The 53317-nt window shown below is 67.7% G+C and carries 45 protein-coding genes; 13 read left to right on the top strand and 32 right to left on the bottom strand.

The window, feature by feature from the left end:
* Positions 1-104 precede the first annotated feature (104 nt).
* From C5E07_RS02400 to C5E07_RS19375, 9 genes are all read right to left on the bottom strand, one after another.
* The gene (locus C5E07_RS02400) at positions 105-1022 is read right to left on the bottom strand and encodes an endonuclease domain-containing protein (RefSeq protein WP_146080477.1); all 918 of its coding nucleotides are present in this window, start codon (positions 1020-1022) and stop codon (positions 105-107) included.
* 270 nt (positions 1023-1292) lie between these two features.
* Entirely contained in the window at positions 1293-2792 is a 1500-nt protein-coding gene (gene lysS / locus C5E07_RS02395; protein ID WP_104298307.1) for a lysine--tRNA ligase, read from the bottom strand.
* Between the two features lie 130 nt (positions 2793-2922).
* On the bottom strand, positions 2923-3618 hold the full coding sequence (locus C5E07_RS02390; protein ID WP_104240382.1) for a low molecular weight phosphatase family protein: 696 nt from the start codon (positions 3616-3618) through the stop codon (positions 2923-2925).
* A gap of 114 nt (positions 3619-3732) precedes the next feature.
* Positions 3733-4587, bottom strand: a complete 855-nt coding sequence (gene panC, locus C5E07_RS02385; protein WP_104240381.1) for a pantoate--beta-alanine ligase — start codon at positions 4585-4587, stop codon at positions 3733-3735.
* Between the two features lie 28 nt (positions 4588-4615).
* Positions 4616-5353 carry a DUF2520 domain-containing protein gene (locus tag C5E07_RS02380; RefSeq protein ID WP_104240380.1) on the bottom strand — a complete coding sequence of 246 codons (738 nt, stop codon included), beginning with the start codon at positions 5351-5353 and terminating at the stop codon, positions 4616-4618.
* The gene (locus tag C5E07_RS02375; protein ID WP_104298306.1) at positions 5350-7842 is read right to left on the bottom strand and encodes a PH domain-containing protein; all 2493 of its coding nucleotides are present in this window, start codon (positions 7840-7842) and stop codon (positions 5350-5352) included. Before C5E07_RS02375 ends, C5E07_RS02380 begins: the two co-directional genes overlap by 4 nt.
* On the bottom strand, positions 7842-8327 hold the full coding sequence (locus C5E07_RS02370) for a PH domain-containing protein (protein WP_104240378.1): 486 nt from the start codon (positions 8325-8327) through the stop codon (positions 7842-7844). Before C5E07_RS02370 ends, C5E07_RS02375 begins: the two co-directional genes overlap by 1 nt.
* 102 nt (positions 8328-8429) lie before the next feature.
* Complete coding sequence (locus C5E07_RS02365; protein WP_146080476.1) at positions 8430-9008, bottom strand: YdcF family protein; 579 nt, start codon at positions 9006-9008, stop codon at positions 8430-8432.
* 79 nt (positions 9009-9087) lie between these two features.
* Positions 9088-9234: a hypothetical protein gene (locus C5E07_RS19375; protein ID WP_181057739.1), complete on the bottom strand. Its 147-nt coding sequence runs from the start codon at positions 9232-9234 to the stop codon at positions 9088-9090.
* Between the two features lie 256 nt (positions 9235-9490).
* Between C5E07_RS19375 and C5E07_RS02360 the strand changes: the two genes are divergently transcribed.
* A complete protein-coding gene (locus C5E07_RS02360; RefSeq protein WP_104298304.1) occupies positions 9491-10180 on the top strand; it encodes a hypothetical protein in 690 nt (229 codons plus the stop codon).
* A gap of 172 nt (positions 10181-10352) precedes the next feature.
* Here C5E07_RS02360 and C5E07_RS02355 read toward each other — a convergent pair whose 3' ends face one another.
* Positions 10353-11477 carry a glycosyltransferase family 4 protein gene (locus tag C5E07_RS02355; protein ID WP_104298303.1) on the bottom strand — a complete coding sequence of 375 codons (1125 nt, stop codon included), beginning with the start codon at positions 11475-11477 and terminating at the stop codon, positions 10353-10355.
* 138 nt (positions 11478-11615) lie between these two features.
* Between C5E07_RS02355 and C5E07_RS02350 the strand changes: the two genes are divergently transcribed.
* The 5 genes from C5E07_RS02350 to C5E07_RS02330 all read left to right on the top strand — a co-directional run bounded on the left by C5E07_RS02350 (position 11616) and on the right by C5E07_RS02330 (position 19208).
* Positions 11616-12677: an acyltransferase gene (locus tag C5E07_RS02350; RefSeq protein ID WP_104298302.1), complete on the top strand. Its 1062-nt coding sequence runs from the start codon at positions 11616-11618 to the stop codon at positions 12675-12677.
* A gap of 258 nt (positions 12678-12935) precedes the next feature.
* On the top strand, positions 12936-14765 hold the full coding sequence (locus C5E07_RS02345; protein ID WP_146080475.1) for an ABC transporter ATP-binding protein: 1830 nt from the start codon (positions 12936-12938) through the stop codon (positions 14763-14765).
* Positions 14762-16942 (top strand): glycosyltransferase, encoded by a 2181-nt coding sequence (locus C5E07_RS02340; protein WP_146080474.1) that lies wholly within the window; start codon positions 14762-14764, stop codon positions 16940-16942. The genes C5E07_RS02345 and C5E07_RS02340 overlap by 4 nt, the downstream gene beginning before the upstream one ends.
* A complete protein-coding gene (locus C5E07_RS02335) occupies positions 16939-18255 on the top strand; it encodes a glycosyltransferase family 1 protein (protein ID WP_104328144.1) in 1317 nt (438 codons plus the stop codon). The genes C5E07_RS02340 and C5E07_RS02335 overlap by 4 nt, the downstream gene beginning before the upstream one ends.
* Complete coding sequence (locus C5E07_RS02330) at positions 18252-19208, top strand: glycosyltransferase (protein ID WP_104240370.1); 957 nt, start codon at positions 18252-18254, stop codon at positions 19206-19208. Before C5E07_RS02335 ends, C5E07_RS02330 begins: the two co-directional genes overlap by 4 nt.
* Positions 19209-19239: 31 nt before the next feature.
* Here the strand turns inward: C5E07_RS02330 and C5E07_RS02325 are convergent, their stop codons facing one another.
* Both C5E07_RS02325 and C5E07_RS19115 read right to left on the bottom strand, forming a co-directional pair.
* On the bottom strand, positions 19240-20376 hold the full coding sequence (locus C5E07_RS02325; RefSeq protein ID WP_181057737.1) for a glycosyltransferase: 1137 nt from the start codon (positions 20374-20376) through the stop codon (positions 19240-19242).
* A gap of 79 nt (positions 20377-20455) precedes the next feature.
* Positions 20456-20851, bottom strand: a complete 396-nt coding sequence (locus C5E07_RS19115) for a glycosyltransferase (RefSeq protein WP_146080473.1) — start codon at positions 20849-20851, stop codon at positions 20456-20458.
* Between the two features lie 87 nt (positions 20852-20938).
* On the opposite strand from C5E07_RS19115, the gene C5E07_RS19110 reads away from it, so the two are divergent.
* Positions 20939-21499 carry a hypothetical protein gene (locus C5E07_RS19110; RefSeq protein ID WP_146080472.1) on the top strand — a complete coding sequence of 187 codons (561 nt, stop codon included), beginning with the start codon at positions 20939-20941 and terminating at the stop codon, positions 21497-21499.
* On the opposite strand, the gene C5E07_RS19370 is transcribed toward C5E07_RS19110, so the two are convergent.
* From C5E07_RS19370 to C5E07_RS02280, 8 genes are all read right to left on the bottom strand, one after another.
* Complete coding sequence (locus C5E07_RS19370; RefSeq protein ID WP_258063752.1) at positions 21469-23559, bottom strand: glycosyltransferase; 2091 nt, start codon at positions 23557-23559, stop codon at positions 21469-21471. The genes C5E07_RS19110 and C5E07_RS19370 overlap by 31 nt on opposite strands.
* A gap of 53 nt (positions 23560-23612) precedes the next feature.
* Positions 23613-25859, bottom strand: coding sequence for an N-acetylneuraminate synthase family protein (locus tag C5E07_RS02310; RefSeq protein WP_104298296.1), 2247 nt, complete (start codon positions 25857-25859; stop codon positions 23613-23615).
* A complete protein-coding gene (locus C5E07_RS02305) occupies positions 25856-26611 on the bottom strand; it encodes a cytidylyltransferase domain-containing protein (protein ID WP_104298295.1) in 756 nt (251 codons plus the stop codon). Before C5E07_RS02305 ends, C5E07_RS02310 begins: the two co-directional genes overlap by 4 nt.
* On the bottom strand, positions 26608-27648 hold the full coding sequence (locus tag C5E07_RS02300; protein ID WP_104298294.1) for an RNA-binding protein: 1041 nt from the start codon (positions 27646-27648) through the stop codon (positions 26608-26610). Before C5E07_RS02300 ends, C5E07_RS02305 begins: the two co-directional genes overlap by 4 nt.
* A complete protein-coding gene (locus tag C5E07_RS02295) occupies positions 27639-28634 on the bottom strand; it encodes a glycosyltransferase (protein WP_104298293.1) in 996 nt (331 codons plus the stop codon). The genes C5E07_RS02300 and C5E07_RS02295 overlap by 10 nt, the downstream gene beginning before the upstream one ends.
* 69 nt (positions 28635-28703) lie before the next feature.
* Positions 28704-29246 (bottom strand): hypothetical protein, encoded by a 543-nt coding sequence (locus C5E07_RS02290; RefSeq protein ID WP_181057735.1) that lies wholly within the window; start codon positions 29244-29246, stop codon positions 28704-28706.
* Entirely contained in the window at positions 29246-30844 is a 1599-nt protein-coding gene (locus C5E07_RS02285; protein ID WP_104298291.1) for a polysaccharide biosynthesis tyrosine autokinase, read from the bottom strand. Before C5E07_RS02285 ends, C5E07_RS02290 begins: the two co-directional genes overlap by 1 nt.
* Before the next feature lie 150 nt (positions 30845-30994).
* On the bottom strand, positions 30995-32137 hold the full coding sequence (locus tag C5E07_RS02280; RefSeq protein WP_104240360.1) for a glycosyltransferase: 1143 nt from the start codon (positions 32135-32137) through the stop codon (positions 30995-30997).
* A 221-nt stretch (positions 32138-32358) separates the two neighbouring features.
* Here C5E07_RS02280 and C5E07_RS02275 point away from each other — a divergent pair, with 221 nt between their 5' ends.
* Positions 32359-33579 (top strand): O-antigen ligase family protein, encoded by a 1221-nt coding sequence (locus tag C5E07_RS02275; RefSeq protein ID WP_146080471.1) that lies wholly within the window; start codon positions 32359-32361, stop codon positions 33577-33579.
* A 310-nt stretch (positions 33580-33889) separates the two neighbouring features.
* Here C5E07_RS02275 and lepB read toward each other — a convergent pair whose 3' ends face one another.
* Together lepB and C5E07_RS02265 are read right to left on the bottom strand one after the other, a co-directional pair.
* The gene (gene lepB / locus C5E07_RS02270; protein ID WP_181057733.1) at positions 33890-34561 is read right to left on the bottom strand and encodes a signal peptidase I; all 672 of its coding nucleotides are present in this window, start codon (positions 34559-34561) and stop codon (positions 33890-33892) included.
* 59 nt (positions 34562-34620) lie between these two features.
* Positions 34621-35769, bottom strand: coding sequence for a hypothetical protein (locus C5E07_RS02265; protein ID WP_181057731.1), 1149 nt, complete (start codon positions 35767-35769; stop codon positions 34621-34623).
* Positions 35770-35992: 223 nt separating this feature from the next.
* Here C5E07_RS02265 and C5E07_RS19365 point away from each other — a divergent pair, with 223 nt between their 5' ends.
* Entirely contained in the window at positions 35993-36982 is a 990-nt protein-coding gene (locus tag C5E07_RS19365; RefSeq protein ID WP_181057729.1) for a nucleotidyltransferase family protein, read from the top strand.
* A 42-nt stretch (positions 36983-37024) separates the two neighbouring features.
* Here the strand turns inward: C5E07_RS19365 and C5E07_RS02255 are convergent, their stop codons facing one another.
* Together C5E07_RS02255 and C5E07_RS02250 are read right to left on the bottom strand one after the other, a co-directional pair.
* Positions 37025-37366, bottom strand: a complete 342-nt coding sequence (locus tag C5E07_RS02255; RefSeq protein ID WP_104240355.1) for a PqqD family protein — start codon at positions 37364-37366, stop codon at positions 37025-37027.
* A 113-nt stretch (positions 37367-37479) separates the two neighbouring features.
* Positions 37480-39096, bottom strand: a complete 1617-nt coding sequence (locus C5E07_RS02250; RefSeq protein ID WP_258063751.1) for a sugar transferase — start codon at positions 39094-39096, stop codon at positions 37480-37482.
* 314 nt (positions 39097-39410) lie between these two features.
* Here C5E07_RS02250 and C5E07_RS02245 point away from each other — a divergent pair, with 314 nt between their 5' ends.
* Both C5E07_RS02245 and C5E07_RS02240 read left to right on the top strand, forming a co-directional pair.
* Positions 39411-40523 (top strand): LCP family protein, encoded by a 1113-nt coding sequence (locus C5E07_RS02245; RefSeq protein WP_104240353.1) that lies wholly within the window; start codon positions 39411-39413, stop codon positions 40521-40523.
* Between the two features lie 348 nt (positions 40524-40871).
* Entirely contained in the window at positions 40872-41870 is a 999-nt protein-coding gene (locus C5E07_RS02240; RefSeq protein ID WP_104298286.1) for an AraC family transcriptional regulator, read from the top strand.
* A 44-nt stretch (positions 41871-41914) separates the two neighbouring features.
* Here C5E07_RS02240 and C5E07_RS02235 read toward each other — a convergent pair whose 3' ends face one another.
* Complete coding sequence (locus tag C5E07_RS02235; protein ID WP_104298309.1) at positions 41915-42763, bottom strand: endo alpha-1,4 polygalactosaminidase; 849 nt, start codon at positions 42761-42763, stop codon at positions 41915-41917.
* A gap of 229 nt (positions 42764-42992) precedes the next feature.
* On the opposite strand from C5E07_RS02235, the gene C5E07_RS02230 reads away from it, so the two are divergent.
* Positions 42993-43214, top strand: a complete 222-nt coding sequence (locus C5E07_RS02230; protein WP_104240351.1) for a hypothetical protein — start codon at positions 42993-42995, stop codon at positions 43212-43214.
* Between the two features lie 22 nt (positions 43215-43236).
* Here C5E07_RS02230 and C5E07_RS02225 read toward each other — a convergent pair whose 3' ends face one another.
* From C5E07_RS02225 to C5E07_RS02195, 7 genes are all read right to left on the bottom strand, one after another.
* Complete coding sequence (locus C5E07_RS02225; RefSeq protein WP_104240350.1) at positions 43237-44094, bottom strand: fumarylacetoacetate hydrolase family protein; 858 nt, start codon at positions 44092-44094, stop codon at positions 43237-43239.
* 16 nt (positions 44095-44110) lie between these two features.
* Positions 44111-45280, bottom strand: a complete 1170-nt coding sequence (locus C5E07_RS02220; RefSeq protein ID WP_104298285.1) for a glycoside hydrolase family 88 protein — start codon at positions 45278-45280, stop codon at positions 44111-44113.
* A 32-nt stretch (positions 45281-45312) separates the two neighbouring features.
* Positions 45313-45975: a ferredoxin-NADPH reductase gene (locus tag C5E07_RS02215; protein ID WP_104240348.1), complete on the bottom strand. Its 663-nt coding sequence runs from the start codon at positions 45973-45975 to the stop codon at positions 45313-45315.
* A 2-nt stretch (positions 45976-45977) separates the two neighbouring features.
* Entirely contained in the window at positions 45978-46895 is a 918-nt protein-coding gene (locus C5E07_RS02210; protein ID WP_228496633.1) for a carbohydrate ABC transporter permease, read from the bottom strand.
* Complete coding sequence (locus C5E07_RS02205) at positions 46895-47842, bottom strand: carbohydrate ABC transporter permease (RefSeq protein ID WP_104240347.1); 948 nt, start codon at positions 47840-47842, stop codon at positions 46895-46897. Before C5E07_RS02205 ends, C5E07_RS02210 begins: the two co-directional genes overlap by 1 nt.
* Before the next feature lie 66 nt (positions 47843-47908).
* The gene (locus C5E07_RS02200; protein ID WP_104240346.1) at positions 47909-49201 is read right to left on the bottom strand and encodes an extracellular solute-binding protein; all 1293 of its coding nucleotides are present in this window, start codon (positions 49199-49201) and stop codon (positions 47909-47911) included.
* Between the two features lie 63 nt (positions 49202-49264).
* Positions 49265-51193 carry a DUF2264 domain-containing protein gene (locus tag C5E07_RS02195; protein WP_258063750.1) on the bottom strand — a complete coding sequence of 643 codons (1929 nt, stop codon included), beginning with the start codon at positions 51191-51193 and terminating at the stop codon, positions 49265-49267.
* 149 nt (positions 51194-51342) lie between these two features.
* Between C5E07_RS02195 and C5E07_RS02190 the strand changes: the two genes are divergently transcribed.
* Positions 51343-53307: a heparinase II/III family protein gene (locus C5E07_RS02190; RefSeq protein WP_104298283.1), complete on the top strand. Its 1965-nt coding sequence runs from the start codon at positions 51343-51345 to the stop codon at positions 53305-53307.
* The last annotated feature ends 10 nt before the right edge of the window (positions 53308-53317 follow it).

Below are 53317 nucleotides of genomic sequence, written 5' to 3'. Positions count from 1 at the left end.
CCCCTCGCCCCTCGCCCCTAGCCGCTCGCCCCCATCGCGCAGAGCTGACTTGTGGTCGTCAACCTCGCGCGAGAACGACCTCAAGTCAGCTCTGGGCGAAGGCCTCAGCGTGGACGCATCGCCGCGCGGAGTCGGGCGAAGAGGCGCGTCGGGTCCTGGATGTCGCGTCGGGTGATCTGGATGACCCTCCAGCCGAGGCTCTCGAGCTCACGTCGTCGCTCGATGTCCTCCACCGCCTTCGCCACGGTGAAATGGTTTTCTCCGTCGTATTCGAGCGCGATCTTCAGCGAGGGGTAAGCGAGGTCGATCCGCGCCACGAACCGCCGCCCGTCGAAGACGCGGTGCTGCAGCACGGGTTCCGGGAAGCGGGCCGAGATGAGGGCGTGGCGAAGTCGGGATTCTCCGGGCGACTCGACCTGCGGTCTGGCGAGTTCGACGGCAGCACGGAGCTGGGCGACTCCAGCACGCTTCGCCCAGGCGTCTGCGACTGCACGGAGCTCGTCCAGCGTGGCCAGCGAGCCGCCGTGGCGCCGTCCGGGGTAGTTGTCCGCGCTCGTGAGGAGCGCATCCGCCTGCACCAGGGTTTCGCGCGGGGTGATCTGAGCGGAAAGCTGCGCCCAGGCGACGCAGGGCGATAGCAATCGGACACCCTCGAACTCGCGGTCGCTGAACAGGTGCGGAGCCAGCCTGATGCCCGTGATCGCGACTCCCGTTGGGACGTGCCGTGGACTCCGCACAGCGACGAATGTGTGTCTGCGCGATTCGATCGCAAGCGGGAGCGGGATTCCCCAGACCCGGCAGGCGGAGACGCTGGCCAACGCGACGTCCCGCGGTGAGGCTCTCGCGTAGGCGAGGTCGGCGTCTCGCGGTGACGTGATCTCGCGGGTGGTTCTGATGCCGCGGTGCGGGCCGGTCGTCGTCGACGCTCTGACCTGGCCTCGCGTGATTCCGCTCTCGAGAGCGTCGGAGTAGCGGAACGTCGTGTTGGCGAACTCGGGTGGGAGCGGCGTCTTGGGTCGCATGCAGGAACGGTAGATGGATGCGCGCGGCTGCGCCCCGCCCATCTCCCCGCCTGTGGAGACGGCACTCTCGACGCCCGACGTGCCTGCAGACTGCCCTGCCCGCGCGCCATCCCCAGCCCGCCCTCGCGCCGCCCCTCGCGCCGCCCCGCGCGATCCCACGCTCCAAAGATGACTTGTGGTCGTCAAACTCGAGGTTTGACGACCACAAGTCATCTTTGGGAAGACTGGGGGCGGGGAGCTACCTCACACGGGACCTACCTCACGCGGGCCCTACTTGACGAGGGGGAACAGCACCGTCTCGCGGATGCCCAGGCCGGTGATGGCCATGAGCAGGCGGTCGATGCCCATGCCCATGCCGCCGGAAGGAGGCATGGCGTGCTCCAGCGCAGCGAGGAAGTCCTCGTCGACGCGCATCGCCTCGGCGTCTCCCCGCGCCCCGAGCGCCGCCTGCTCGACGAAGCGGGCGCGCTGCTCGACGGGATCGATGAGCTCCGAGTACCCGGTCGCGAGCTCGAAGCCGCGAACGTACAGGTCCCACTTCTCGACGACCCCGGGGATCGAGCGGTGGGATGCGGTGAGCGGCGACGTCTCGACGGGGAAGTCCATGACGAACGTCGGGCGCGTGAGACCCTCCTTCACGAAGTGCTCCCACAGCTCTTCGACGAGCTTGCCGTGCGTGGGGTGGTCGACCTCGACCTCGACCTTCGCCGCGAGCGCCTCGAGCTCGGCGAGCGACGTCGACGGCGTGATCTCGACGCCTGCCGCCTCCGACAGCGACGGGTACATGGACACTCGATCCCAGTCACCGCCGAGATCGAACTCGGTGCCATCCACCCAGGTCACGACGTGCGAGCCCGCGACGGCCTGGGCGGCGTTCTGCACCAGCTCCTGGGTGAGGTCGGCGATCGAGGTGTAGTCGCCGTAGGCCTGGTAGGCCTCGAGCATCGCGAACTCAGGGCTGTGGGTCGAGTCAGCACCTTCGTTGCGGAAGTTGCGGTTGATCTCGAAGACCCGGTCGAGGCCGCCGACGACGGCGCGCTTCAGGTACAGCTCGGGCGCGATGCGCAGGAACAGCTCGGTGTCGAACGCGTTGGAGTGCGTCACGAACGGGCGGGCCGCGGCGCCGCCGTGCATGGTCTGCAGCATGGGCGTCTCGACTTCGAGGAACTCGTGGTTCGCGAAGGTCTGGCGCAGCGAGGCGTTGGTCTTGGCACGAGCGACCACCACCTCCCGGGCGACGGGTCGCTGGATGAGATCCAGGTAGCGCTGGCGGACGCGCGTCTCGTCGCTCAGTTCGGCGTGGAGGTTCGGGAGCGGCCGGACGGCCTTGGACGCCATCCGCCATTCGTCGGCCATGATGCTGAGCTCGCCGCGGCGAGACGAGATGATCTCACCGGCAGCGAAGACGTGGTCGCCGAGGTCGACGTATTCCTTCCACAGGTCGAGCTGCTCCTGGCCGACGACGGCGAGCGACAGCATGATCTGGATGCGCGACCCATCACCCGCCTGGAGGCTCGCGAAGCAGAGCTTGCCGGTGTTGCGGAGGTGCACGATGCGCCCCGCGACGCCAGCGCGCTCGCCGGTCGACGCGCCGTCTTCCAGCTCGGTGTGGGCTGCCCGCACTTCCGCGATGGTGTGCGTGATGGGGAGCGTCAGGGGGTAGGGCGCGATGCCCGACTCCAGCATCCGCGCGCGCTTTTCGAGACGCACCTGCTTCTGCTCGGAGGCTTCGGCCTCGGAGAGTGCGTCTTGGATGGGCGCGTCGGCCATTCGGGCTCCTTGCGTTTCGTGCGGCTGAGTGTGGATGCGTTTCCCGGGCGCGACGAATGGCGCTCGGAACCGCACTCCCCCAGTTTGGTGCACTTCGCGCCGTCGCGCGAACCGGCGAGCCTCGAGGAGGCTACGCCGTGCGGGCCTTCGCCCAGTCGACGACGCCCTCGAGGTAAGCGATGATCGTCTCGGCCGCTGGCACGAGCTCGCGGCCCGAGCGCTGGTAGGTCTCGTCCGAGCGGCGGAACGGGTCGACCACGTCGTAGTCGGCGGCGTTCTCGAGCGGAGCGACGAGGCCGCGCAGCGGGGCGGCGGCGGCAACGGCCGCGGCGAGCGCGGCGGTGACGATGTCCTGCTCTGAGGCACCAGCGCCGGCACCGTCTGTGGCGCCTTCGAGCGCTTCGCGGCGCGAGCGACGCGAGCCGTGGCTCGCGCCCGGCGCCTCGTAGGACTCCTCGAGGTCTTCCGCGGTGACCTGGCTCGCGATGTGCGCGAACTCGCGCAGCGTGAACGTGCGCCGCACGACGGAGGGGGCGAGCTCGACGATGCGCTGGCGGTGGTCGCGGGAGAGCGCCAGCACGAGGCCTGCTCCGCGGGCGATGTCTTCCGTGAGCTGCCTCGAGATGTGCGCTTCCGCATCCGTCACCCCGTACTGGGCTGCGAGCGCGAGGGCCTGCTGCGGCATCCCGCTGCCGACGAGGGCACCTGTCCCCGCGCTCTCGACGGTGACGCCGGGCAGATCCCGGAGTCCGTCTCGAAGCAGCTGCTCGGCGAGTGGCGAACGGCAGATGTTGCCCGTGCAGACCGTCAGGATGCGAAAGCTCATGCGTGTGTTCCCCCAGGGGTCGTGGAACGTTCAGCGTAGCAACGAGACGAGCGGGACGCGGCACTCGTGCTGTTCGCGCGCGTCCGGCTGGAGCCGGAGCCGCCCGCGAGCGCCTTAGCGGTACTCGCCGACGTAGGCCGGCATGTTGTCGATGAGGCGTGTGGTGCCGACGCGGGCGGCGACGAGCACGAGCGCCGTCCCGCGGTACGCCTCATTGACGAGCACGAACGTCTCGGGATCGACGATGGAGACGTAGTCCATCTTCACGAGCTTCTCATCCATGAGGGCGCCCTGGGCCTGCGAGATCATCTCGCGGATGCCTCGGTCGCCGTTGGCGGCGGCGGCCGAGAGCGCGCGCACGAGGCTGAGGGCCGCGCTGCGCTCGTCGTCGGAGAGGTAGACGTTGCGGCTGGAGCGCGCGAGCCCGTCTTCTTCCCGGATGATCGGCGCCCCGACCACGTCGATATCGAGGTCGAGGTCGCGGACGAGGCTCCGCACAAGGAAGAGCTGCTGTGCATCCTTCTCGCCGAAGACCGCCACGTTCGGGCGGATGATGTTGAAGAGCTTCGTGACGACCGTGAGGACACCGTCGAAGTGCGCGAGCCGGTGTGCCGCCTCGAGGATGCCCGCGGCGGGTCCGCCGACGAGGCGCGTCTGCTTGATGCCGTTGGGGTACATGTCGCTGACCGCGGGCGCGAACACGTAGTCGACGCCGGCCGCGTCGAGCTTCGCGAGGTCGTCCTCGAAGGTGCGAGGGTAGCGCTCGAAGTCCTCGCCGGGCGCGAACTGCATCGGGTTCACGAAGACGGACACCACGGTCTTCGAGGCGCTTCGCTTGGCGATGTCGACAAGCGAAAGATGGCCTTCGTGGAGAGCACCCATCGTGGGCACCAGGGCGATCGTGTCGGTTTTCCCGACTTCCCGGAGCACTGCTTTGGCTTCGGCGATCGTGGTCAGAACGTGTGGCAAGAGCCCTCCTCGGAACCTGCGGCTGCCGCTACGAGCGCGGGTCCGCCTCAGGAAGCGTACCGTCGAGCGGGTCGAGGCGTTGCGGGGTGGCGTCGGCGAGGGCGTTGTCTGCGGCCGAGCGCACGAGGCTGGAGAGCATGAAGCCGGGGTTCTCGACACCGATTCCGGTGAGCAGCTCCGTGGCCTGCTTGACGATGGAGCGAGTGAACTCCGTCGCCGTGTGGAGTGCTTCCGCGTAGGTTGGGCGGTCCTGCTCGGCGATGACGACCGGCTCCGCGCCGATCTCGACGACGAGGGCCTGCGCGATGGGCAGCACCGGCCGCGGCGCAGTCACTGCGCACCAGGCTTCCTTGAGGCGGTGCAGGTCGAGGCTCGTTCCGGTGATCTCGATCGCGGGATGCACGGCGAGCGGGATCACGCCTCGGTCGAGCGCCGTGCCGAGCACGGCAGTCCCGCGCCCGGCGACGGTGTGCAGGACCAGCTGACCCGCGACCCACGCTTTGGTCTCGGAGAGCTCGAGGACACGTGCTTCGAGCTCGTCCTCGTCGAAGGCGAGGATCACGAGCTCACTGCGCTCGATGGCCTGCCGCTGGGTGAGGTTGGGGGCCCCGGGCAGCATGGCGGATGCGCGCTCGGTCGCTTCGACGGACTCGGTGGCGACGCCGACCAGCGCGTGCCCGGCTCCAGCGAGTGCCGTTGCGACGATGAGGCCTGTGGGCGAGTCCCCCACGAGTCCTATGCCGAGCCGTCCCTCCCGTGTGCTCATGCGTTGCCCTCCGGAGCCTGTCTGCTGTCGTGGCCCGGCTGCTGGTCTGGCGCGGTGCCGTTCTCCCGCTGCTCCCGCAGCTGACGTCGGGTCAATGGCTGCGCCTGGTCGGCGGCACCCGCGGACTCTTGGGCCTGGTCGCTCGCGTTCTGCGGCGCCGCCGTGGGGGCAGCCTCGCGCTCGACTGGCAGGCGGTGCGCCGGCGCGGGGGCGATCGTGGCCGGCGACTGGATGGGAGTCGGGGTCGTGTCGATCGCGGAGTCCACCGACGCCGGCGGCGCGGCGACGGGTTCCCAGGAGACGGGGGCCCAGGCGCCGTTCGCCGGCGCCCCTGGGACGGGACCGATGGACGTGGGCGAGGGCGCCGGAGCCAAAGCCGGAGACGGAGACGGAGACGCTGAAGGACCTGGAGCAGTCGCAGGTGGGCCCGCGCTCTCGGGAGGAGCCGAAGGGCCGACGCCGGCTGAGGTCATGGATCCTGCTGAGCTGGCTGAGCCGAACTGCGCCGGGATCCTCGAGAGATCCGGCGCGGGCGTGGTCCGCTGGGCGGCGATCGGTTCCGCGACGGGCGGTGCGGAGGTGCCGTCCACGCCGCTCTGAGCGAGAGCCTGCTGGTATTCGCGTTCGGCCTGCAGCACGGCGATCGTCTGACTGTCGACGGCGATCCCGCGGCTTTCCGCGTCGGCAACGCGCATGCGCGCGGTTGCGATGGCGCTGAGCGTGGCGGCCTCGCGCCAGCGGTGGGACGTGTCGAGGCTCGCGGCGCGCATGGCGACGGCGGAGACGTCGTCGAAGAGTCGGACGCCGATGTCGCCGTCGACCATGCCGATGCGGGTCGTGACGCCCATGCCGAGCACGGTGTGGGCGTGGAGGTTGACGACGTTCGCGAAGTAGCCCACTGGGCCGCGGTCGAGTCCGATGGACTGCATCCGCTCAGCGGGCACGATGGTGAGCTTGCGTGACCAGGCGCCGAAGCGCAGGTAGAGGGCGCGGCTGTCGAGGCGGAAGCCGTGTCGCCGCCACGAGAAGGGCCGCATCCACGCCGCGCGCTTGGGGGCCGTGACGAAGTAGTCGTCGTCGCCCTTGCTGTACATGCCGAGCTCGATGAGACGGCGCACCTCATCGTTGACGAGCATCGGGAGGAGGAGCGCGAGCACACGCTCGGTCTCAGCTCGCGTGCCGACAGGGAGCACGAGGTTGCGGGTGAGCGCTGCCTGGTTCTGCGAGCCGTCGGAGGAGACCTGCTCGGTGCCTGCGCGGGTGATGCGGACCATCCACCAGTCGAAGGGGCGCCAGAAGAGGGGCTGGGAGACCTGGACGGCGTGGATCCGGCCGGGCGGGACCGTGTCGTTGCTCGTGGTGAGGAGCCCTCGCCCGACGCGCACGCCGTCGGGCGTCGCGGCGATGCTGTAGTTGAGGGATGGCAGGATCTGACCGGCCGTGATGGCGAAGAACACCGCGCCGAGGGGCAGGATCGAGAAGAGCAGCCACCAGAACTCGAAGGTGAAGGTGATGATGAGCCCCGCGATGAGCGTGAGGATGACGACGACGAGCCACGGGTTGACGAGGTTGGCGACGACGAGGCGCCACGGCGGGAGGCGCACCACCGACTGCGGCGCCGCCTCTCCGGGGGCGAGCTCGGGGCTCGTGAGCTCCTCGACTCGCTGCGCGAAGAACTCGGAGGCTCTCGTGCGCAGCTGCTCGGCGGTCGGCGGGCGCTGGGCCGCTCCCTGGCCCACTGCCCCGGCACCGCTCGGCTGGCCTGCGCTCGTCGGCATGTGCATGCCGCCGTTGGCACCTGCGAAACCGGGCTGAGCGGGGCCCTCGAACGACTGGCCGTGGGCTGCGCGCTCGTTGCGCTTCGCCCCTGATGCGCGTTGCAGGATGCCGGCGCGAATGCCGTCGGCGTCGCGGGTGCGGACATAGACGAGCTGGATGTTCGCGTTCTCGCCGGCGACGCCGATCTCGATCTTGGACGCCCCGACGATTCTCGCGACGAGCGGGCGCTGAATGTTGATGTCCTGCACTCGATCGAGTCGCGCCTGACGGCTCTTCCGGAACAGCACGCCGCTCTGCAGCTCGATCGTGGTGTCGCTGACTCGGAACTGCGCGAAGCGCCACGAGAGGTAGCTGAAGAGTCCCAGGAGGATGATGACGAGGAGCGTCCCGAGCGCGGCCCAGAGCAGCCAGGTCTGGTTCTCGAAGACCATTCTCGTGGGGTCGTACTCGGCGCCGCTGTACTCGTCGAGCTGCGGGAAGATGAAGCTCGTGATCGTCTGCCAGGACTGGTTGATGAGGAAGGCGCCGATCGCGATGACGAACACGCCGACTTTGAGGAGCGGTGTGAGCGGGTGGAGTCGATGCCACTCACCGTCGATCAGGTCGGAGCCCTGGCCGAGCGCCGGCCCGGGAGGCTGCGCCTGTGGCGCCCCAGACGGCGGGCCCCCGAACTGGGCGCCGGGTGACTGAGGCGGGAGGTGGGCACTCATCAGAGCCCTGCTCGACGAGTCTCGGCGAGTGCGACGAGGTCGTCCCGGAGCTTCTCGGCGTCGCGCCAATCGAGGCCGGGAATGGTCACGTTGGTGATCGCGGCGGCGGTGACGACCTTGAGCGAGGAGAGCCCGAAGATGCGGGTGACCGGACCGCGTTGGATGTCGACCAGCTGCAGACGGCCGTACGGGATCGCGACCATGCGGCTCCAGAAGAGACCACGGCGGAAGACGAGGTCGTCCTGGCGCAGCTGGTAGCCGATGGCGCGCACGCGTCGCCATTCGAAGGGGATGGAGATGAGGATCAGCAGGAGGATGGCACCAGGGGCCAACGCGATCCAGTTCGAAACGTCCGGGATCACGAGGAGAGCGATGACTCCCGCGAGCGCCACAAGCGCCCAGAAGAACGCCCCGAGGAGTTCAGACCAGATGTACTTCGCGGAAACCCTGCGCCATTGCACGGTGGTGTGGTCAAGCGCGGTCATGCTGCCCCCTCGTTGCGACGTGTCGTCATGCGCCTACCGTATCGAGAACGACCGACATGTCGGGTCGCCCTGCCTGGCATCGGCCGAACTGCACTGTCCGCGTCAGCAGGTCGGTGCGACCAGCGCCTTGATGAATGCCCCGGACTGATACAGGTACTGCCAGGCCCAGTTGGATTCGCCGATGCCGACGCCGTCGTCCGTGGCGAGCACTCCCCCGCCAAGGCAGTCGGTGAAGATCATGCGGGCGCGGGAGATGTGGGTGACGCTCGTGACGATCATGACCGACTCCCATCCTTCCGCGGCAGCCAACCGCTTGACCATGAGCGCTTCCCCTGCCGTGGTGAAGGGTTCTGGGATGAGGCACCGCGTGACGGGCGCGGTGGACGCGTGGTCCGCCCCGACCTCGCACGCAGGGATGTTGATGGCGGAGTCGATGCCGTAGTCGTCGACGGCGATGACGACCGTGTCGCTGTAGCCGTCGGCGGCCAGCTGCTGGGCGGCCTGGATGCGTGCCTCACGCGGCGGACCGAGCACGATGATGGCGTCGACCTCTCGGGGTTCGTCCGTGGAGGGGAAGACGAAGAGGGGAAGTCCGGCTGCGATGACGACGACGAGCAGAGCAAGCGCCACGCCTGCGATGGACGCCACCCGTCTCGCCATCCCCGTTCTGCTTCCGCTCACCAGCACAGGCTACGTGAGCGACGGGACCCGCCTCCGCCGCGCGCCGCGTCTCACTGCCGCGCGCGGTCCGAGCACACCCTCACCCCGGCACCTCGTGGGTGGACGCGGCCTGAGCTGGCGCCGCCACGGCGATGGCGATGATCGGAGTGGCCCAGGCGACAGCGCCCAGTAGGCTGCGCCGTTCAGCGCCCCGCTCCGACTCTGCAGCTGATTCGTGTGTGGACATCGTCGTTCCCCCTTGCTCTCGTGCGCGGGGCGTTTCCCGCGCACCAGGTCGGCCGGCGACTGACCCCCGTCGAGTTCCGACCTCCCGAATCCCCGACCCTACCCGGATTGGCTCGGTCCAGGTATGGGCAGAACTCCCCTGTGGATGCTTCGAGCAGGTGGCCCGTCCGAACGTCGCCGCCGGGCAGGTGCGGTCACGCGGGAACCGGGGGCAGGGCACCGGCCCCGTCGATCGCGCAGGGCAATAGCATTGGCCCATGAATGTCCCGGCGGAGCCGCCTCCAAGACGCTTCCTCGGCGCTGTCGAGCGGCGGCTTCCTGCCACGCTCGTCGAGCATCCGTTGCGCTGGAGCTGGGCGTGGTTCGTGGTCCTGGCGTCCGCGACGATCCTGGGCTGGGTCGCCGACTGGCCGATGCCCGTGTGGGCGGCGGTGGTCGTCGTGGGATCGCTGCCCTCGCTGACGGCGACGGTCGCTCTCCTCCTCCGCACTCCTCGCAGCCACCTCGACGAGCACGACTCGGTCTTCGGTCATTTCTTCGTCCGATTCGTGACGCTCGTGGTGGGGTTCGCGGCGTGGACGATCTCGGTGGTCATGAGCGCGAGCCTCTCGACGCTGCTGCAGCTCATGGCGGAGAACCGCGAGGACGAGATCACCTACTCGGGCATCCAGCTCTTCGCAGGCCTCATGCTCCCGGTCGTGCTGGCGATCTGGCTCGTCTTCCTGCTTCGCTGCGCCTGGTTCCTCGCCAAGCTCCGCGGATGGCGGGAGCACCCATCCCCTGAGCGCTCGCGTGTGCCAAGCACGGTCCTCGCCGAGTTCCCGAGGATGCGCCACGTGGTCGTCGGGTTTGCGCACCCCGGTGCGCTGCTCGCATCCGCTGGGCTCTCGTCGGCTGCAGTCCTCACGGAGGAGACGCTGCGCCTGACCTTCACGATGCTCTTCTAGACCTCTCGGGCCGTGCGCGCGGCCCAGGCGACAAGGGCACCACCGAGGAGCAGGACAAGTGCGGCCCCTGAACCCACCTCGCCCAAGACGCGGTCGACGATCGGAGCGAGCCGCTCAGGGCCTCGCCGAGCCCTGGCCGGGCATCGTCCTGACAGATAGCCAGTCGGAGCGACTACGCCGCATTCCGCCCCGCTCCCGGGGACCGGCGACGGGCCCCCGGCGAGTTCTCCACCCGATCGCGCTCGAGCTGCTCGGCGATCGACTTCCACATCTGGTCGAAGGTGTACCGGTCCTCGACGGCAGCTCGCGCCCTGCGGCCCACCTCGAGCAGCTCGGCTGGCCGGGCGAGAACCCTCTCGATCACCGCGGCAACCCCCTGCGGGTCATGGAGGGGCATACCGAAGTTGCTCACGCCCTCGTCGATGTACTCGCGCATCGCCTCCGTCTCGGTCACGGCGCAGGCTTTGCCAGACGACATGGCCTCGAGCAGCACGCTCTGGCCAGTGGGGTAGGCGAGGTCATGGGTCGGGGTGACGACGAGCTGGGCCGCGAGGAGATTCTGCCGGTGGGTCTGCCCGTCGGTGGGGCCGCTCGTCGTGACGTTCTTCGGCAGGTCCATCTGCTGGAATCGGTGGAGGTGCGAGACGAGGTGGAAGTCGACGTGTGGGAGGAGCCGTGCGGCCTCGACGAGGGTCTCGAAGTCGCGGCCAGCATCGAGGCCTCCACTGAAGACCTGGAATCGCTGCTCGACCGAGGAGTCCGGCACGTACTTCGTGTGCTCGACCCCGAAGTTGATGGGAGCGACCTTCCCACCGGCGCCGATCTGAGCGAAGAGCTCGACTTGGTTCCGTGAGAAGACGAAGATGCGATCCACACCCGCCACCGTTCGCGCGATCTCCTCGCGCCGCGCAGCCGAGCCGGTCTTCAGCTCCTCCCCCCACCAGCAGGAGACGGCGGCGAGTCGCGTCTTGGCATACGCGGTCAGGCCCCGGCGCTTGAGCGCGGCCGGAAGCACAGACTTGTCTTCGAGGATCGCCAGGACAGCATCCGCCCGCCGCGCCGATGCCAGCCCCCGGATAGCGAGGTCGGCGGGGACACCCGTTCGGTGCTCGACGACGTCCTTGACCTTTCGGTGCACCCGAGAGCTCGGCATGCGAACCGTGACCAGGTTGGCGTACTGGCCGAGCAGCTCAGCGCAGTAGGGCCCTCGCAGCTGATCGCCGGGCGAAGTCCCCGAACGGATCGAGGGCAGCCCGTCGTGGTCGAAGAGGCCCAGGATGGTGATGTTGTTGTTCACAACCTCAGCCTAGAGACACCGCGGCCATTTTCTCCCATCTTGTATGCTCGGGCGCATCTTGTTGCACACCAGGCGCTAGCCTGAGTGCGCAAACGCGTCCACCCCCCTGAAGGCGCGCGTACTTCTTGAGGGGGATCCATTTCATCGACACGATTCAGAGAACTCGATGGGCTGCGCGGCCTTGCGGCTGCTGCGGTCGTCGTAGGTCACTTCACGACCACATTCTCCGTTCACTACCCGACGGCGCCGGCCAGCTCCTTCGAGCTGCATCACGGCCAGTTCGGAGTTCAGCTCTTCTTCCTCATCAGCGGGTTCGTCATCCTCATGACCGCCGATCGGGCCAAGCGCGCTTCCGACTTCGCAATCTCACGGTTCGCCCGTCTCTACCCGGCCTACTGGATAGCCGTGGTCATCTCGGTCGTCGTGGGCGCGCTCGCCAACGTTCCGGGAACGCAGCTGACGCCGCTCCAGACGCTCCTCAACTTCACGATGATCCAGCGGCTGCTGCTCGTTCCTGACGTCAACGGCGCCTTCTGGACGCTGGCGGTGGAGATGCAGTTCTACATCATCGTCTTCCTCGTGCTCCTACTCACCAAGTGCAGGCTGACGGACGTGCTCCTGCGATGGTTGGTGGCGGCCTGGCTCGTCATCGCGGTCGGTTCGGCCGTCGTGGCGGCAGTCCTTGCCCCCGGCATCGACATCACGGCCGCTCCAGTTCCGGTCCGCGCGATGGTCAACGTCACCCTCGCGGAGTACGGGCCGCTGTTCTGCCTCGGAATGCTGCTCTTCATGGCCCGCAGGAACCAGCGGTTCGAGTGGCTGACGATCCCGGCCTTCCTCGCCGTCGTCGTGTCTGCCGCCCTGCTCCACTCGCCGAGCTACGCCGCGATCGTTGCCGGCATCAGCGTCTTCTTCGCTTTCGTCGCACTGCGCACGTCGACTCCTCCGCTTCGGCTGAGTCCCCTGCTCTGGCTCGGGAAGATCAGCTACTCGCTCTACATCGTGCACGTCGTCGTCGGCTACGCGACGATCGATCTCCTCTGGCCGCTCATCGGACGCGACCTCGCGGTGCTCGTTGCGATGCTCGTGGTCACCGTTCTGGCCTGGGGCCTGTATTCGCTCGCCGAAACCCGCATCACGCCAGCTCTGCGACGTTCATTGCTGCGCCGGGCTGACGGACGAGGAAGGACCGAGACGTGAGCCATGTGAACACGTTGAGCATGGCCGTTGGCGCCAGTCTCGGGCCGACCTGCTCCTTGGCGCGTTCTCGCCGGCGCCTCGAGCTGCACGAAGGCCGGCCTCCGCGACGATCTGCCGAACGTCGCGGCGCTCCTCTCCCGAGTCGGGGCCCGGATGTAAACCGCGACTTCTGGAAATTGCACGTGATTTCGCGGGTGATATCCTCCGTTCGGGGCCAGCTGATGCTGTCGGCTCTTCACACACCGAAGTCCACTTGAGGTGACTACGATCTTGCTATCTAAACTGCAGCTCATCTTCTCCAAGGGGGCTCGCCGGAAGTTGATCATCGGGCTGATCGGCTCGGTGATCGTCGCACTCGCTGAGACTGGGTCGGTGCTCCTCGTCGGTCCGCTCTTGGCCATCCTCGCCGGCGGCTCCACGACAGAGGGCATGCTGGGCACCGTCGCGACGCTCTTCGGGAACCCCACGCCCGAAGTACTGATCATGTACCTGCTCGGAGGGGTGGTCGTCGGCTTCGTGCTGAAGGACATCTTCTCGATCGCGTTCCGCTGGTGGATTCTGGGCTTCATCAACCGCGAACAGGCCCGAACGGCTACGCGAATCCTCAACTACTACCTGCATGCGCCGTACAGCCTCCATCTCGGTCGAGGCACGGCTGATCTCCTGAGGACCATGGGCACCTCCGTCGGCCAGCTCTATTCGCTCGGCGTGATCGCGGCGCTGAACGCCATTACCGACAGCATCACGATCGTGGCGCTTCTTGTGTCGATGCTCATCGTCATGCCCCTGCCCACGTTGATGGCCTTCGTCTACTTCGGCATTGCCATGTTCGTCTTCGCCCGAGTCATCCGTCCGCGTGCGGAAGCGGCTGGCCGGATGAAGATGGATGCTGCAACACATGGTTATCGCGCGGCCCTGCACGCCCTTGGCGGCGTCAAGGAGATCAAGATCCGCAGCGCTCAGCCGCACTTCGTCAACGTCTACGAGAAGGTCGAGCTCCAGCACGCGCAGGCTCTCCGCCTCGTCGGCTTCCTCGCGGAGGTTCCGAAGTACTTGCTGGAGGCGCTGTTCATCCTGGGCCTGGGCGGGCTCATCATGTTCCTGCTGAACACGGGCGGCGGCATTGCAGCGGTGACCTCGATCGGTCTCGTCGGAGCCGCTGGCTTCAGGCTCCTCCCGTCGCTCTCTCGTCTCCTCGCCTCGATCTCGAACCTGCGCGTCGGAGCCCCCGCGCTCGACGAGGTCTGCACCGAACTCGAACGCGCAACAGAGTACGAGACGAGCGCGAACCTCGCGGCCGCCAACGACGGCACGCTCGATTTCTCTCACACTCTCGAGGCGAAGAATCTCGGCTTCCGCTACGAAGACGCCTCGGAGAATGTCCTGAGCGACATCAACCTGACCATCCCAGCAGGTTCGACGCTCGCGCTCGTCGGATCAAGCGGTGCAGGTAAGAGCACCCTCGTCGACATCATCCTCGGGCTCCATCGCCCCACCGCAGGCACGCTCACCGTTGACGGGCAGGACCTGCGCGACGACCTCGTCAAGGCCTGGCAGCACCACGTCGCGATGGTTCCGCAGGAGGTCTTCCTCCTCGACACCAGCCTGCGGGAGAACATCGCGTTCGACGCCACGGCCGATGAGATCGATGAGGAGCTCCTCGCCGAGGTCGTGCAACGAGCACAGCTGCAGGACCTTGTCGATTCTCTGGAGGGAGGCCTCGACTCCTCTGTCGGCGACCGAGGCTCACGGCTTTCCGGCGGTCAGAGGCAGCGCGTGGGCATAGCTCGTGCCCTCTACCGGCGCCCTTCGCTTCTCGTGCTGGATGAAGCGACTTCAGCTCTCGACAATGAGACAGAGCACAAGATCATCGAGACCATCGACGGGCTCAAGGGCGAGGTGACCGTCGTCATCGTCGCTCACCGGTTGTCCACGGTCCGCGAAGCAGACGCGCTCGCCTACATGAAGAACGGGCAGGTCGCCGGATACGGCACCTTCGAAGAAGTGCGCTCCAGCAACGCTGATTTCGCTCGTCAAGTCGAGTTGGGCCTGCTGAAGGTCACCGACAGCGATCCCGTGACTCCGTGACGCGGCCTCAACCTCTTGAGACGCGCGTCGTCATGCTCGGCGGCGCGGTCCCGTACCCGGGTGTTCGCCACGCGGGCGGCCTGTACGTCCACCACCTGACGCGGTCGTTGTCGGAACACGGTGTGGTCGAGGTGATCGCTCCGGACCACACCGCGAACCAGAAGGCGCTCGAGCATGTGGACGCGCGCGTCGCAGCGCACCTGGTCGGCCGATGGGCGTCCCCCAGCTCACGACAGCGGCTGCTGCAACGCGGCGTCGGGATCGTCGAGAGGGGCTGGAGGCGCGTCGATCCTGCAGCACCCCCACTCGGCATCCTCGTGAGCCTCTACTTCGATCCGCGGGTGCGCGAGTCCGTCGCGAGCGCCGACCTCGTCGACCTGCAGTGGTTCGAGTTCATTCGCCTCGCCCCGCACATCCGACGTCTCAATCCGAGCGCATGGATCGTGGGCACCTTCCACGATGTGCTCTCGCAGCTCTACGCGCGTCGCGCTGACGACGGAGGCCTCGGGCGGTGGCGGCGCGCTGAGACCGTGGCCATCGCCGCGGAACGTCGCTCCCTCCGGCACCTCGACAGCGTCCTGACTCTGAACGAGAAGGATGCGGAGCTGCTGAGGCGACGCGGAGCGACCGAGGTCGAGGTCATCGACCCGCCTCTCTCCCCAGTTGCACTGCCGACTCGTGACGTGGACAGCGCCTCCCCGGAGGTCGTGTTCGTCGGATACTTCGCGCGGCAGGTGAACGTCGATGCGGCGACCTGGTTCATCGATCAGGTCTGGCCGGAGGTCATCGCCGCGGTTCCCCACGCCCGGCTCACGCTGGTCGGCCTCGACCCGGATGGGGCTCTGGCTCCTCTCGTCTCGCGGGCGGTCCAGGTGACCGCGGCGGGATTCGTCGACGAGCTGTCGCCGGTCTACGCGCGAGCCGCTGCTGTGGTCGTTCCGCTCCTCTCAGGCTCGGGTGTGAAGTTCAAGACCATCCAGGCGATGACGCACGGCGTGCCGACGATCTCGACCTCCGTGGGCGCCGAGGGGATTGCGCACAGCGACGAGCTGGAGGCGGTGACGGACAACCCCGCAGCGTTTGCGGGGGCCGTCGTCGGGGTCCTGCGCGACCAGCGAGGCGCCGACCTCCGAGCCGACGACCTCGCCGGGAGACTCTCGGCGACCTACGGCGAAGAACGGTTCAGGGAGACAGTGAAGAGAATCTACGGCCAAGACGAGCCACAGGCAGCCATCGACACGGACTCCGTGACGGTGGTCATTCCCTACTACGGGGAGCCGACGGACACGCTCAACCTCATCGAGCAGCTGCGCGGGCAGGACGGTCTCGCCGAGATCATCGTCGCCGATGACGCGTCTCCCGTCCCCTTCCCCCAGCAGCCGGGGGTACGACTCGTGCGCCGCGAGGCCAACGGCGGGTTCGGCGCCGCAGTGAACACCGGCTCAGAACTGGTGGAGACCGACCTGATGCTGGTCCTGAACAGCGATTTGGAGGTGGGCGCAACGTTCATCCGCGACCTGCTCGATGCCGCTGGACCACTTCCTACCGCGGTCGTCAGCCCTCAGGTGGTGAAGTCGAGCGGCGAGCCGGAGTGGACCGCTCGCCAATTCCCCCGCATCAGACACCACGTGGTCGAGTGGCTCTCCCCGCTCGCGCGCTGGCGCCACCTTCCTGCACTGCAGCGTGCCGTTGGGCACGTGACTGCGCTCACACCAGGGGGCAGCGACCGAGTCGACTGGGTCATCGGTGCCGCGATGCTCCTTCCCGTCAGGGATTTCAGGAGTGTCGGAGGTTTCGACGAGCGGTACTTCATGACGTCCGAGGAAGTCGATCTGCAGCGGCGTCTCCTCGCACGGGGCGTTCCCTCCTACGTGGCGAATACCGTCACCGTCACGCACGTCGGTGGCGGATCGTCGGACACTTCTCTGCGGCGGCAGTGGCTTCTGACTGCTCGGCAGCGCTACGTGAACAAGTGGGGCGGTTCGGTCGCCTTCACGACATCCCTGGCGCTGGCGAGCCTCGTCAACTTCGCGGTGAACGCCCCCCGGCAGCTGACCGGACGTGACCTCGACGCGCGCGCGACGCTGCGATACGAACTCGGCCTCCTCCGGACAGCGAGGCAGCAGGCGAGCCAACCGTGGCACCCGTCGACCCGTATCCGAGCGGAGCACGCATGACCGCCAAGACTCCACGCACGGTGGCCCTTCTGGGGACCAGGAAGGCCGCGCACCTCGCGAAGGGTGCGCTCGGCAAGGTCCACGGCGCACTCGCGGACGTAGAGGCCCACCTCAGCAGGCGGATAGATGCGGGTGCGGGAGCCTCCGTCACGCCGGACCAATTGCTGGCGAGTCGCTTCGCCGCCTTCCGCCCACTCCACGCAGCCCCGCCAGCGCCCGGTCAGCGCCCGTCGGTCACGGTGTTCGGCTTCTTCAACAGCAGCGGCTTCTTCGGCGGCATCGCGACCCTGCTCAATTTCAGTGCGACCGTCGCCAACCACCTCGACTACGACCTGCGCTTGGTGCACACCACCTCGTTCGACGGTGACCCGGACGTCGCCGGCTTCCTCAGGAACCAGGGCATCGATGTCGACCCCTCGCGCATCCACTTCGTGAACGCAGCTCACCGCCGGGCCGCCGGCGCCTCGCTCCCCCTGCACCCCGACGATCTGCTGGTGGTCAGCGCCTGGTGGGACGCATTCGCGGTGGATCGACTGGCACATGACCGCCCGTATGTGTACCTCATCCAGGACTACGAGCCGATCTTCTACAACAACGGCGACCAGCAGCTCTGGGCTTCATCGACGTACGAGTCAGTGAAGTTCGTGCCCGTCCTCAACAGCTCGATCCTGCACGACTACTTCCGGACGACTCCGCACCATCGCGTCGCGGCCGAGGCGCTTGTCTTCGAGCCAGCGGTGCGAGTCCCCAAGCGAGAGTCGACGCTCGTCGAGCGACCTGGCAAGAAGCGCCTCTTCTTCTATGCCAGGCCAGAGACTGATCGGAACCTCTTCTACACCGGCCTGCTCGCCATCGACCAGGCATTCGAGGAAAGCGCCGAGCTTCGTGACAACTGGGATGTCTGGCTCGGCGGAACCCACACGATCCCCCCGCTGCGGCTCAAGAGCGGACTCGAGTTGCAGCGGCTGGGGAAGATGTCGTTCGAGGACTACCAGCAGTTCACGCTGACCGCAGACCTCGCCATCTCCCCGATGCTGGCACCCCACCCGAACTACCCGACCCTCGAGTTCTCCCGCCTCGGGACGCCAGTCATCACGACCTCCTGGGAGACGAAGATCGACCTCGACCGCTACTCCGAGATGATCACGCTCGTCGAACCGACCGTGGCCGCGATGTCGCAGGCCATCATCGAGTGCGCGACGCGCGAGACAGCGCAGGAGGGCGCGGGTCCGAAGACCGAGGAGTCCTGGACACAGGCACTCGCTGAAACTGCCGCGACCGTGACCGCTCTGCACAGAGGCGCTCTCGGATGATCGCGCACGATCTGACCCTCGTCATCGTGGGCTACAAGCACGAGCGCTACGTCGGAGACCTGCTGCTCTCTCTCCAGCAGCAGACGATCTTGCCCAGCCGGATACTGCTCATCGACGACGACCCAGCAGGAGAGACCGCGGACGCCGCCGAGGTGTACCTCGAAGAGAACCCTCTTCACGTGTCCATTCAACGCAACCGGGTCAATCGAGGGCTCTGCGCGAGCCTGAATTCCGCGCTGTCGACGATCGATACAGAGTTCTACGCATACATCTCTGCCGACGACTGGATGCTCCCGACCCGCTTCGAGCGCCAACTCGAAGCGATGGCCGGCGCCTCCGCAGATGTCGCTGTCGTCTACTCGAACGCACTCCGAGTCGATGAGCACGGAAAGCAGCTCGAGCGCGACTTCAAGACTGAATACGCGTGGCCTCCTCGACTGAGCGGGTCTGTCTACAGTGAGCTCTGCGAGTACAACTGGTTGCCTGCGCCCTCGGTCATGCTCCGGACTCAATCGGTGAAGGAAGCAGGAGGCTATGACCCCGATCTCTTCTTCGAAGACCACGACCTGTGGATCCGGCTCGCACTGAAGTCGGACTTTCTCTGCGTCGACGAGCCTCTCGTCGCTTTCCGCGAACTCGGGTCGTCGCTTGGACACCAGCAGTTCCACACCACGAATCCCCGCTTCGTCATGGCGTATCTCCAGATATTCTCGAAACAACTCGGGATCACGCCCGAACTCGACGCTGAGATGGAGAATCGCATCTGGACTCTGGCTCTGCGTCTCTGGCGCATTGAAGGACCGACGCCACGAGTCGTCGACTACCTGAAGACCTCCTTCCGTTCAGCTCCGAACCGGGTCACCGCACGGGTGTACGTTCTCTTGGCTCGTGCAGGGGTTCGAGCAACGGCAGTAGATCGCGTTCGAGGGTTCCTCCGCGCTCCGCGCGCCTAGGAGTTCGCGACCGTTCGCTTCGGAGGCGAAGCTACGACGCGCCAGCGATCGCTCGAAAGTGGTTCACTCGCTCGTCGAAGGTGGTCTCGAAGGGGACAGCCTCCATGAACGAGAGTCCACGGCGGGCCTGAACCTCGAGCTCCATCGGCCCGGTCGCGAGCCGTTCAGTCACTGCTGCCGCCGCGACCACGTCTGGTCTTGCTACGGCCCAGCCACCACCGCCAGCGGCCAGCAGCGGCGTGAGCGTCCTGTTGTGAAAGCCGAGGACAGGAACCCCCGAACCCATCGCCTCGAAGTACGTACTCGCCGAATCCCCCTGAACGTGCGGCAGGAACATGAGGTCGACCTCGCTCCGCACAAAGGGCTTCCAGTCCTTCTCGAAGTCCATGAATCCCGCGAAGCGCACATTCTTCGACTCGAGCCGGCGGAGCTCCGGTTCCAGATTTCCTGATCCGATTATCGTGAACTCGAAGCTGATCGATCTCCGTTCGAGTTCCGCGATGAACGGCTCGATCAACCTCACTCCCTTGATCTCGGTCAGACGGCCCGAGTACGCGATTCGCAACGGCCGATCGCCATGCCTGTGCTCCCGACGGCTTGCGGCAGCCATGTCACCTGCACGCATCCTGTGATCGAAGTACATATGCGTGGAGGGGTTCACGGCCTTGTAGTGCTCGGCTGCCGAGTGACCGTTGCACTGAAAACCATCGGCTCGGGCCGCGAGGGCATCCAGACGCCTCGTGCGCCGAAGCGCGCCGACTCTGATGCGGGCCCGGTCGACAGCTCCACGGGCCGTGACGAGACCAACCTCAAGGCGGACGGCGGGCGACCAGTCGTCAGTGAAGATGACCTTGAAGTGGTGGCCGAGAAGCGACTGACTCAGCGGTCCCACCACTGAATGCATGACCAGGTCAGCCCCGAGTCGGGAGAGGGCGGGCGCGTCAACTTGTGCGATGAATTCGAGGTCAGCGGCGAGATCGTGATCGGCCCACATCATCTGGGGGTCGTCTTCCTCGGCGAGAAGAGGAGCCTCGAGCGAGGACACGAGCACCTTGCCCGGCCACCTCTTCGCGTACTCGGCCAAGCCCGTCATGGATTTCGCGAATATGCCGAGCTTGCCATCCGCAGTCACACGAAGCGGGCTGTCGTTGAGGTAGAAGAATCTCACGGGCATTCCTTGGAGAAGGAGGTGGACAGGATGGGTGTCGACATTCGATGTTCACCAGCACGGCGATGAAACGCAGAGCTCACTTCGACGTGGAAGCCGAGCGTCGCCGCTGGAGTCGATTCGAGATCTTCACGGTGAGGATGCGCAACACACGCTGCCACCGCTCCAGCGAGCCGATGCGCTGACGCTCGACTCGACCACAGAGGGCTGCCCACTCGTCGACGAGCTTCACAAGCGAGTACTCATCGGCGCGGCGTGCCGCCCCGAGGCGGATACGCTCGAACGCCTCGGGTTCAGCCCGCAACCGTGCGAGCGTCGCTGGAAGCTCTCGAGCGTCGTTGATCAGCAGGCTGTCCTCTCCCGGGCTCGCGAGCTCGAGATACGAGGCCTCGCCGCTGATAATCGGCACCGTGCGGGCATTCCATGCGTTGATGAGCTTCGTGGGCGGCTTCCGCACATCGGCGTTGTCGACCATGCTGCCTCGGATGCACAAGGTGAGATCAGCGTTGCTGAAGTCATGCCAGGTCTGATCGCTGCCGTTTGTCGTGCTTGGAGAATCTATGTGCAAGCTGAAGCCGCTTGCGACGATGCCTGCAACCATGTCGGGCTCAAGGAGAACCTTCGGCACATGCTCCGGATTGCATTTCAGCGTGATCGCCTCGAAGACCGTCCTCGTCTGATCCCTGGGTATCAGCCCCCTCTGCGGGAGCGCAGGAAGGTACTCGGCGTCAGCACCGTAGCGCTGAATCCAGTACGCGGAACGATTCGGCACGATCACACGGTCTGGCCGGAATGGTGCGTCGAATTGCAACGCGGAATCACTGCGGATCATCAGACACGGGAATCCCGACAGCACCAGCGCCGTCCGGAGGTTGACGAAGTCCGAGATGAAGGCGACGACAAGAGATGTGCCGCCCGGCACATCCGGTCCGAGCGTGACGTCGTAGCCCCGATCACGGAAACGCGCGAAGAGCTCGAGGATATTGTGCCCGAATCCCGATGCGAACTTCTCGGGATCCTCGTCCGGTCTCCAGTGCCGGGCAACGCTTGCTACCTCTGGATCTTCGCAGTAGAAGTGCCAATTGCCATCGTTCACGCTGACCTCGACTTCCCGAGCGGCTGACCTACCAGCACCAGACGCAGGAGTTCACTCACCGAAGCCGCGCCGGCACTCGGGGAGTAGTGGTCCTGCCAACGCCGCGCGTTCGCGTCCACGTTGCCGTCAAGCCCACGCTCGATTTTCCGCTCGATAGCTGCCGCGAGTGCGAGTGCGTCGCCGGCAGGAAACACGTCGCCGCTCTGCGGCGGAACGATCTCCGGCAAGGCCCCAGCGTCGCTGACGAGCACCGGGACTCCCGCGGCCATCGCTTCGGTCACGACGAGTCCGAACGGCTCGGGCCACACCGAAGGGACCACAAGCAGGTCGATGCGATCGAAGAACGCAGCTGGCGCTACCCAGCCCGGCCGGTCGGTGAGGTGCGCGACGGGCTGCAACGCCTTCTCCACGGCCAGCTGAGCCTGTTTCGAGACGAATCGTGGCTCGCCGGCGAGCAGCAGCCGATAGCGCCCAGGTTTGCGCGCCTCCAGCTCCTGCACGGCGGCGGCCAGCACGTCCACGCCCTTGTCGATGGATGGCCTGCCCAGGAATCCGAGCACGATCGGCGGTCCGCTCGACACCCGGTTGCGTGTGCCGGGGCTCTGGCTCCAGTTCGGCAGCACCGCTGCATTGCCGACGGCGGCCGCCATCGACGCGGATGGCACGAGCGTCGTGAGCGCCTTGAAGCGCGCCAAGGGCTCGAGGACGCGCAGCGCACCCAATGGGCGTTGGTGGAGGTGCACGATTCGACCGGGGTGCCCTGCACTCGCCGCGGCGGGTACGAGCCCGTTGCACCAGAGGACTCCCCGTCGCTGTGCGGCATCCCAGCGGCGGAGCGCGAGCATCCAGGATCCCCGCCCGGCCGCCTCGAGTTCCACTACGCGATGCCCGGCATCCCGCGCCGCAGCGACCAGCTCCCCCGGTTCGGAGGGGCCGACGATGGTCACGTCGACGCCGAGCTCCTCGAGCACGGCGGCGATGTTGAGCAGCATCACCTCTCCCCCGCCGATGTCGCCGTTGTTCGTGGCGATGGTGATGTGGTCCGGGAGGCCGCCCGGCAGGTCGGACGTGACTCCCGCCTCGGCATAGACACCGGCGATGGCTGAGGTCATGTCGGAGACCGACGGCCAGTCGTCGAGCGTCGTGACGGCGTCGGCGTCCAGGAGCGCACGCGCGACCTGCGCGACATCTTCGGCGTCGACGAGTCCGGCCTCCGCGACGATCTCCGGGTTCCCGCCGACTCTGGAGGCCACGACGCGCATCCCACGATTGGCCGCGTCGAGCAGCGAGTAGGAGCAGTTCTCCCAGACCGACAGCTGCGCCAGCACGTCGGCTTCCGCCATGGCCGCGTCGGGGTCCACGAACCCTGGGAAGTCGACGGCGTCGGCGAGGCCGAGGTCGCTGACCCGACGTCGCAGCTCCGCGTCCAACTCGCCGACCCCGGCGATCGTCAGCCTGGCGCCCGGTCTCTGCGCGTGCACGCGAGCGAACGCATCGATGAGCTGCGGGATGCGCTTCTCGGGAGAGAGCCGCGCGAGGGCGAGCACGCGCAGGGAGTCGGAGGCGCGCACCGCGTGCGGGGGCAGCCGGTCGACGCCGTTGTGCACGACGTGCACGTGCTGCTTCGGACCCCACTTCGCGAGCATCGCCTGCTTGGTCGCCTCGGAGACGGCGATGACGCCCTCGAACCGACGGAGCCGCGCTCCGTGCACCCGAGCCATGAGCTGCGACTTCCAGGAGGACCCGTGATAGACGCTGTCCTCGCCGGCGATACCGTGCTCGCTCGTGACGCGCACGGTGCCAGGCGGCAGGGGCGTGGCGGCCACGACGACATCCGCGTACGCGAGATGCGAGTGCACGACAGCAGGCCGGAGGCGGCGCGCCGCCGACCTGAGGGTCCGGATCGACCGGCTCAGGCCGGCGTCTGGCCCGACCCTGCCCACAGCGAGGCGTGCGCCGACAGCACGGAGACGATCGACGAGAGGCCCCTCCGGGCAGAGCACGACGAGCTCGAAACCGGGAATGCCCGCCTCGACCACGTCCAGGACGTGACGCGCGACCCCACCAAGGTCGGCAACAGGGATCACCCAGAGCGCGATCGGCCGCGAAGAGCGGCCTCCGTCAGGTGCTGCCCGTGCCTCTAGAGCCACTTCTCGAGCCGATCGAGCGCCGTCCAGAAGCCCTGGCCGTTGTCGATGTGACCCTGCCAGATCTCAGGGATGAACGGGGCACCCGGCGCGAACTCGTCGAGCTGGCCCGCCAGCAGCGGCCAGTCGACCTCGCCATCGCCGACCTGGACACCCTCGCCGTCGACCCCCGTCGCGTCGACGAGGTGCAGGTGGATGCTGTGCGGCGCGACGAGCTCCGTGTAGTCGGAGAACTGCATCCCGAGGAAGTTTGCCGCGAGCTTCGAGTGAGACACGTCGAAGCAGAGCTTCGTCCCCGTCGTCGCCGAGAACTCCGCAGTGTCATGAGGATCGAGGAAGAGGTTGTGGAACTGCTGGCCTCCCATGAGCCACGGGAACGGCGGAAGCGTCTGCGCCGCGATCCGCACGCCGTCCGTGTCGAGACGCTGCACTGCATCCGCGATCCGCGCGTACATGGCGGTGCGCGCCTGAGCGGGGACGTGCTTGTCCTTCGTGAAGCCGCCCATCGTGACGACCATGATCGGCTCGCTCGAGCGCGTGAACCACTTCTTCAGGCTGCGGGTCGTGTCGATGGTCCGCTGCACCTCGCGGATCGACCGTTCCCAGTGCTCGTCGTCCGTCGATGCGAGGTCGACGAGGAAGTCGCCGGAGAACAGGTCTGGCAGGTGCGTCGTGAAGTCCATGTCGAGGGGCTCCGTGAAGAAGCTGTCGATGTCGACCTCGAGGTCCTTGTACGAGAAGTGGAACTCCAGGAAGTCGGGAGTCGAGTTCTCGATGAGCTTCTTGTAGTCGTGGTACCGAACAGGGAGGCCCCATGGGCGACGGAACTCGAACTCTCGCCCGACGGAAGCGGTGTCGGTGAGGTCGCTCTCGAAGAAGAACTCGCCTTCCGCCATGTCGTGGTTCACCGCGCGACCCACGAGCTCGTCGAGACGGTTCGGCTGCAGTCCGCGACCGGGGCTCTTCACGGCGATGTCCTCAGCTCGGAGCACCTCACCCTCGCGCAGCTCTCGCGCCGCGACCAGCGACTTCGCGAGCGTCGTCCGGTTCATGAGCTCGCCCGTGGACACCTCTCGCGGTGCCGCGTCGCCCAGCGAGAGCTCGATGTCTCGGATCTGCTCGACCATCTGCGCGAACTCGTCCGGGAGCAGCGAGACCGTGTGGTCATTGCCCTCCATACCGCGATCGACGGTGAAGTGCTTCTCGATGATACGCGCCCCGCGTGCGACCGCAGCGACGGGCACGTGCCAGCCGCGCTCGTGGCCCGAGTAGCCGACGATGCTGTCGCCGATCTCCGCGAGCCGGTCGAGGTAGGCGAGGTTGATGTCCTTGAAGGGTGCCGGATATGTCGACTGGCAGTGGAGCAGCGCGAAGCTGGAACCCAGGGAGCGCATGAGCCCGACGGTCTCGAGGATCTCCGACTCCCGGGACATTCCGGTCGACAGGATGAGCGGGAGCCCACGCGAGCCCGCATCGCGGAGCAGCTCGTGGTTGGTGAGGTCGGCGGAGGCGATCTTGAGCCCCTCGATGCCGTAGTCGACGAGCGCCTGGACGCTCGGTCCGTCCCACGGCGTGCACATGAGGTCGACACCGCGGTCGCGCGCATGGTCGAAGACCGTGAACAGCTTCTCCGCGGGGAGCGAGACGCGCGAGAGGAGATCCAGCGTGTACTGCGCTCCGAGGTCTTCGCCTGCCGTCGACCCGCCGCTCTGGCGGTACAGCGCGTCCATGTCCCGCAGCTGGAACTTCACGGCGTCGGCGCCCGCGTCGGCGGCGAGGTCGACAAGTCGCTTCGCGAGGTCGACATCGCCGTTGTGGTTGTTGCCGATCTCCGCGATGACAAACGCGGGGTGGCCGGCGCCGATCTCGTGCCGACCGATGCGCAGCACATCATTGCGGTCGATGGCGACGGCGATCAGGTGGCCCGTCTCGTCGACGAGCGGCAGGTGCGTGATGCCGCCGTGCCCGAGCAGCGGAGCCAGCTCGGACGGCGTCGACGTTGCCGGCGCGGTGCGGGTGCTCGTGTTGGCGACTTCGACGCACGTGACGTCGAGTGAGGCCGTCGGGTTGGCGACGATCCAGCGACGGAAGTCACCGTCGGAGAGCGAGCCGCGCAGACGACCGTGCTCGTCGACGCAGAAGACGATGCGCTGCTGGTTCGCGCTGATCTTCTGCAGACCGACGACGATCGGGTCCTCCGCGAAGACGATGTACGGGGTGAGGTTGCGCTCGAAGATCACTGAGCGGAGTCCTTGTCTGTCGATGCTGCGGTGTGCGCTGACGGAGCGGCGGCCGCGTCAGGATGAAGCTGGGAGAGCTGGTGGTCTGCGATGGAGAGATCGAGCTCGGTGTCGATGTCGACGCCTTCGAGGTCATCCATCTCGAAGATGCCGATCGTGCCACCGAGCCGGTTGTGCTCCCGCTCGTAGATCTCGGTCTTCGTGAGGTAGAGCGAGCCCGTCTCGCGGTAGAACATCTGCGTGCGCTGCAGCTCCTGGCGGCGGGGCCTCGCGCCGATCGTGAAGTGCGCCTTCGGCTGGTCCCCCTCTGCCGCTCCGTACTGCCAGAGGAACGGCGTCTGGGGCACGGCACCCACCATCGAATCGACGCCCGTCGCCGCGAACTGCGAGATCGCACGGTCGATGGTGCCCGGGAGCCGCACGGGCGAGGTCGCCTGCAGGAGCATGACGGCATCCGGTCGTCGCCCGGCGGCCGTGTACTCGGCGATGGCGTGCTCGACCACCGGCTCGGTCGCCGTCGTGTCTTCAGCGAGGTGCGCGGGGCGCAGCCACGGCACCTGCGCGCCGGCTTCCCGTGCGATGGCGGCGAGGGCCTCGTCGTCGGTGGAGACGAGGACATCCATCTGGGGACGCGCCGCGATGGCCTGCTCGATGGTCCAGGCGACCAGTGGCTTTCCGGCGACTCGGCGCCTGTTCTTGCCCGGGATGCCTCTGGAGCCTCCCCGCACGGGGATGACGCACAAGATCCTCATACTGTTTCCTCCAGAATCCGCGAGATGCTCGCGGCTATCAACTGTGCTGGCTCTGTCTGGGGAACAGGAGGGGCAGGAGTCGAATCGCTGCCCCACTGCGAAAGACCATACCGTGTCCAGAAGTCGCGCACCCACTCGGGCGGGTCGACGCACGTCACCCAGGCATCCTGGCCGGCGGCGGCGGCCTCGAGGACCCCCGTGGAGAAGACGGAGACGACCGGCCGGTCGAGGGTCGCGAGCGACTGGCCCGAGCTCTCGAAACGCACTCCGCGCCGCTGCCAGGCGCGGTGCTGCAGACGCGACAGGCGGTCGGTCTCCGCTGGGTGCGGACGATACTCAGCACCGGTCGTCGTGCAGAACGTCCGGGCGGTCCTCGCCGACGTCCACCGAGACAGCTCAGCACCGTGCAGCTGTCCGAGGAAGACGGGAGTCGCGTCTCCGGGACCTTCGGGACGCCCGCGGTTGCGACGCGAGGCATGCCAGAGCAGCTGCGCACCCACGACCTCATGCGTGACATCACCTCGTCCCGACTTCCAGAACTCGGCGTCGTCCTGGGAGAACGCGAGCAGGTGACTGCCGCGAGCCAACGGCGGCGCGAACGGCGTCGTCAAGCCATGCTGGGCCACGACGAACCGTGCCCCGAGCTGCCTGCTCCAGCGGTAGCCGACGGCCCCAGCGGGAAGGAAGTGACCTGCCGCGAAGACGGCACGAACGCCGCGGAGCTCCCCCGGGAGGTCCAGCCCCTCGAGCCGACGGCTCGTCCAGCTGCCGTCGAGCATCCCGCTGAGGTCTTTCGGCGCGAGAACGGCGACCTGTTCGCCTTCGAGGAACCGCAAGGGCTCCGCGTACGCCGCGACCGCACTGGGGGTCGGCACATCGATGAGGACAAGCAGACGCGGTTCGGGCCCGTTGACCATGAGCGTGAACTCCGGCTCCCCAGAGGGACGCCGCACACGGGTCATGATCTGGCGTTTGAGGGACCTCGAATTCTGCCAGCGCTGCCACGCCTCGAGGTCCTCCGGAATGTTCAGTCCCACAGCGCCTCCAATGCTCGAGCGCGGTGCTCGAGGGTGTGCTCGGCCAACGTCCGTCTGCGAGCTGCCTCGCGCACCTGGGCGGCCCACGCGGGCTCGCGCTGCGCGCGACGCGCCGACTCCACGATCTCCTCGACGCTCTCGAACACCAGCACCTCCTTGCCGACGTCGTAGAACTCGCTCACATCGGACCTGTCCACGAGCTCGAGCCCGCCGACGCCTGCGGCCTCGAAGGTGCGCATGGTGAAGCCGTCCTGATTCGCGTGCACGTTCAACGTCGCGAGGCTTCCCGCCATCACGCCGTACGCGGCGCCCCGCGTCAGGTCTCCGCTGGCAGGCACGCCTGCCGACCGGAAGCGTCGCGTCCTCACGACGTCGGAGAGCTTCCGTGACCAGTCGCGGCCGTACGCGCGCACGGGAACTCCAGAGCCCTGGATGCCGCGCACCAGCTGCTCGCGATTCGGGTAGCGGGCACCGACCAGCGTCACCGCCGGCACCTCGACGCGCGCGAACGATTGGCTCGAGTCGAAGCCGAGGGGAACGAAGACGGCATCCGCGCCGTGTTCTCGAAGGAGGCGCACGTCGTCGTGGCTGTAGCTCGCGACGCGACCGGTCGACGCCAGGAACTCCGGCGTGTACCTGGTCCTGCGGATCTCGTCGTACAACCAGACGACGGACGGTACCGACTGTGCGCTCAGAGCCTCCCACCAGGCGTCGCCGAGCTGGTCGCCCTTGATGACGAGGACCGCCTCGAAGGTCTCTGCGCGCAACTGCTCTACTGCGCGCGAGGTGGCCTTCTCCGCCGCGGCACGAGACCGCATCGACTCCGGGAGGTCATGGAGCAGCTTGTTCTGGAATCGATCGGCGAACGTCGCGTGACTGTCGTAGCGATGCACCCTCACCGAATAGCCGATCGACTCGAACGCCGAGGCAACCGCCTTCCAGTACCCGTGGAAGTCGGGACTCACGATGAGCAGGCGCTTCAGCATGCGCCAGCTCCCGCGCAACCCGCACTCGCGCGGCGCCAGCGTGACATGTCCACGTTCATTCCCTCGAGGTCAGGTCGTTTGCAGACGGGGAGTCCGTGCGATCGCGTCGATGCCCGGGAGGATGGTCGCCAGGAGGGCGTCGATCTCGGCGACTGCCTGCTTGGCCACCGCGGGGCCGCGGCCGTACGGATCCGCGAAGTCGAGGTCGCCGCCCGGCGGGGTCTTGACATGCGCGAGGAATGGCAGCGGCGCCGCGCGCCGGGGAATGGTCTCGAGCAGCCGTGCCGCGCTGCGGATCGTGAAGGTGTTTCGGACGGCCTTGGGCGACTCGCTGAGCATCCACGATCGGTGCGCACCCTCGAACGCGAGCACCAGGTCTGCCTCCTTCAGCATGGAGACGTCGACCTGCCGCGCCGCGTGGGGCGTCGGCTCGACGCCCAGCTCACGGACGGCCGCCGAGATCGTCGGGTCGATGTCCTCGCCGACGAGAGCACGGACGCCAGCGCTCGACACCTGCCAGTTGCTCTCAGGCCCGAGCTGCGCACGCGCGAGGAACTCGGCCGCGGCCGAGCGCGCGATGTTCGCGTGGCAGACGAAGAGCAGGCTCGGCACTAAGCGCCTCTGCGCGATCGGCGGCTCTGTGGCTGCTCGGTTGCGACGGCAGTCGGAGCCGAGGACGGAACGGGGCCCGCCTGCGGCTGCACAGGAGCAGCCTGCTCGGTGGCCGGCTGGGCCGGGCGGGAGGGCGAGAGGGACTCCCGCTGCGGTGCGGCCACGTCAGGCTGGGCACCGAAGTGCTCCGAGGGGTCGGTGTGCCCCTTGACCGCCTTGAACTTCGGCATGCCCTTCTTGTCTGCGGTGACGTAGTAGCTGCGGTTGCGGCGGTACTCGTAGCCGTCTGCGCTGTCGCGCGGGGGCACCATGTTGAGCACCGTTCCGAGCATGCGGCTGTGCACCTGCTTGAGCATGTCGCGCGCAGCCGCCACGTCTTCGCGGCGGGTACGACCCGCGGAGGCGACGAGCACGACGCCGTCGACGCGCGTGGACAGCACGGCGGCGTCGGTGACGGGCAGCAGCGGGGGCGCGTCGATGACGACGATGTAGTCCTTGGAGAGCAGGCTCACGATGGACTTCATCGCCTCCGAGCCGAGCATCTCCGACGGGTTCGGGGGGATGCGCCCGGACGGCAGCACGTAGAGCCCGGGGATCTTCGAGCCGACGAGCGCATCCTCCAGCGACACCTGGCCGCTGAGCACCTCGCTCAGACCGATCTTGCCGTCGATGCCGAGGACGGTCGCGACGGTCGGACGACGGAGGTCCGCGTCGATGAGGATCGTCGGCGTGTTCGACTGCGCCAGGACCTGCGCGAGCGAGGTCGCGACAGTCGACTTGCCCTCACCCGCGTTGGCGCTGGTCACGACGATGGAGCGGATCTCCTCGTCGACGCTCGCGAAGCGGAGATTCGTGCGCAGTCGCCGGAAGGACTCGGCGGCGATGGCGTCGGCGTCGTTCGTGCCCCGGTTCTTGCCCATGAGCTGCGGCGACTTCGGGATGCGACCGAGCGTTCCGGCGCCGGAGGCCGTTGCGAGGTCCTTCGAGTCGCGGACCTTGACGTCGAGCGAGCGACGCAGGAGCGCGAAGGCGTAGGCGAGCACGAGGCCGATGGCGCCGCCGATGATGAGATTGTTGCGGAGGTTGGGGCTGACCGGCGACGTTGGCTCGACGGCGTTCTGGAGGGGAACGACGGTGACTCCGGAGGTTCCGCCCCCGACCTGCGTCTCGATCTCCGTGATGACGTCGGCCATCGCCTGCAGCGCCCCGTTGGCCAGCGCGACCGCCGATGAAGGCGTGCTGGCACTGGCGCTGACCTGGATGAGGTTGCTGTTGGGTGCGACCGTCGCGGAGAGGCGACCGGTCAGCGTCTCGCCCGCGGCGAGTCCGGAGTTGGGGTTCTCGGCGATCTTGGCGTACACGGGCTGGCTCGTGATGAGGGGAAGGTACGAGTTCGCCTTGGTGATCGCCTGCTCCGAGCCGTCGATGGACGAGAACTCTCCGGAGCTGCCGGCGATGACGAATCCTGCGGAGTCGGCTTCGTAGACCTTCGGCTGGATCTGCGTGTAGCCGAACGCGGCCAGCAGCCCGACGATGACCCCGATAGCGAGGATCTTCCAGCTCTTGCCGGTGAGACGCAAGAAATCGAGTACCGTCACAGCGCGTACGCCTCTCCTAGACACAACATTCCGCGCACGGGCATGAGACCCGTGCGCGAGGACAACTCACAGTAACAACTGGACGCACCGAACGCCATCCGCTGGCCGTTCATGCGGTCCAGGGATGCGGCATCGCGCGACACGCGCATGTCACTTCTCCCCACGGCGCGTGGCCGCTTCGTCGACGAGTTCGTGCAGCCGCCGCGCGAATGCCTGTTCGGAGAATCCGTGGGCGTGGGCCTTGATGGCCGCGACGTCCCAGACCTGGAAGCGCGAGGCCGCGACGGCGTCCGCGATCGCGGCGGCGGTCGGCACGTCGAAGAAGCGTCCAGTGGCCCCTTCGCGCACGGTGTCGAGGTACCCGCCGGCCCGGAGGGCGATGCTGGGCTTGCCCCACGCCGCCGCCTCGATCACGGTCAGTCCGAAGTCTTCATGCGATGGCGCGATCAGCGCGCGGCTCCTGGCGTACAGCCAGCGAAGGTGCTCGTCGCTGATGCCGGAGACGAGGCGGACGTTGTCCGGCAGCATCGCCGACAGCTCAGCCCGCTGGGGACCGTCACCGACGATGACGAGGCGCTCGTTCGGCAGGCCCGCCACGGCTCGGATCGCGGCGTCCACGTTCTTGTAGGGAAGCAGGCGCGACACGAGCAGGAGGTGCCCACCGCCGCCGACGAAGTCAGCGAGTTCTGGCATTGCGGTTCTCGGCCCGCTGATGTCGACGCTGTGCGGTGGGAAGAGCAGCTCTGACGAACGCCCGTACACATCGGAGACTCGCTGCTGCACGATGGACGAGTTCGTGAGGTAGGTATCGACGCTGGCTGCCGCCTTCTGGTCCCAGCGCTTGAGGAACGGCGTGAGCATGCGCAGGCCCATTCGCGCAGGGGAGAGACGGCCAGCGCCACCGAGGTACTGGTCGCTCAGGTAGAGATAGCGGGCGGGCGAATGGCAGTACGCGATCGTTCTTCCGGTGGTTCGAAACCCGTGCGCCCACCCGGTTGTCGATGCGATGACGACGTCGGCGTCGATGTGCATGCCGGAACTCGCGGCCGCCAGGAGCGGCAGCGCCTTGCGGTGGTCTCTCCGGAGCGGCCCGACCTTGTTCAGCGGGGACGTGACGATGTCGATGTCGCGGAACTCGGGGAACGTCGTCTCCGGCTCGTAGAGCGTCGTGAAGACCTGCGCCTCGGGGAACGCTCGGCTGAGGGAGAGCACAACACGTTCGGCGCCTCCGCGCTGCGTGATGTAGTCGTGGGCGATCGCGACGCGGGGACGCGGAGAGCCAGTCGCGCGCATTCCACCACCTCGGTTTTCGTTCATGGGCCACCAATGGGAGGTGAAATGCAGATTCCCCGAATGCGGATCCTGGAATTCCAGAAACCCGACTCCCCACATTCTATGCAGGCCGGCTCAGCCCTGTGGCCGAGGAGCAACGATCCCGCAGAATCACTTCCCCCCCGGAACCGCTCTGCAGCGGCGCTGTTGGACAGCACCGGCAAACACCGTAGCATCGGAACGTGACAGAGCATTCTCCGTTGGCAGGGGCCATCAGCAAAACTCCGGACTTCGTTCGAGATTCCATCTTTGCCGTCGGCAGCACTCGCATCATCGATGCCGTGCTGATGATGTTCTTCGTCGTCCGCATCGCGACACCCGGCATCGGGCTCCCCGTGAACGACGTCGCCGGACTGCTCCTCGTCGCCGTCGCCGCCTTCCGCCGGCCCACCAGGCAGCTGAGCGGCACGACCTGGTTCGCGGCGATCAGCGTCCTCCTCGTCACGTTCCTCGCCATCGTTGCGATCGCGACGGGCCCGACTCAGGCAGACATCACCCGCCTCGGCCGAATCCTCATCCTGTTCTTCCTTGCCGGCTTCATCGCCAGCGGACGCATCGACATCGTCTCGGGCCTCAAGGGATTCTCGGTCGGGCTGCTCGCCAACATCCCGCTCTTCTACGCGGGGCTCGCCCCGGACACCTACGGCGGGCTCCTCACCGGCTTCCTCAACGACAAGAACGTCGCCGGATTCACGTACGCGATCATGACCGTGCTCCTCTTCCTGATCTACAGGCGCCTCTGGACCCGAATCGCCCTCACCGGCCTCGGCCTGGGGGCAGTGGTGCTGACCGACTCTCGGACCTCGATGGCCGCACTCGCGGCAGCCATCATCTGGCTGGTCCTCGCGCGCTTCCTCGGCCCGTTCTTCCGCGTCGTCCTCGCCGGAGTGCTGCTCGGCGGGTTCTTCTATGCAGAGAACAACCTCTCGCAGGTCGGCGCCTACGCCGCACGTTCCGGATCGGACGAGCTGCGCGACCGAATCGATGCCGCATCGCTCGAGAAGACACTGGCCGCGCCCTGGTACGGCCACGGACTCGGAGAGGCGACCACCGAGGTCGCCGGGGATGTCTGGTTCTTCCACAACTCCTACTGGGGCCTCATCACGGAGGGCGGCTACGCCTTCCTGCTCGCCATCCTCGCGCTCCTCGCGTTCGCTGGATTCCAGTTCCTGGGGAAGGGCAAGCAGACGCCTGAAGCCCGCATCGTCGAGGCCGCGACGATCGTCATCCTGCTCTGCTCGTTCCGTCTCGGAGAGGTGTTCATCACCCTCCCGACCTTCATCGCCATCGGCATCGGCCTCGGGATCTACTCGCAGCGACACTCTGACTGGCTCGTCCGTCAGGCGGCAGCGGGCCCGGAGGTCGAAGGGGCGCTCTTCCCCATCCAGCAGCGCGTCAGCTAGGTCGCCGACCCGGCAGCGTCCGGCAGCGCACGAGACGACGAAGCGCCCGACCCGCACGAGGCGGGTCGGGCGCTGTGCTTCCAGCGCAGGGGGCCGAGCTGGAAGCGTCTGGGCCGGGACGCGTCTCCCCAGACACGAGACCCGACCTGCGCCGCGAAGCGGCGGCCGGTGCCCCCAGGCGCCAGCATCGCGACAGCACGTCCATTGTGCTGCGAACGCGGATACCGCTCACGCGAAAGGGAGATTCTGGCGCAAGTGGGGCACGAAACGGCAGCAGATGCCGCGCCCACCGCGCCGGGCCGCTGACGGGTCAGACGGCGCCGAACCGCGGAAGCGGCCACACGATGGAGAAGACCTCGCCCACGACGTCGTCGTCGCGGACCGTGCGCAGGCAGGAGGCGTCCACTCCTCCGCCGCGGCACGCGGCGAGCGAATCGGAGGAGTTGGTGCGGTTGTCTCCGAGGACCACGATCTGGCCTTCCGGCACGGTGAACTCGTCGAAGCAGCGCAACGAGGCGGGAGACGTGGAGCAGTCGAGCGTGCCTGGCACGAACTCGAAGTCGAGGTCGACGTAGGAGCTCTCGTCGAGCACGGTTCCGTCCACGACGATGCCACCTGTCGCCGGGTCGACCGCCATCGTCTGACCTCCGGTCGCGATGACGCGCTTCACGAGGATGTGCGAGAAGCCCTGGCCGATGCCGAAGACCTCCCCCACCACGCGTGCGGCGAATCGCAGCGGATCGCTGGGAGCCTCGGGCGGCGCCTCGTCCCACGTGTCAGAGGCCGCGAACACGACGATGTCACCCGTGATCGGTTCGGCGTCACCCAGGTACGCGAGGCGATTGACCAGGATGCGGTCGCCGACGGCGAGCGTGTCGTCCATGGAGGCGGACGGGATGGCGTACACCTTGACGAAGAACGCCTGCACGAGCGCGAGGACCGCGAACGCGGCGACGAGATGGAAGAGCGGATGCGACGTCACACGTCGCAACCGCGATCGCGGCGCCCGTCTGCCAGGGGCGTCCGCGAGGTCGCCGTCGCTCACTGACCCGCCGTATTGCCGACGACCGCGGCTTGCACGCGTTCGACGAGATTCGCCTCCACGAGACCTTCGAGGGCCACCTGCACCAGGTGACGCGCGTCCGGGACCTCACCGTACTGCTCGATGAGCGCAGCTGTGAGGCTCGTGAGGGTCGTCCAGTCGCCGAGAAGCTCCCACAGACCAGGCGCGATGCCGGCCAGTTGCCTGACGATGCGCGATTCGAGCGTGACCGCCTCGTTCTCGAACAGCAGCCAGTGGACGCCAGAGGCGCGTCGGTAGGAGTCCTCTCGGACGGTGGCCGAGGGTGTCCTCGTGTCTGCCACGCTGTGACCCGATGTCCACGGCTGGAGGTCGCCCTGAGCGGCGAGGATCTCGGGGACCAGCGCAACGACCTGCGAGGCCTCTGAATACGTGACCCGTCGCACGCCGTCGGTGGCGTCAATGAGCTCCGCAAGCTGCACCAGCGGATCCGGCAGGGCGGGCAGGTAGCTCAGCTCCGGGACCATCGAGCCGATCGCACTGCCGGTCGCCACTGGCGAGAGCTGCGGGCCGTCGACGAGCTCGTGCTCGTCGACACGGTGCAGGAGCACGATCGCGGCGATCTTGAGCGGCGCCTGCGGGAGGGGGCGCAGCCCGAGCTTCGCGGGTGAGAGCTGCGCCTTGGGCCGAGCCGAGTCGACGATGACCGAGAGCGGCTTGCGGTACGGCAGGACGGTGCCGTCGAAGTCGACGGCGAGGGTCTCGTCGGTGACATAGCCGAATTCGCGGCCGAGGGTCTTCGCGAGGGTCGTCTTGCCGCGCCCAGAAGGACCGACGAACGCGATGACCCGACCGTCGTCGAGCGCGACACCCGCCGCGTGGAGCATCACGAGGCGACCGCCGTTGTGCTCGATCGCGTCGAGCGTCACCGTGGTCGAGATCTGCGAGGCCAGATCGGCTGCCGAACCGCTCACCACGTCGGTCGCCTCGGGTTCGCTCAAGGGAGCGAGCGCAAGACGATGTGATTCGTCAGGCTCACCTTCCCCGGGCTGGCCAGTCACGTCGGCCCAGGACTCCCGCAGATCCGCCTCGAACTCCGCCGAGATGCTCTCATCGAGGCGAAGTTCTACGTCTACGCCAAGTGGATTCAGGCGCAGTGTTCTCGTCATGCTGGCAACTGTACCAAGCAGGCGCGGCCTGGAACGGCTCAGGGGAGCACTCCCCATTCCCGCGCCTCGAGCTGTCGCCCGAAAGGGAGGCTTCGAGCACACCTTCGAGGCGGTCCGAACGTGCCGTCCGACGCCTCGGAAGTGCACGCCCACACACTCGCAGACCTCGATATGCTCGCTCTTGCGAGTTCTCTCGGCTCGCGACGCAGATCTAAGGACCCCAGTGACCGCAGCAGCCGCGTCCCCGGACGCCGCGACCATCGCGTTCTCGGTGAACGATGGAGTCGCGCTGTCGACGGCGCTCACGCAGCATGTCGCCCGCGAGCAGGGCATCCGCATGCTCGTCATCAAGGGGCCGATCTCCGCCGATCTCGGACTGCGCACTCGCCGGTACTCCACCGACGTCGACATCATCGTCGAGCCCGACCGCGCGAAGGACCTCATCGAAGCGCTCCAGGCGTACGGGTGGCGCCCTCGCCCTTGGCCCGACTTCCCGAAGCTGCTCGAGCAGCACTCGCGCACCCTCATCCACGAGTCCTGGCCGAACGACATCGACGTGCATCACTACTGGCCTGGTTTCCTCGGCAGGCCGCAGGAGGCATTCGATCGTCTGTGGGCGCACCACATCCAGGTCACCGTGGCCGGCCACCCCATCGACACTCCCGATCGGGCGGGCAGCGCCCTCGTCCTCGCGCTGCACTCCCTCCGCGAGGAGGGCCAGGTCTCAGCGGACTCCCGCCAGATGACCGAGTACAGCGAGCTCGTCAGCGCGCTGAAGAAGATGGATGGCTCCGACACGCAGTTCGTCTCGGACGCGCGCTCGACCGCGTCCCTCACGGAGCAGATCCTGCAGGACGCGGTCGGAACGGACTCGACGCAGACCGCGCGACGCTTCCTCACAGACCTCGGACACGATGTCCCGCTCGTCCCGAACTCGAACGCCAGCGAGGCGCTGCGCCTGTGGCGTCTCAACGCCAAGGCCGAGCACGCGATGACGGGCTGGATGCTCAAGCTGCAGCGGGCTCCCCTCCTCGAGAAGCCGGGCATCGCGGCCCGCGCGTTCTTCCCCTCTCGCGCGGATCTCGCGGCCATCGACCCCGAGCTGCGCAACGGCACGATCAGCGTCGTCAGGGCCTGGTGGAAGCGAGCGAGCCGAGGGCTGCACGGTCTTGTGCAGGCCAGGCGCGATCTCAAGGCGTTCGACAAGCGCTAGCGGCGTCGGCCACCCCGATGCTGACGGCGTACGTCGCGACTGCTACGCGGAGGTGTGCGAGTCGAGGATCTGCAGCAGGTGGGCGTCCAGCAGCTGCGTCACGAAGCCGAGCACCTGCTCGCCGATGACCTGCTCGTCGAGCCCGTAGTCGGCCGAGAGCTCGCGCACGATGAGCTTCAGCGAGCGGACGCCGTCGAGCTCATCCCAGATGACGGCCGCCGTCCCGCTGAGCACCAGCGGCTTGCAGCTCGTGTCGACGAGCGACAGGACGGTCAGGTCTCCGCTCTCATCGTCGCGGACGAGGGCCAGAGCAGGCGCCGGGGTGATCACGGCCTCGAAGAGCTGCTCGCTCTCACGACGCTGATCGCCTATTGCCTGATCCATCCTGCCAGCCTACTGTTCGGCTGAGATCCACTGCGTGCAACAGACCGGCGCACACAAAGAAGCAGCGGCGACCCACCTGGTGGGTCGCCGCTGCTCACTGCGCGTGATTCGCCCTAGTAGGCGCCCTCACTGGCGACGACTGCACGAGCCGTGCGGAAGAGGATGACGAAGTCGCCGGCCATGGACCAGTTCTCGACGTAGTAGAGGTCGAGGCGCACCGTCTCCTCCCAGGTCAGGTTGGAGCGTCCGCTCACCTGCCAGAGGCCCGTGATGCCGGGCTTCACCATGAAGCGACGGTGCACGTGGTCTTCGTACTGCTTGACCTCTCGGTCCAGCGGCGGACGGGGGCCGACCAGCGACATGGAGCCGCCGAAGACGTTGAACAGCTGCGGGAGCTCGTCGATCGAGTAGCGACGGATGAACTTGCCGACCTTCGTGATGCGAGGGTCGTCCTTCATCTTGAAGAGGATGTCGTTGCCCGCGTCGCGGCGCTCGCTCTGCAGCTTCTTCAGCACCTCTTCGGCGTCGGCTCGCATGCTGCGGAACTTCCACATCGTGAACCGGCCGCCGCTGTAGCCAACGCGCTCCTGCTTGAAGAACACGCCGCCAGGCGAGGTGACGGCCACGGCGATCGCCGTTCCGACCAGGAGGGGCGAGAGGACGAGGATGAGGAGGCCGGAGACGAGGATGTCGAAGGCGCGCTTGAGCAGGAGCCCCATGCGCGTGAACTTCGGGGAGTCGACGTGCAGCAGCGGCAGGCCGGCGACCGGGCGCGTGACGATGCGCGGGCCACCCACGTCGAGCAGGCCTGGCGCGACGATGAGGAAGTGGCGGTCCGGGTCGAGGTCCCAGCCGACTTCGCGAAGCCACTGCGTCGAGGTGACGTCGTTGCCTGCGATGACGACGGTGTCGGCGCCGATGGCGTCGAGCGAGCCTGCCAGGTCCTCCGGGTTGCCGCCGATGGGGACATCCGTTCCCGGCAGGAAGTCGGGAGAGTTGGGGTCGAGCTCGCCGCTCTTGCCGTCGATGAGGCAGGCGCCGACGACGTTGTAGCCGGCGGCTTCACGACGCGAGAGGTCGCGGTTGAGGTCGAGCACCGAGTAGCGCGAGCCGACGAGCAGCACACGTGCCTGCAGGTTTCCGCCCTTGCGCTGGCGGACGAGCCACTGGCGACCGATCCAGCGGGAGAGGAGGAGCGCGACGGTGCCGACCGGGAAGGCGATGAGCACGTATCCACGGGCAAGCTCGAATGCCGAGAGGTAGGCGAAGATCGAGACGATTCCCGCGAGCATGAGCGAGGCGTTGAAGATGCCGCGGTACTCCTCGAACCCTGAGCCCAGGATGCGGTAGTCACGGGTGTCGAAGAGGGAGAGCATCCAGGCCCAGCCGACGACGATGACGGTTGAGACGAGCCAGTAGGACACTTCGCTGCTGATGAAGCCGCTGCCGCCGGCGGGAACGGCCGCGTTGCCGCCGCCGAGCCAGACGAGCTGGGCTCCCACCATGACGACCGCCAGAATGGCGAGGTCGGTCAGAACGAGGAGCTGCGCGTACCCCTGGCGCCAGTTGGCGCGGCGTTTGTTGCTTCGCTGGACCCGAGCGTTCTGTTCTGAGGAGGTCTGCGCGAAGTGCGGTTCGACCGAGGGCAGCATGTCGCTGTCTCGCGAATCGTCAGTCGCGGTTGCGACTGGGATCTGCGAGGTAGCGGGCCCTGAGGTGGGTGGCGTCACGTGTGCTCCAATAAGAGATGAGTACTTCTTGGTGCGCAGACCGCGTCGGTTCCGGGAATGCGCTTCGGGTCTCCGTGGCCACGGGCCACGCTCTGTATGGGCCTGTGGGCTCATCGTAGAGATCCTGGGTGCTAGCTGAGACTATCTCAACGTTCCCGCATAACAAAAGGGTCACCCAGGTATTTTTTCCGCATCTCTGGCGTGTTTTCCTGACCGAAACACACTTGTTGTGCATTTGGGTTTCATTTCAGGGAAGCGAGACATCGCTCGGCCCGACTCGTGCTCGAAACTTGCGCCGTGTCATACTCGCCTGCATGGAGCAGACCCCAGGACAGCCTTCGTCGCGCCCTCGAAGCGACGACGACGCCCTCACAGATCTCTTCGAGCACGAGGCCGATAGCGGTTCCGGCGGCACACGCCGCGCGGCACGCGAGCACGGCAAGAAGAAGCGTCGTGGGCCGAAGATCCTGCTGTGGACACTCGTGGGCGTCCTCATCGTCGCAGTGGCAGGTGCCGGCATCATCTGGTGGAACGTGAACCAGGCGTTCAACAACATCGAGAAGATCGATGACGCCCTCCCCGGAGACTACGAGGGACGCCCGGAGCAGGTCGTCACCGAGGCGGGCTCGCCCATGAACATCCTCCTGCTCGGAAGTGACTCGCGCGTCAGCGGGAGCACATCGATCATGACCGACCTCGGCAGCCGCAGCGACACGATGATGCTCGTGCACATCCCCGCCGATCGCAGCGACGTGCAGGTCATCTCCATCATGCGCGACAGCTGGCTCGCGATCCCGGGCCACGGCGAGGCCAAGATCAACGCGGCGCTGTCCTTCGGTGGCGTGCCGCTCGTCGTCCAGACGGTCGAGGGCCTGCTCGGACTCCGCATCGACCACGTCGGGGTGGTCGACTTCGACGGCTTCGCGGGCATCACGGATGCGCTCGGTGGCGTCACCATCAACAACGACGTCGCCTTCAACTCGTCGCACATGCAGGGCAAGACCTTCGAGGCCGGGCCCATCACGCTGACGGGCGATGAAGCGCTCGCCTTCGTGCGAGAGCGCTACGCCTTCACCGACGGCGACTACCAGCGCGTGCGGAACCAGCAGGCCTGGGTCAAGGCGGTGCTCGACAAGATGCTCACGGCGGAGACCCTGACGAACCCGGGCAAGGTGCAGGAGATCATCACGAAGTTCTCCCCCTTCATCGCGGTCGACAGCACCTTCGACCTGCAGACCATGCTCAACCTCGGCCTCTCGATGCGGGACATCCGCGGGAGCAACGTGCGCAGCTTCACCCTGCCGACCAACGGCACCGGCATGGTCGGCGACCAGTCGGTCGTATTCCTCGACACGGTCAGCATCGGGGAGCTCAAGAAGCACCTCGTGACCGACACCGTCAGCGAGTACCAGCCCACCGGGCGATAACAGGGCCGCTCCGCCTCCTCGCCCCGCGCATCCGACTGGATGCGCGGGGCGATCTGCGTCTCCGCATCCGGATCCACGCATCACCGAATCCGCCCGAGTCTGCGAACACCAACATGTCCGAGGCACATGCTCGGGACTGAAGCACGTCTCCGTCGCGAGACCCGAGCAGCAGTCCACGACAATCGCCAGAACATGGCATCTCCCGCCGAAAAGTGCGACGTATTTTCTGGTGATGCGGCAAAGAGTGAGACTCGATACAGCTTCGTTCAACCCGCAGATCCTTCCGCGGTCACAGCAGGGGTTCTCCCCGTTCCACCGAAGCCCGCCGTGATGTGAGTCGGAAAGGAGATGACAGGCGTGATCTCGGAGCTCGATGTCGCACTTCGTGGTGAGAGGGCCGTCGATTGGCTCCAGTCACGTGGCCTCCAGGTCGTCTCAGCGGACGGCGAAGTGAAGATCTTCGCCGACCTCGCGACGTGCCCCACGATCGTCATCGGCCGCATCTGGGTGACCCCGATGGTGGTCCAGATCAAGCCGCGCCCCCAGGACGACAACGGCTTGGTCTTCCTGAGCTTCGCGATGCGCGGCACGTCGAGGCTGAACGGTCAGAACGAGTCCGAGGGTTCCGTGCCGTCGCCGTTCTACGTCCACGAGTCCTCGGAGCCCATGCGCGTCGAATCCTCGGACGCCTCGACTCGACTCCTGTTCGGGATCCGACGGTCGAAGATCAAGGCGGTGCTTGGGAACGAGCTCAACTACACCGGCCCGCGCACACCGAACGCGCACCTGCGCAAGGTCCTGACCAGCGCCGCCATGGCGTCGCTTGACGGCTCGATCGACGAGGACAACCCGGGGTTCCCCGCCTGGCGGACCGCGATCGAGAACCTGGTGATCGCCGTGCTGCGCTCGTCGATTCGCGAGAGCACCGTGGCCGGCCCCTCGAAGACCCTGCTGATGCGCGCGCACCGGCTGATCGCGGAGCAGGCCCACGACGCGAACTTCTCGGTGGTCGATCTCGGCCAGCAGCTGGGCATCTCGCAGTCGCACCTGCACAGGGTGTTCAGGGAGACGGGCACGACGCCCGCGAGGCTCCTGCGCGAGACCCGTCTCGCGTTGGCGGAGGACTTCCTCGGAACAGGCGACCCGACGGTGCAGGACCTGAAGGCAGCAGCCGCCTACAGCGGGTTCAGGAATCTCCGCATGTTCCGCCGGGCAAGCGCAGAAGAGTCAGGTCAGGCCGAGGCGCAGACCGGAGGAGTCCAGGGCGCACAGCCGACCTCGGAGGATGGCCCGGAGAGCGCGTCTGAGGACGCTTCCGAGAACGCGTCGGGGTCGGCCCTGGTCTGAGGGACTCCCCCGACGGGGAGTGACCTCCAGGCGCGGAGGAGGACTCAGCACTGCATCCGGAAGTAGTCAGGCACGTCCGGTGCGAGGAGATCACGGTCGCGGATGACCGTGAGCGGAGCGCGGCTGTCGTCAGCGCAGACCTCCTCAGGTGTTCCTGCGAGAGCATCGGTGTACTCGATCTGCAGGACGAGATCGCCGTAGGCGCTCGAGTACGCGGCGCATTCCCCGTACACACCGCACTCCTCCGCGACGGCGAAGTCGAAGCCCAGCTCGGCTCGGCCGCGATCGGCGAGCTCTGCCGTGTTCTTCTGCCCGATCGCGAGGCCAGCAGTGTGGGCGGCTTCGACGTAGGCCGCCGCGAGCTCGAGTGCCCCTCTCTCGTCGATGCCGGCTCCCCCACCGCTCGTGGACGCGTCGAAGCGCGTGAAGGTGTCGAGGTTGTCGATCTCGACGGCGTCGAAGCCCGACTCGGCGCAGCCCGTGATGATCGGGGCCATCACGGCGAGGATGCCGTCGCGCTGCTCGGCCGTCGACGGGTCGAGGATGTACTCGTCGGGCCAGTCCGGGTCGACGACCGGCTGACCGGCGTCGTCGTGGAGCAGCAGCTCGCTGCGTTCGTCGAGCCAGGTGGCAGATTCCCCGGGCTGCGTCTGGAAGCCGTTCACGTAGCAGATGCTGTACGCCCCGGAGTCGGGGGCGGCAGTGGAGTCTCGGGCTACGACGTCGAGGCCACCGTCGATCTCGTAGGGCTCGCCGAGCTGGTAGTCGAAGGTGCCGTTTGTCGGCGGGAGGGGCACGTACGACGCGGTGTATTCCACCACCCCGCCCTGCGCGCATCCGCTGAGGACGAACACACTCACGACGAGGAGCAGGGCTGTTGGAGAGACGCGCATGACGTCATCATGCTCCACGGCAGATCTCGGTTCTGTGTGCATCCACGCCGATTTCACCTCGCCTTTCACCTCGAGAACCTTTCTCTCGAGAAGAGGGCCGCGCCTAGGCTTGTTGGCCTCACCACGAAGGAGTGCCGGTGTCCCCCACCACGCCCCGCGGCCCATCCCCCGATGCACGCGCCGCCGACCGCCCGTCGTCGGCGTAGGCCGGACAGGCGACGGTCGCTGCGTGGTTCACCAGCCAGACACGGTCCTGCAGCTCGTCGGGTGGATGCTCCTCGCCTGCGGTGCTGCGCTCTTCGCGCTCATGATCGTGGCGGCGGTGCTCGCAGCTCGACGGCAGGACTCCTCGAAGCGCAGGCTGCAGGCGCTCAGCGTGATCCTGGCGACGCTGGGCAGCCTGAGCGTCGTCATCGGCGGCGTGAGCCTCGCTGCCGGGACCTTCGCGTGATCTCCCGTGCCGCCGAGACGACCTAGCTCGCGAACACCGTCGTGAGCTCGCCGATCCCCTCGACTCGGATGCGCACCGAGTCGCCGTCGGCGACGGCGCGGTGGTCGCGGAGTGCATCCGGCAGCTTCTGCGGGGTGCCCGTCGCGATGACGTCACCCGGCTGGAGCGTGATGGACTGCGAGATGTACGAGACGAGCTCCGCGAACGGGAAGATGAGGGTCGACGTGCTCTGCGACACGGTCGTCTCGCCGTCCCGGATGACCTCGACGAGCAGGTCTGCGGGGTCGTCGATCTCGTCCGCCGTCACGATGGCGGGCCCGAGCGGCGCGAAGCCGTCGAAGCACTTCCCGAGCGTCCACTGGCTGGTGCGGTTCTGCCAGTCACGGGCAGACACGTCGTTGACGAGGGTGTAGCCGGCGACGTGCGCCAGCGCGTCCTCGGCGGATACGGCGTGCGCCGCCCGTCCGATGACCAGACCGATCTCGCCCTCGTAGTCCACGTCGCTGCTCTGTGGGGGCAGCGTGACGGCGTCGTCTGGTCCGAGCAGCGTGTTCGCGGTCTTCACGAACACGTCGGGGCGTTCGGGGTCAGGCTGTCCCTCCCCGCCCGCGACCACATGGCCGCGGTAGTTGTAGCCGACGCAGAGCAGCACCCGCGGCGTCACGGGCGCGAGCAGTCGCTCCCCGTCGCGCAGCGGCAGGCCACTGACGTCGGCCGACGCGACCGCGGCGCGTGCATCCGCGAGCAGCTGCTCGTCGGAGAGCAGCTCGAGTGTCGATGCGACGAGACCGGCCAGGTCGAGGAGCCGATCACCCTCTGGCGACTCGACGAGGGCCGCGGGCACGCTCTGCCCGGCACGATCCCAGGTGACGATTCTCATGCGCCTGCTCCCCCGCTCACCAGTACCGCTGCCAGTCGGGACGCGACGCGCGCGTCAGCGCCTCCAGGAAGAAGTAGTCGCCCCAGAGTGTTCCCTCGTCGACGCCCACGAGCTTCGGCATGTCGTACACCCCGTGCAGGAGGAGCGCGTCAGAGGACTCGGCCGGCCGCGGCGTGGCCTCGGCGATGAGCGCGTCGAGCTGCGCGTACGCGGCTGCGCGGGCGCGCGCCGACCGCTCGGGGTCCGGCTCGACCGCGGCGAGCTCGAAGAACCCGCAGGCGGCGATCGCGGCGGCAGAGCTGTCGCGGGGAGCGTCGCTGCCCTCGGTGTAGACGAGGTCCCAGTAGGGGATGCCGTCGCTCGGCAGGTGCGCGAGGTAGTAGTCGGCGCACCTCCAGGCAGCCTCGAGCTGCCTCGGGTCGCCAACGGCCTGCGAGTTGAGCGCGAAGCCGTAGATGCCCCAGGCTTCCCCGCGCGCCCAGCACGACTCGTCGAACGCGCCCTGCTCGGTGCCCCCGCGCAGGGGCTCGCCGGTCTCCGCGTCCCAGTAGAACGTGTGGAACGTGGAGTCGTCGGCGCGGAAGATCTGCGTGCGCAGCTGCTCCGTGTGGCGGCGGACCGCATCCGCGTATCGGGGGTCGCCCGTCTGCTCGCCGACCCACGTGAGCAGCGGCATGTTCATGAGGCTGTCGATGATGGCGCGGCCACGCTGCGCTGGGTCGCTGAGGTCCCCCCAGGCCTGCAGGATCCCGGCAGGCTCGAGGAAGCGCGTCATGAGCCGCTCCCCCGCCTTGATCCCGGCGGTGCGCCAGCGCTCATCGCCGGTCTGCTTCCACGCGGTGACGACCGAGAGCGAGTAGAGGAATCCGAGGTCGTGGGTCTCGAGGTCCTCGTCCCCGTAGAGGCGGCGCTCGAAGTCGGCGGCGTGTGCGAGGGCGGCTTCGTGGAAGGCCGCGTCGCCGGTGACATCGCCGGCGAGCCACATCATGCCCGGCCAGAAGCTCGTCGTCCAGCCGCGGTTGGCTCCCTCGGCGAATGCCTCGGTCGCGGGTCGCAGCAGGTAGCGGCCGTCGGTGGTCGTGTCGTCAGGGTAGGCGGCGCCGAACGCGACGATGTTGCGTCGGACGGTTTCGGTGGCCGCTGCCAGCGCGTTCTCCACGGTCGTGGATGCGGGCGCGAAAGTCATGGGAATTCCTTCGAGTGAGTTCGTGGTGTCCGTCAGGCCGCGGCGTGTGCCGGGGTCTGCTGCAGGGTGTAGCGGCCGCCAGCCCAGACGACGTAGAGGCAGGCGGCGGCCGAGAGCCCGATGGCGATGGCCGGGGCCGCGGTGAGCACCGCGGCCTGGACGGCGACGATCGCGAAGGACGCGAAGGTCATCGGCCAGCGGCGCACGGCGAGGAAGAGGGATGCGCGCACCAGCACGAGCAGGCGCGTGTCGTCGGCCTGCGTGATGGCGACGAGCGACACCGCTGCGGTCGCGAGCGTCAGGATCGCGACGACGGCCAGCAGCGGGACGATGAGGACGCCGATGCCGGTGGGAACGAGGACGAACACGTCCACGAGCGCGACCGTGACGACGGCGGAGGTGACCGCCGAGATCACGAGTGCACGCTTCCAGGTGCGGCGAACACCGCGGAGGAACGCGCGGATCACGTCACTGTCGCCCTCGGCATGCGCGCGGAAGGTCGCGAATGCACCGGCGATGCCCGGGCCCGTGAGTGCCGCGCTCGCCGCGAGCAGCGGCCACGACAGCGATGGGTCCGTCGTCACGAGCAGCACGAGAAACGGCAGGCTCATGATGGCGAGCATGGCGTTCACGCCGAGGGCGAGGTACGCGACGTTGAACGCCGTCGAGTAGATGCTGTGCGGGATGCGCTTCATGATCAGCCCTTCAGTCCGCTCGTGGCGACGCCTTCGACGAAGTACCGCTGGCCGAGGAGGAAGACGATGGCGATCGGGATGACCGAGATCGTGAGCCCCGCGAAGAGCACGCCGTAGTCGACGTCGTACAGGCTGGAGACGAAGTTCTTCAGACCGAGCTGCATGGTCCAGAGGCTCGGGTCGCGCAGGTAGATGAGCGGTCCGAGGTAGTCGTTCCACGTGTTCACGAAGGTGAGCAGCGAGAGGCTGGCGATGGCGGGAATCGAGAGCGGCAGCATGATGCGCCGCCAGATTCCGTACTCGCTGAGGCCGTCGAGGCGTGCTGCCTCGGAGAGCTCCATGGGGATGGACTCGTAGAACTGCTTCATGAGGAACACGCCGAAGGCGCCGAAGGCCTGCAGCAGGATGATCGCCCAGAGCGTGTTCGAGAGGTTCGCGTTCGAGAGCATGATGAACTGCGGGATCATGTACGACTGCCACGGCACGGCGATCGTTCCGACGTAGAGCAGGAACAGCGCATCGCGGCCGGGGAACTTCACTCGCGAGAAGCCGTAGGCGGCGAACGAGCCGGTGAGCACCTGCAGCGCCGTGACGGTGACCGACAGGAACAGCGTGTTGCCGATCCAGGTCATGATGTCCGACTTGGTCCAGATGTCGACGTAGTTCTGCCAGACGAAGACCTCGGGGATCCATCTGACCGGCACCGAGAAGACCGCGTTCGCGTCTTTGAGGGAGCTCATGATCATCCAGAAGAACGGCGTGAGCATGGCTGCCGCGGCGATGATCAGCGCGATGTAGAGCAGCGCCTTCGCGAGCCCGGCCTTCTTCTTCTTGCCGGCTGCCGCGGGGTGCGCGGGCGGGTCGATGAGGAGGCGACGTGAGTCCTCTTCCGGGAGGACGACTGCCATGGTCTGGGACATCAGTTGTCCTTCCGCTTGTTCCACAGGAACTGGATGATCGTCACGACGATGCAGAGGAAGAACAGCACGACGGAGGCCGCTGACGCGTATCCGAACTCGTTCTCCTCGAAGCCCTTGCGGTAGATGAACTGTGAGATGACAGTCGTGGACTGTCCCGGCCCGCCCTCGGTGAGCACGAGGATGAGGTCGAAGATCTTGAAGGAGTTGATCGTCAGCATGACGGTGACGAAGAACATGGTCGGGCGCAGGCACGGGAGGGTCACGTTCCAGAAGCGCTGCCAGGCGTTGGCGCCGTCGACGCGGGCGGCCTCGTGCAGCTCGGGCGGCACCGTCTGGAGGGCCGCGAGGAAGAGCACCATGTAGTAGCCCATGTCGCGCCACGTGCTGATGATGACCACCGCCGGCATCGCCCACTCCGTGGAGGTGAGCCAGCCTGGCGGGTTGTCGATGCCGATGAGGCGCAGGCCCTCGTTGATGGGGCCGAAGTCCGGGCTGAAGAGCAGGTTCCAGACGAGCGCGATCGCGACGATCGACGTGATGTAGGGGAAGAACGCGGCGGTGCGGAAGAACGCGACGCCGCGGAGCTTGTTGTTGAGCAGCAGGGCGAGGCTCAGCGACACGACGATCGTGAGCGGGATGTGCAGCACCGAGTAGTAGATGGTGTTGCCGAAGGCGACCTGGAAGCTGCCGTCGTTGAAGAGGCGCGTGAAGTTGTCGAAGCCGATGAACGTGGACGTGCCGAAGATGTTCCAGTTCGTGAGAGACATGTAGAACATCACGATGACGGGCACGAGCGTCAGCGTCGCGAACCCGATGAAGTTCGGCAGGATGAAGCTCCACCCGACGAGGGTTGTCTTCCGTCGCAGGCGGTTGCGCTGCTTGCGCGCCTCGGCTGTCAACTCCGGCGGGGCTGCCGACGGCGGCGTCGGTTCCGTGGTGGTGGTCATGATTCTCCTGGAGAGAGGGTGCCGGTCGGCCGGTGAGAGAGCACCGGCCGACCGACGGCAAGGGGGTTAGTCGAGGCCGACTTCGTTGGCCACGCGGCCTTCGGCTTCAGCGATGGAGTCCTGCACCGACTTGGAACCGGAGAGGATCGAGGAGTGCATGTCGTTCAGGATGTTCTGGACGGCTGCGGTCTTCGAGTTGGTCGGGCTCTCGGGGAGCGTCTCGTGCGTCTGCACGGCGAACGCGGAGAGCTCGTCCTGCGGGGCGCCCTCGACGGCGAAGTACGCCTCGACGACGGGGTCGCTCAGGAGCGCCGGCGTGATGCCGATGCCAGCGAGCTTGGTTGCCGCCTCTTCGCTCGCGGCGTAGGCGAGGAAGTCCTTGGCGGCCTGCGTCTTGCCCTCGTCGATGTTGGCGTTGATGCCGAACCCTGCCGGGTCACCGAACGTGACGGGAGTGTTGTCCATGCCGGTGGTGGATGCATCCATCTGCGGGACGGGTGCGATGCCCCATTCGAAGTCGTCGGCTTCGCCGGAGGCCTGCTGCGAGATGAGGGTCGCGACGAACCACGAGCCCATGGGGATCATGGCGGCCTTCTGCTTGCCGAACTCGCCCTGGTAGGTGAGCTTGTTGGCCGTGACCGTGTTGAAGGAGGCCTGCGCGCCGTCGTCCTGGAGCTTGAGCGACTTGTCGTAGTAGGGCGCGAAGTAGTCGTACTCGCCGCTGAAGATGTCGCCGCCGGCCTGCGCGTTCGCGAAGCCCTGCACGGTCGACTGCCAGCTGTGCTGGTGAGCGCCCTTGGCGGTCGAACCCGCACCGGCGAGGTTCGTGGTCAGGAGGTCGGCGTTCTCGACGTAGTCATCCCAGGTCCAGCTGCCGTCGGGGTAGGCGACACCTGCCGCGTCGAAGAGGGCCTTGTTGTAGTAGAGCACCCACGAGTCCTGGCGGTAGGGAACCGCCCACGTCGTGCCGTCGATGTTGTACGACTCGGCACCGCTGATGCCCTCGGGGAGCGCGACATCGGAGACGTCGAGGAGCTGTCCGCCCTCCTGGAAGGTCGTGACGAACTTGATCTCCTTCTGGGTGATGATGTCCGGCCCGGAGCCCGCCGCGAGGTCCGCGGTGATGAGGGTGTTGTACTCGGCGGGGTCGTAGTCGACGACCTCGACGGTCACGTCGGGGTACTTCTCCGTGAAGCCGTCTGCGAGCAGCTGGAACTCGGGGGTGGATGCGACGCTCCAGCCCGACACCGACAGCGTGATGGGGCCGTCAGGGTCGACGCTCCCGCCACCGCTGCATCCGGTGAGGGCCAGTGCGGCGGCGGCGAGGCCCGCAGTGGCGATCATGGTGCGCTTCTTCATGGTGCTGCTCCTTTGCTGCAATGAACGAGATCCGCTTCGAATCTCTGAGAACCGACGCCCGGGCTACGAGAGGCGGTAGTTGGTGAGGTCGACGGCGCTGTGGGCTCCGTCTGACCAGGTGATGGCGGCTCGCTCTTCGGTGAGCTCGACGCCGGTGGTGCTGCTGGGGGTGTGGTCTGCGCCCGCGAGGGTGAGGTGCGCGGCGACCCAGGTGTCCGGTTCGACGGGGGCGTCGAGGATCGGGACCCGGGTGGATGCGCCGAGCGGGCTCGCATCCGTCCTCGTCACGGTCCGGGCCGTCGTGCCGGCCGTCAGCCCGCGGAGCGCGCTCGTGACCTGCGCGTCCTGTCGGCTCGTGACGGGCCAGCCGCCCCAGCGGAGCCGCCAGTCGGCCCCGTCGACCCCTGCCTCGGTGTCGGTGACCCGGGCGAGGCGCACTTCCTCGGCGCCGCGGACGACGGAGACGACCGTGAGCCGCGCGATGACGCTCGCGTCGCCGTCGAGGCCCGAACCGTGACGCTGCTGCTGCAGTGCTGGCTGCAGCGTGTGGGCGAGCCAGGTGGATGCGGCCACTCCGGCGGCGCCGTCCTCGCTCGTGCTGAGGAGCTCCATCGCGGCGCGGTGGGTGGCCGTGCCGGTTCCGTCGACGAGCGCCACCGACTGCTCGAGGGGCTCGTGCCAGGCGAGGTCGTCGAGCAGCGGGCTCGTTGCGCTCGAGTAGGCGAGGCGGGCGTAGAGGGGCGAGTCGCCGACGAGGGTGTTCGGCTTCGCGTGGTCGGTGCCGTGGTTGGCGATGCGAACGATGCCGTCGCGGCTCGTGCCGGTGACCACCCAGCCGGGGGCCGCGATCGTGCGCACGAAGTCGCCCTGCTCAACCGGGAGTGGCTCGGCCTCGGCGGCCCAGACGGGGTGGTCGGCGGGAAGCAGCACACCCAGGAGTCCCTTGGAGGCCCAGTACGGTGAGGCCGGCCCGGAGTAGGCCTGCGCGAGCTGCCGCCATTCACCGTGCCAGCCCATCGTGAGGAGGCCGCGCTCATCGGGAACACCGCGCTCGTCGAAGTGGGTGACGACCTTCTCGGCCGCGTGCCGAAGGGCGCCGAGCGACACGGAAGGGACCTCCGCGAGCGCGCCGACCCAGAACGGGGCAGCCGCCGCGAAGCGGTAGATGAGGCTGCGGCCCTGGAGCAGGGGCGAGCCGTCGCCGCCGATGAGGTGCACGGCGTCCTGCAGGAAGCGGTCGAGCGCGGCGACGTCGCCCTCGAGGCGGTCGCCTGCGAGCTCGTCGGCGCCGCGCATCCGGGCCCAGAGCACCGGGTAGATGTGCAGCGCCCAGCCGACGTAGTGGTCGTAGGAGCGCTCTTCCCCGTCGGACAGCCACCCGTCGGCACGCACGAACGAGTCGTGCAGCGCGAGGTCCGCGGTGACGTCCTCGGGCGACCACGGGCCGCCGACCGAGCGGAGGAAGGTCTGGACGACGAGGCGGAACCACAGCCAGTTGGTGCGCGGGTAGGTGTCGTCGCCGACGGCGGGAGCGAAGTAGTCGACGACACGCTGCTGCGTGAGCTCGTCGAGCGAGTCCCAGATCCAGGGACGGGTGAGGTCGAGGATGAGGGCGAGCGACGCCGCCTCGACCTTCGCCTGGGGGTGCTCCTCGAGCCGCACCCATCGGTCCGCGGCCTCGGGGTCGACCCCGGTTCGGATGCCCTCGGAGAAGAAGGAGATCAGCTCGTCGACGCCCTGGCCGCGCTCCCCGGCGATGCGGAATCCTGCGAGGAGGAAGGTGCGTGCGAAGCCCTCGAGGCCGTCGATGTCGTGGCCGTAGCCGCCCTCGGCGCCGGGAGGCGTGATGCGCGCCTTGCCCGGTGAGGCCCAGGCCATGGCTCCGGCAAGAAGGCGGTCGGCGTAGCCGGTCCAGTCGTCGCGGGTCCATGCCGACTGCGACGCTGACTGCGCCGCGGTGGCGGGCGACGCGGGCGTGAATGCAGTGGACACGGATTCTCCTTTGAATTGCCGTCCGAGGGAGGGCGAACCGTCTCCTCGGGGGTGGTGACATTTCCGAGCGTAGCAATCATTCTCGATCACAACAATGCGGTTATGATCGTGCATGATCGTTTACGATCGATTTGTGAAAGAGGTCAACGATGACAGACACCAGGCCTAGGCCGACGCTTCGCGCTCCCCTGCTGCACGCCTTCACGGCGCAGCTCGGGCTTCGAGGCGACCTCGATCTCGCAGCCGCCCTCCGCGCGATACTCGCCGACCCGAACGACGCCCTGCCCGTGCCACCCGCATCCTCGTGGGAGCCGGACGGACCAGACCCGATGACACTCGCCGCCCTGAGCGCGCGCGCCCGCACTGAGCGCGGCACCCCCTGGCCGCAGCCGCTCGCCAGCGACGCAGCCCGCTACCACGGCGACGGCGACCGCCTCGCCTGGGAGACGCCCGCCTTCGCGCGGCAGGAGCGCCTCACCCGCGTCGCCGTGGCCGCCACCGCCGACCCGGCGATGCTCGGCGACGTCGTCGACGGCATCACCCTCCTCTGCGAGCAGAGCTCCTGGTGCTGGCCCGCCCACGACGACACGCTCCAGCGCCACGGCTCGGTCCTCGCCACCGTCACCGACCCGTACCTCGACCTCGGAGCAGGCGAGGTCGTGGGCCAGCTGGCCTGGGTCGACCAGCTGCTGGGCGACCAGCTCGACGCCCGCTACCCCGGCGTGCGAGCCCGCATCCGCCACGAGGCGCGCGTGCGGGTCTTCGAGCCGTTCACGCGCCGCCGCGACTGGCACTGGCTCGGCCTCGACGGCGACGCCCACAACTGGAACCCGTGGATCCACGGCAACGTGCTCGTCGCCGCGCTGCGCCTGCTCGACGACCCGACGGAGGCCGACGAGCGCGCCCGCATCCTCGCGCTCGTCATCGAGGGACTCGACCGGTACGTCGCCGTGCTCCCCGAAGACGGCGCCATCGACGAGGGCTACGCCTACTGGTGGAACGGCGCCTGCCGCCTGCTCGAGGCCCTCGACCTGCTCACCTCCGCGACCGGCGGCCGCCTCGACCCTGTGCCGAGCATCCGGGCGCTCCGCGAGACCGTGGCCTTCCCCCACCGCATGCACCTCGGCGCCGGCTGGTTCGTGAACGCCGCAGACGGACAGGCGAAGCCGAGCGCCGACCAGCCCTGGCACTCCCTCCACCGCGCCGCGGTGCGCGCCGGCAACCCCGACGCGCAGCGGTTCGCCGCCTCCCATCGGCGTCCGGATTCGCCAGCGGTCGTCGAGGCCGAGGGGCTCGGCCGGGTACTGCGCGGCATGACGGATGCGGCCTGGCTGCAGGCGAGGGCGTCAACTCCCCCGACGCCCGCCGCGACCTGGCTCCCGTCCACCCAGATGCTCGTCGCCCGCCAGCTCGAGGGCTCGTCTTCTGGCTTGTCGGTCGCGGTCAAGGGCGGGCACAACAACGAGCACCACAACCACAACGACGTCGGCAGCTTCCTGCTCGCCTCCGACGGGGTGCCCGTCATCGTCGACGCCGGCCGGCCGAGCTACGACGCCCGCACCTTCAGCGAGCGCCGCTACGAGCTGTGGCCGATGCAGAGCGAGTGGCACAACGTGCCGTTCGTCGCCGGGCGCGGCCAGCCGACCGGCAGCGAGCATGCCGCCACCGTCATCGACGTGCAGACGGGGGATGCCCCCTCGCTCGAGCTTGAGCTCGCTGGCGCGTACGACGTCGCCGAGCTCGAGTCCTGGCGCCGCGAGGTGCGCCTCGACCGCGAGCGTGCCGAGGTCCGCATCCACGACGCCTGGCGCTTCGCGCAGCCGGCCCCCGCGGCGGCCGCCCCCGCGGCCGCGGCGGCCGCCCCGTCCGCAGACGCCGCCACCGCCCCCGCGCCCGCAGCGGCCCCCGCAGAGCCCTCCGCAGCCACAAAGTTGTGGCCAAACGCGATCGCCCGCGACGCGAACCGCACTTCGCCACAACTCTCCGCCACGGAAGCCGCACCCGCGCCGGCCGCCCCGGCCCAACCAGCGACCCACGCACCCACACCCGCCACCTCCCCCACCCCCCATCCCCCCCGCCCCCCCAGAGGATCCCACACCGCCCCCCCGGCCTGAGAGGCCCCCC

The sequence above is a fragment of the Pseudoclavibacter sp. RFBJ3 genome, from assembly GCF_002931375.1.
Classification (GTDB): domain Bacteria; phylum Actinomycetota; class Actinomycetes; order Actinomycetales; family Microbacteriaceae; genus Pseudoclavibacter.
Note: the sequence above shows the minus strand (reverse complement) of the source record. Positions and strands in the feature narration are given on the sequence as shown.

Bases quoted from the DNA above. Each gene is read 5' to 3' on its own strand.
- C5E07_RS02400 (WP_146080477.1), bottom strand. From the start codon at position 1,022: ATGCGACCCAAGACGCCGCTCCCACCCGAGTTCGCCAACACGACGTTC.
- lysS (WP_104298307.1), bottom strand. From the start codon at position 2,792: ATGGCCGACGCGCCCATCCAAGACGCACTCTCCGAGGCCGAAGCCTCC.
- C5E07_RS02390 (WP_104240382.1), bottom strand. From the start codon at position 3,618: ATGAGCTTTCGCATCCTGACGGTCTGCACGGGCAACATCTGCCGTTCG.
- C5E07_RS02380 (WP_104240380.1), bottom strand. From the start codon at position 5,353: ATGAGCACACGGGAGGGACGGCTCGGCATAGGACTCGTGGGGGACTCG.
- C5E07_RS02375 (WP_104298306.1), bottom strand. From the start codon at position 7,842: ATGAGTGCCCACCTCCCGCCTCAGTCACCCGGCGCCCAGTTCGGGGGC.
- C5E07_RS02370 (WP_104240378.1), bottom strand. From the start codon at position 8,327: ATGACCGCGCTTGACCACACCACCGTGCAATGGCGCAGGGTTTCCGCG.
- C5E07_RS19375 (WP_181057739.1), bottom strand. From the start codon at position 9,234: ATGTCCACACACGAATCAGCTGCAGAGTCGGAGCGGGGCGCTGAACGG.
- C5E07_RS02360 (WP_104298304.1), top strand. From the start codon at position 9,491: ATGAATGTCCCGGCGGAGCCGCCTCCAAGACGCTTCCTCGGCGCTGTC.
- C5E07_RS02335 (WP_104328144.1), top strand. From the start codon at position 16,939: ATGACCGCCAAGACTCCACGCACGGTGGCCCTTCTGGGGACCAGGAAG.
- C5E07_RS02330 (WP_104240370.1), top strand. From the start codon at position 18,252: ATGATCGCGCACGATCTGACCCTCGTCATCGTGGGCTACAAGCACGAG.
- C5E07_RS19115 (WP_146080473.1), bottom strand. From the start codon at position 20,851: ATGGTCGACAACGCCGATGTGCGGAAGCCGCCCACGAAGCTCATCAAC.
- C5E07_RS02305 (WP_104298295.1), bottom strand. From the start codon at position 26,611: ATGAGGATCTTGTGCGTCATCCCCGTGCGGGGAGGCTCCAGAGGCATC.
- C5E07_RS02295 (WP_104298293.1), bottom strand. From the start codon at position 28,634: ATGCTGAAGCGCCTGCTCATCGTGAGTCCCGACTTCCACGGGTACTGG.
- C5E07_RS02280 (WP_104240360.1), bottom strand. From the start codon at position 32,137: ATGCGCGCGACTGGCTCTCCGCGTCCCCGCGTCGCGATCGCCCACGAC.
- C5E07_RS02265 (WP_181057731.1), bottom strand. From the start codon at position 35,769: ATGACGAGAACACTGCGCCTGAATCCACTTGGCGTAGACGTAGAACTT.
- C5E07_RS02255 (WP_104240355.1), bottom strand. From the start codon at position 37,366: ATGGATCAGGCAATAGGCGATCAGCGTCGTGAGAGCGAGCAGCTCTTC.
- C5E07_RS02245 (WP_104240353.1), top strand. From the start codon at position 39,411: ATGGAGCAGACCCCAGGACAGCCTTCGTCGCGCCCTCGAAGCGACGAC.
- C5E07_RS02240 (WP_104298286.1), top strand. From the start codon at position 40,872: ATGACAGGCGTGATCTCGGAGCTCGATGTCGCACTTCGTGGTGAGAGG.
- C5E07_RS02235 (WP_104298309.1), bottom strand. From the start codon at position 42,763: ATGCGCGTCTCTCCAACAGCCCTGCTCCTCGTCGTGAGTGTGTTCGTC.
- C5E07_RS02225 (WP_104240350.1), bottom strand. From the start codon at position 44,094: ATGAGAATCGTCACCTGGGATCGTGCCGGGCAGAGCGTGCCCGCGGCC.
- C5E07_RS02220 (WP_104298285.1), bottom strand. From the start codon at position 45,280: ATGACTTTCGCGCCCGCATCCACGACCGTGGAGAACGCGCTGGCAGCG.
- C5E07_RS02215 (WP_104240348.1), bottom strand. From the start codon at position 45,975: ATGAAGCGCATCCCGCACAGCATCTACTCGACGGCGTTCAACGTCGCG.
- C5E07_RS02210 (WP_228496633.1), bottom strand. From the start codon at position 46,895: ATGTCCCAGACCATGGCAGTCGTCCTCCCGGAAGAGGACTCACGTCGC.
- C5E07_RS02205 (WP_104240347.1), bottom strand. From the start codon at position 47,842: ATGACCACCACCACGGAACCGACGCCGCCGTCGGCAGCCCCGCCGGAG.
- C5E07_RS02200 (WP_104240346.1), bottom strand. From the start codon at position 49,201: ATGAAGAAGCGCACCATGATCGCCACTGCGGGCCTCGCCGCCGCCGCA.
- C5E07_RS02190 (WP_104298283.1), top strand. From the start codon at position 51,343: ATGACAGACACCAGGCCTAGGCCGACGCTTCGCGCTCCCCTGCTGCAC.